This window comes from Thalassospira mesophila (assembly GCF_002115755.1).
GTDB lineage: Bacteria > Pseudomonadota > Alphaproteobacteria > Rhodospirillales > Thalassospiraceae > Thalassospira > Thalassospira mesophila.
In genome coordinates this window covers 1-57,671 of the sequence record NZ_JFKA01000007.1, presented here as the reverse complement: position 1 = coordinate 57,671, position 57,671 = coordinate 1, and the positions used below count along the sequence as shown (strand labels likewise).

Annotated in this window: 51 protein-coding genes and 1 riboswitch; of the genes, 33 read left to right on the top strand and 18 right to left on the bottom strand. The window is 54.7% G+C overall.

Annotation, left to right across the window (positions count from 1 at the left end):
• Window positions 1-75: 75 nt before the first annotated feature.
• On the bottom strand, window positions 76-462 hold the full coding sequence (locus tag TMES_RS15200) for a hypothetical protein (protein ID WP_143589682.1): 387 nt from the start codon (window positions 460-462) through the stop codon (window positions 76-78).
• Between TMES_RS15200 and TMES_RS15195 the strand changes: the two genes are divergently transcribed.
• A complete protein-coding gene (locus TMES_RS15195; protein ID WP_085584055.1) occupies window positions 455-1,504 on the top strand; it encodes a Glu/Leu/Phe/Val dehydrogenase dimerization domain-containing protein in 1,050 nt (349 codons plus the stop codon). The genes TMES_RS15200 and TMES_RS15195 overlap by 8 nt on opposite strands.
• A gap of 139 nt (window positions 1,505-1,643) precedes the next feature.
• On the opposite strand, the gene TMES_RS15190 is transcribed toward TMES_RS15195, so the two are convergent.
• The 3 genes from TMES_RS15190 to putA all read right to left on the bottom strand — a co-directional run bounded on the left by TMES_RS15190 (window position 1,644) and on the right by putA (window position 6,749).
• Window positions 1,644-1,877, bottom strand: coding sequence for a (2Fe-2S)-binding protein (locus TMES_RS15190; RefSeq protein WP_085584053.1), 234 nt, complete (start codon window positions 1,875-1,877; stop codon window positions 1,644-1,646).
• 162 nt (window positions 1,878-2,039) lie between these two features.
• Complete coding sequence (locus tag TMES_RS15185) at window positions 2,040-2,675, bottom strand: BON domain-containing protein (protein ID WP_085584051.1); 636 nt, start codon at window positions 2,673-2,675, stop codon at window positions 2,040-2,042.
• 264 nt (window positions 2,676-2,939) lie between these two features.
• Window positions 2,940-6,749: a bifunctional proline dehydrogenase/L-glutamate gamma-semialdehyde dehydrogenase PutA gene (gene putA, locus TMES_RS15180; protein ID WP_085584049.1), complete on the bottom strand. Its 3,810-nt coding sequence runs from the start codon at window positions 6,747-6,749 to the stop codon at window positions 2,940-2,942.
• A 228-nt stretch (window positions 6,750-6,977) separates the two neighbouring features.
• Between putA and TMES_RS15175 the strand changes: the two genes are divergently transcribed.
• From TMES_RS15175 to TMES_RS15150, 6 genes are all read left to right on the top strand, one after another.
• The gene (locus TMES_RS15175; RefSeq protein WP_085584047.1) at window positions 6,978-7,451 is read left to right on the top strand and encodes an Lrp/AsnC ligand binding domain-containing protein; all 474 of its coding nucleotides are present in this window, start codon (window positions 6,978-6,980) and stop codon (window positions 7,449-7,451) included.
• Between the two features lie 130 nt (window positions 7,452-7,581).
• On the top strand, window positions 7,582-8,178 hold the full coding sequence (locus TMES_RS15170; RefSeq protein WP_085584045.1) for a 2-hydroxychromene-2-carboxylate isomerase: 597 nt from the start codon (window positions 7,582-7,584) through the stop codon (window positions 8,176-8,178).
• Between the two features lie 547 nt (window positions 8,179-8,725).
• Complete coding sequence (locus TMES_RS15165; protein WP_085584043.1) at window positions 8,726-10,333, top strand: carboxyl transferase domain-containing protein; 1,608 nt, start codon at window positions 8,726-8,728, stop codon at window positions 10,331-10,333.
• 16 nt (window positions 10,334-10,349) lie between these two features.
• Window positions 10,350-11,156, top strand: coding sequence for an enoyl-CoA hydratase/isomerase family protein (locus tag TMES_RS15160; RefSeq protein ID WP_085584041.1), 807 nt, complete (start codon window positions 10,350-10,352; stop codon window positions 11,154-11,156).
• A gap of 4 nt (window positions 11,157-11,160) precedes the next feature.
• Window positions 11,161-13,161, top strand: coding sequence for an acetyl/propionyl/methylcrotonyl-CoA carboxylase subunit alpha (locus TMES_RS15155; RefSeq protein WP_085584039.1), 2,001 nt, complete (start codon window positions 11,161-11,163; stop codon window positions 13,159-13,161).
• A gap of 2 nt (window positions 13,162-13,163) precedes the next feature.
• A complete protein-coding gene (locus TMES_RS15150) occupies window positions 13,164-14,087 on the top strand; it encodes a hydroxymethylglutaryl-CoA lyase (RefSeq protein WP_085584037.1) in 924 nt (307 codons plus the stop codon).
• A gap of 193 nt (window positions 14,088-14,280) precedes the next feature.
• Here TMES_RS15150 and TMES_RS15145 read toward each other — a convergent pair whose 3' ends face one another.
• Window positions 14,281-15,957 (bottom strand): methyl-accepting chemotaxis protein, encoded by a 1,677-nt coding sequence (locus tag TMES_RS15145; protein ID WP_245835464.1) that lies wholly within the window; start codon window positions 15,955-15,957, stop codon window positions 14,281-14,283.
• Window positions 15,958-16,184: 227 nt separating this feature from the next.
• A riboswitch (cobalamin riboswitch) is annotated at window positions 16,185-16,410 on the top strand.
• Between the two features lie 55 nt (window positions 16,411-16,465).
• Here TMES_RS15145 and TMES_RS15140 point away from each other — a divergent pair.
• Together TMES_RS15140 and TMES_RS15135 are read left to right on the top strand one after the other, a co-directional pair.
• Window positions 16,466-16,639 (top strand): CbtB domain-containing protein, encoded by a 174-nt coding sequence (locus TMES_RS15140; protein WP_085584033.1) that lies wholly within the window; start codon window positions 16,466-16,468, stop codon window positions 16,637-16,639.
• Window positions 16,640-16,666: 27 nt separating this feature from the next.
• Window positions 16,667-17,491: a CbtA family protein gene (locus tag TMES_RS15135; RefSeq protein ID WP_085584031.1), complete on the top strand. Its 825-nt coding sequence runs from the start codon at window positions 16,667-16,669 to the stop codon at window positions 17,489-17,491.
• A gap of 148 nt (window positions 17,492-17,639) precedes the next feature.
• On the opposite strand, the gene TMES_RS15130 is transcribed toward TMES_RS15135, so the two are convergent.
• Genes TMES_RS15130 through TMES_RS15120 form a run of 3 tightly spaced genes read right to left on the bottom strand, consistent with a single transcriptional unit; the run spans window position 17,640 to window position 20,115 of the window.
• Window positions 17,640-18,167, bottom strand: a complete 528-nt coding sequence (locus TMES_RS15130) for a DUF934 domain-containing protein (protein ID WP_085584029.1) — start codon at window positions 18,165-18,167, stop codon at window positions 17,640-17,642.
• On the bottom strand, window positions 18,154-19,809 hold the full coding sequence (locus TMES_RS15125) for a nitrite/sulfite reductase (protein ID WP_085584027.1): 1,656 nt from the start codon (window positions 19,807-19,809) through the stop codon (window positions 18,154-18,156). Before TMES_RS15125 ends, TMES_RS15130 begins: the two co-directional genes overlap by 14 nt.
• Before the next feature lie 12 nt (window positions 19,810-19,821).
• The gene (locus TMES_RS15120) at window positions 19,822-20,115 is read right to left on the bottom strand and encodes a DUF2849 domain-containing protein (RefSeq protein ID WP_085584025.1); all 294 of its coding nucleotides are present in this window, start codon (window positions 20,113-20,115) and stop codon (window positions 19,822-19,824) included.
• 206 nt (window positions 20,116-20,321) lie between these two features.
• Between TMES_RS15120 and TMES_RS15115 the strand changes: the two genes are divergently transcribed.
• On the top strand, window positions 20,322-20,738 hold the full coding sequence (locus TMES_RS15115; RefSeq protein WP_085584023.1) for a DUF1489 family protein: 417 nt from the start codon (window positions 20,322-20,324) through the stop codon (window positions 20,736-20,738).
• A gap of 35 nt (window positions 20,739-20,773) precedes the next feature.
• On the opposite strand, the gene TMES_RS15110 is transcribed toward TMES_RS15115, so the two are convergent.
• Entirely contained in the window at window positions 20,774-21,751 is a 978-nt protein-coding gene (locus TMES_RS15110; protein ID WP_085584022.1) for a transcriptional regulator GcvA, read from the bottom strand.
• 122 nt (window positions 21,752-21,873) lie between these two features.
• Here TMES_RS15110 and TMES_RS23500 point away from each other — a divergent pair, with 122 nt between their 5' ends.
• The 3 genes from TMES_RS23500 (at window position 21,874) to TMES_RS15095 (ending at window position 24,583) form a co-directional block, all read left to right on the top strand.
• Window positions 21,874-22,248 carry a DUF1127 domain-containing protein gene (locus tag TMES_RS23500; protein WP_085584020.1) on the top strand — a complete coding sequence of 125 codons (375 nt, stop codon included), beginning with the start codon at window positions 21,874-21,876 and terminating at the stop codon, window positions 22,246-22,248.
• A gap of 113 nt (window positions 22,249-22,361) precedes the next feature.
• Entirely contained in the window at window positions 22,362-23,531 is a 1,170-nt protein-coding gene (gene ppk2 / locus TMES_RS15100) for a polyphosphate kinase 2 (protein ID WP_245835462.1), read from the top strand.
• A gap of 182 nt (window positions 23,532-23,713) precedes the next feature.
• Window positions 23,714-24,583, top strand: a complete 870-nt coding sequence (locus tag TMES_RS15095) for an NAD(P)-dependent oxidoreductase (RefSeq protein ID WP_085584018.1) — start codon at window positions 23,714-23,716, stop codon at window positions 24,581-24,583.
• A 121-nt stretch (window positions 24,584-24,704) separates the two neighbouring features.
• Here the strand turns inward: TMES_RS15095 and TMES_RS15090 are convergent, their stop codons facing one another.
• On the bottom strand, window positions 24,705-26,264 hold the full coding sequence (locus tag TMES_RS15090) for a S41 family peptidase (RefSeq protein ID WP_085584016.1): 1,560 nt from the start codon (window positions 26,262-26,264) through the stop codon (window positions 24,705-24,707).
• Between the two features lie 322 nt (window positions 26,265-26,586).
• On the opposite strand from TMES_RS15090, the gene TMES_RS15085 reads away from it, so the two are divergent.
• The 7 genes from TMES_RS15085 to rsmA all read left to right on the top strand — a co-directional run bounded on the left by TMES_RS15085 (window position 26,587) and on the right by rsmA (window position 36,349).
• A complete protein-coding gene (locus TMES_RS15085) occupies window positions 26,587-28,401 on the top strand; it encodes an acyl-CoA dehydrogenase (RefSeq protein WP_085584014.1) in 1,815 nt (604 codons plus the stop codon).
• Between the two features lie 222 nt (window positions 28,402-28,623).
• On the top strand, window positions 28,624-29,754 hold the full coding sequence (gene lptF, locus TMES_RS15080; RefSeq protein WP_342746316.1) for an LPS export ABC transporter permease LptF: 1,131 nt from the start codon (window positions 28,624-28,626) through the stop codon (window positions 29,752-29,754).
• Window positions 29,751-30,854, top strand: a complete 1,104-nt coding sequence (lptG, locus tag TMES_RS15075; RefSeq protein WP_085584010.1) for an LPS export ABC transporter permease LptG — start codon at window positions 29,751-29,753, stop codon at window positions 30,852-30,854. The genes lptF and lptG overlap by 4 nt, the downstream gene beginning before the upstream one ends.
• A 4-nt stretch (window positions 30,855-30,858) precedes the next feature.
• Complete coding sequence (locus TMES_RS15070) at window positions 30,859-33,099, top strand: LPS-assembly protein LptD (RefSeq protein WP_245835458.1); 2,241 nt, start codon at window positions 30,859-30,861, stop codon at window positions 33,097-33,099.
• A 45-nt stretch (window positions 33,100-33,144) separates the two neighbouring features.
• Window positions 33,145-34,383: a peptidylprolyl isomerase gene (locus TMES_RS15065; RefSeq protein WP_143589681.1), complete on the top strand. Its 1,239-nt coding sequence runs from the start codon at window positions 33,145-33,147 to the stop codon at window positions 34,381-34,383.
• A 23-nt stretch (window positions 34,384-34,406) separates the two neighbouring features.
• A complete protein-coding gene (pdxA, locus tag TMES_RS15060) occupies window positions 34,407-35,474 on the top strand; it encodes a 4-hydroxythreonine-4-phosphate dehydrogenase PdxA (protein WP_085584008.1) in 1,068 nt (355 codons plus the stop codon).
• Between the two features lie 23 nt (window positions 35,475-35,497).
• A complete protein-coding gene (gene rsmA, locus TMES_RS15055) occupies window positions 35,498-36,349 on the top strand; it encodes a 16S rRNA (adenine(1518)-N(6)/adenine(1519)-N(6))-dimethyltransferase RsmA (protein WP_425444058.1) in 852 nt (283 codons plus the stop codon).
• A gap of 54 nt (window positions 36,350-36,403) precedes the next feature.
• Here rsmA and gmk read toward each other — a convergent pair whose 3' ends face one another.
• Both gmk and TMES_RS15045 read right to left on the bottom strand, forming a co-directional pair.
• Complete coding sequence (gmk, locus tag TMES_RS15050) at window positions 36,404-37,036, bottom strand: guanylate kinase (RefSeq protein ID WP_085584006.1); 633 nt, start codon at window positions 37,034-37,036, stop codon at window positions 36,404-36,406.
• A 24-nt stretch (window positions 37,037-37,060) separates the two neighbouring features.
• On the bottom strand, window positions 37,061-37,942 hold the full coding sequence (locus TMES_RS15045; protein ID WP_085584004.1) for a YicC/YloC family endoribonuclease: 882 nt from the start codon (window positions 37,940-37,942) through the stop codon (window positions 37,061-37,063).
• Window positions 37,943-38,135: 193 nt separating this feature from the next.
• On the opposite strand from TMES_RS15045, the gene TMES_RS15040 reads away from it, so the two are divergent.
• Window positions 38,136-38,921 carry an SDR family NAD(P)-dependent oxidoreductase gene (locus tag TMES_RS15040; protein WP_085584002.1) on the top strand — a complete coding sequence of 262 codons (786 nt, stop codon included), beginning with the start codon at window positions 38,136-38,138 and terminating at the stop codon, window positions 38,919-38,921.
• Window positions 38,922-39,045: 124 nt separating this feature from the next.
• Here the strand turns inward: TMES_RS15040 and mltG are convergent, their stop codons facing one another.
• The 6 genes from mltG to TMES_RS15005 form a co-directional block, all read right to left on the bottom strand.
• Window positions 39,046-40,029, bottom strand: coding sequence for an endolytic transglycosylase MltG (gene mltG, locus TMES_RS15035; protein ID WP_085584000.1), 984 nt, complete (start codon window positions 40,027-40,029; stop codon window positions 39,046-39,048).
• Window positions 40,030-40,049: 20 nt separating this feature from the next.
• Window positions 40,050-41,309, bottom strand: a complete 1,260-nt coding sequence (fabF, locus tag TMES_RS15030) for a beta-ketoacyl-ACP synthase II (protein WP_085583998.1) — start codon at window positions 41,307-41,309, stop codon at window positions 40,050-40,052.
• An 86-nt stretch (window positions 41,310-41,395) separates the two neighbouring features.
• Window positions 41,396-41,632, bottom strand: a complete 237-nt coding sequence (locus tag TMES_RS15025; protein ID WP_073956513.1) for an acyl carrier protein — start codon at window positions 41,630-41,632, stop codon at window positions 41,396-41,398.
• A 167-nt stretch (window positions 41,633-41,799) separates the two neighbouring features.
• Window positions 41,800-42,540: a 3-oxoacyl-[acyl-carrier-protein] reductase gene (gene fabG / locus TMES_RS15020; RefSeq protein ID WP_085583996.1), complete on the bottom strand. Its 741-nt coding sequence runs from the start codon at window positions 42,538-42,540 to the stop codon at window positions 41,800-41,802.
• Between the two features lie 48 nt (window positions 42,541-42,588).
• Window positions 42,589-43,530: an ACP S-malonyltransferase gene (fabD, locus tag TMES_RS15015; protein ID WP_085583995.1), complete on the bottom strand. Its 942-nt coding sequence runs from the start codon at window positions 43,528-43,530 to the stop codon at window positions 42,589-42,591.
• A gap of 277 nt (window positions 43,531-43,807) precedes the next feature.
• Complete coding sequence (locus tag TMES_RS15005) at window positions 43,808-45,601, bottom strand: chloride channel protein (RefSeq protein ID WP_085583992.1); 1,794 nt, start codon at window positions 45,599-45,601, stop codon at window positions 43,808-43,810.
• Window positions 45,602-46,048: 447 nt separating this feature from the next.
• On the opposite strand from TMES_RS15005, the gene rpsF reads away from it, so the two are divergent.
• The 12 genes from rpsF to TMES_RS14945 all read left to right on the top strand — a co-directional run bounded on the left by rpsF (window position 46,049) and on the right by TMES_RS14945 (window position 57,510).
• The gene (rpsF, locus tag TMES_RS15000) at window positions 46,049-46,417 is read left to right on the top strand and encodes a 30S ribosomal protein S6 (protein ID WP_085583990.1); all 369 of its coding nucleotides are present in this window, start codon (window positions 46,049-46,051) and stop codon (window positions 46,415-46,417) included.
• A 23-nt stretch (window positions 46,418-46,440) separates the two neighbouring features.
• Window positions 46,441-46,674, top strand: a complete 234-nt coding sequence (rpsR, locus tag TMES_RS14995; RefSeq protein WP_085583988.1) for a 30S ribosomal protein S18 — start codon at window positions 46,441-46,443, stop codon at window positions 46,672-46,674.
• 104 nt (window positions 46,675-46,778) lie between these two features.
• On the top strand, window positions 46,779-47,666 hold the full coding sequence (locus TMES_RS14990; protein WP_245835451.1) for a DUF2232 domain-containing protein: 888 nt from the start codon (window positions 46,779-46,781) through the stop codon (window positions 47,664-47,666).
• Entirely contained in the window at window positions 47,666-48,259 is a 594-nt protein-coding gene (rplI, locus tag TMES_RS14985) for a 50S ribosomal protein L9 (RefSeq protein WP_085583985.1), read from the top strand. Before TMES_RS14990 ends, rplI begins: the two co-directional genes overlap by 1 nt.
• Window positions 48,260-48,455: 196 nt before the next feature.
• On the top strand, window positions 48,456-49,997 hold the full coding sequence (locus TMES_RS14980; protein WP_085583983.1) for a replicative DNA helicase: 1,542 nt from the start codon (window positions 48,456-48,458) through the stop codon (window positions 49,995-49,997).
• Between the two features lie 28 nt (window positions 49,998-50,025).
• The gene (gene alr, locus TMES_RS14975) at window positions 50,026-51,147 is read left to right on the top strand and encodes an alanine racemase (RefSeq protein WP_085583981.1); all 1,122 of its coding nucleotides are present in this window, start codon (window positions 50,026-50,028) and stop codon (window positions 51,145-51,147) included.
• 60 nt (window positions 51,148-51,207) lie between these two features.
• Window positions 51,208-51,981: an MlaE family ABC transporter permease gene (locus TMES_RS14970; protein ID WP_085583979.1), complete on the top strand. Its 774-nt coding sequence runs from the start codon at window positions 51,208-51,210 to the stop codon at window positions 51,979-51,981.
• Window positions 51,982-51,999: 18 nt separating this feature from the next.
• The gene (locus tag TMES_RS14965; protein ID WP_085583977.1) at window positions 52,000-52,776 is read left to right on the top strand and encodes an ABC transporter ATP-binding protein; all 777 of its coding nucleotides are present in this window, start codon (window positions 52,000-52,002) and stop codon (window positions 52,774-52,776) included.
• A gap of 120 nt (window positions 52,777-52,896) precedes the next feature.
• Window positions 52,897-54,309 (top strand): DNA repair protein RadA, encoded by a 1,413-nt coding sequence (gene radA / locus TMES_RS14960; RefSeq protein WP_085584266.1) that lies wholly within the window; start codon window positions 52,897-52,899, stop codon window positions 54,307-54,309.
• 114 nt (window positions 54,310-54,423) lie between these two features.
• Window positions 54,424-55,107 carry a CvpA family protein gene (locus tag TMES_RS14955; protein ID WP_085583975.1) on the top strand — a complete coding sequence of 228 codons (684 nt, stop codon included), beginning with the start codon at window positions 54,424-54,426 and terminating at the stop codon, window positions 55,105-55,107.
• A gap of 232 nt (window positions 55,108-55,339) precedes the next feature.
• Window positions 55,340-56,800, top strand: coding sequence for an amidophosphoribosyltransferase (purF, locus tag TMES_RS14950; protein WP_085583973.1), 1,461 nt, complete (start codon window positions 55,340-55,342; stop codon window positions 56,798-56,800).
• Window positions 56,797-57,510, top strand: coding sequence for an SDR family NAD(P)-dependent oxidoreductase (locus tag TMES_RS14945; RefSeq protein ID WP_085583971.1), 714 nt, complete (start codon window positions 56,797-56,799; stop codon window positions 57,508-57,510). The genes purF and TMES_RS14945 overlap by 4 nt, the downstream gene beginning before the upstream one ends.
• Window positions 57,511-57,671 lie beyond the last annotated feature (161 nt).

Sequence of the window (57,671 nt, the reverse complement as noted above, 5' to 3'; positions counted from 1 at the left end):
ATTGTGTAACCCAACTTGATAAACGCGCTTCCGGTGGTCTGTAAAAGCTGACATCCCCCGAAACTCCTTTTGCTGTCAGCGTCCGACCAGACGCTTTGATATGTCCTGATGATATTTCTCATAAAAATGAAATATCAACCACAAGTCTGCGACCAGTAGTTTAACGAGCCGTAAATCATCTAACCTGAATCGTAATTTAATTGAAACATGCAAAACCACAGCGCGCCGGTTTTGCATGGTCGCCTTGCAATAATTGCACGAAATAAAATTACAAAACAGCTCTGTCCCGGACATTAAATTCCGCGCAACCGCAGGCTTTTTCTTCGAAACGGTCTTTTTTAATCCCGGCACAATTTTCCGTTTGCCGATTGTCCGCTCACAGCAAACATTCAGGGGGAAGAAACGTTTTTCTTCGCCCCAATCAAAACAAAACAGCCCGGGAGGCTGCACGAGGATGACCATTTTTTCCGATTCCGCCTTTGATAACCATGAACAGGTTGTGTTTGCCAGCGACCCGGAAACCGGCCTGAAGGCCATTATCGCGGTTCATAACACCAATCTGGGTCCGTCGCTTGGCGGCTGCCGCATGTGGCCCTACGCCAGCGAACAGGAAGCCATTCACGACGTATTACGCCTGTCACGCGGCATGACCTATAAATCAGCCCTGGTCAATTTGCCGCTGGGCGGGGGCAAGTCTGTCATTATTGGCAATCCGCGCAGCCACAAGACCCCGTCGCTATTCCATGCCGTTGGCCGCGCGATCGAGCGCCTGAATGGCCGTTACATCGTGGCCGAGGATGTCGGCACCAGCCCGACTGATATGCAGGAAATTGCCCGCCACACCCGCCATGTGGGCGGCATCAACGATGGCAAGGATGCGAAACGCACCGGCGATCCCTCGCCCTTCACTGCCTATGGGGTGTTTATCGGCCTCAAAGAAGCCGTCAAATTCAAACAGGGCAGCGATGATTTAACCGGCATGCGGGTTGCCGTGCAGGGTTTGGGCAATGTCGGCTTTCATTTATGTGCCATGCTGCACAATGCCGGGGCGGAACTTATCGTGGCCGATATCAACCCCGCAGCAGTCGAACGTGCCACCACCGAACTGGGTGCAACGGCGGTTTCCATCGACGAAATCCTGTCGGTAAATGCCGACATTCTGGCACCCTGTGCCCTAGGCGGGGTCATTAACGATACCTCGATTGCCCAAATAAAAGCCGGGATCATTGCCGGGGCGGCCAACAACCAGCTTGAAGCAGACCGCCACGGCGAAATGCTGCGCGAGATGGGCGTGCTTTACGCCCCGGATTACGTGATTAATGCAGGTGGTGTGGTCGAAGTGCATTATTGCCGCGAAGGACGTCCGGTGGCCGAAACCAACCGCCATATCGAAAGTATTGGTGCCACCGTCCGCGAAATTTTTGAACGCGCCGCACGCGACAACAAATCAACCGGTTTTGTAGCCGACCGGCTGGCCGAAGAACGCTTTGGCAAGACCGGTTAACATCGCTTTATAATCTTGCCCGATGACAGAAACAACAAAGGCGAGGCCCCGATGGCTTCGCCTTTTTTAATACTAACAACATGATGCCGCCACAGAACGGTTCGGTTACCCGCCACAATAACAGCGCCGCACATCTTGTTTATTCTGCCGCAATCGCCTGATCAGCCGCCACATTGGCCACAACACGATCCTGACCATGTTCGCCAAAGCAGCAATGCTGGTTCAGTTCAGCCCGCATATGACAGGCACATTTGCCGCATTGAGGTTTGCAGCCGTGAAAACGGAAAACTTCCGCCGGACGCGTGGCATTGCCTTGCGTCGCGGCGCGTTTTACATCGCCCTGATTAAGGGCATTACAAACACAAACAAACATAAATGCAAATGCAATCAGTTATTAGTTACACCCAGTCTCAATAATGCAAATGCGAATGCGTTTCAAATGATTTTGATCAAATAATGCGATTTATCGACAAAAAAATCCGCAACCCAAAACAGGTTGCGGATCATTTTTGGAAATTATCGTTTATTTAGAATATCATCCGATAACCGAGACATGGCTGACCACTTTGGTGACACCCTTGATCCGACGAACGATGCTCAGCACCTTGTCATATTCGGTCTTATTGGCTGACTGCCCCATGATGTAGACAACATTACCAACCGACTGCCACCGGTAATTAACCGATCCGACACCCTTTTCGGCCAGCAACAAGGCCTTGATCTGGCTTTCGATCCAGGCATCAGAAACCGACTGTTGTGCCGAATCGGCCGGTACGGCACTTTCCTCGCCATATTTCTGTTCAGCATCACGATATTCGGCCACGGTCTGCGCATCGGCGATTTGCAGGTGGTCGTAAATCTTTTTGATGCGCTTATCCTGGCGAATAATCGACATGACGTCGTAATATTTACCCTTGGAATCAACCATACCGGTCACCATGACCTGTTGTTTCCAGATATCGACATTCACATCAATCAGATAGCTGTGATCCGCCTCGGCAAAATCGCCAAGAATGCCGGTTTTGATTTTGGTATCGAGCCATTGATCATCACCCGCACGGTTTTCGACCGGCATTTGCAACGGACCGCAAGCCGCCAGCGGAGCGCTAAAGACAATACCCAGTGCGACAACCTGCAATGTCTTGCGCCACCCTTGTGAAATCTTCGTCATCGCGATGCTCCTTGTTTTACGTGCCTGTGGGGCCGTCATTCAAACTTGCCAACTATTCAAATAATACGCCCGGCTGGCAAGCCCGGCGCGACCATATGATTTTTGCTGTTATGCCAACACATTATGACGAAATAAGTCCGCGAATATGGCAATTCAAAATATCTTCGGTAATTGCTGCGCTTTTATTGAAATTTCCAAACAAAAGTGCCCACAACACATCGCTGCGGGCACTTTGCCGTTCAGAACCGCTCGAGATTTGCCCGATCAGGCTTCTTCCATCGACATCAGAGACGCATTGCCCCCGGCAGCCGTGGTGTTGATGGTCACAGTTTTTTCGGTGGCAAAACGATGCATGAACATCTCGGCTGGCAGGGCACCATCATCTTCAATGCCACTATCGGATATCAGCGACAATATCGCCCCGTCCCGCCGCGCCAGCACCTGTTTAAACACCGTCACACGCGGCAACGGTGCCACGCACGAAACACCGGCAATGTTGCCGCCATTCATCGTCGCCAACCCGGCGTCATCACCAACAACACACAGCAATGATTTGGGCATATCACTTGTCGCAAACTGCTTTTCCACGCGCGACAACCATTTATCGTTACCCGCCACCAGCACCGCATTGCCCGCAGCCACCGCCGCCGCAATATGGCGCATCACCCGGCCCGGTTCGGCCCCGTGATCGGCCTGAACCAGGTAAACCCCACGGCCCAGCAATTCCAGATCGTTGGTTTCACCCGTCGGTCCGGGCAAACGTACCGGTGCCACAAAGCCATTTTGAGAAATCGCAGCAAAATCGGCAAAATGTTGTGCGCCTTCGGCCAGTTCATCACTGCCTTCCGCCACCAGCGCCGATGCCAGGCTTTCCAACGCATTCATGCGTTTATCACCGGGCGTTTTTTGCCATTCGATCTGGCTTTTGCCAAGCCGGGCTAGTTCGCTGGTCGGGACAGGTGTGTTTACAAAAATGGTTTCGCGATCATTCGGCGTGGTCGTATCGCCCACCGCAACCTTGCCCTGATCAACAACCGGTTTGGCAAAGCGCGCAACATAATGCGGGCCCCCGGCCTTTGGCCCGGTGCCCGATTTACCCTGCCCGCCAAAAGGCTGCACACCGACAACCGCCCCAATCATGTTGCGGTTGATATAGCAGTTCCCAACCCGCAATTTCTCGGCAATGTGGCGTGCCGTGCCATCAATGCGCGAATGCACACCCAGTGTCAGGCCGTAACCCGCATCGTTGATCTGGTCCAAGACCTTGTCCAACTCGCGGGCTTTGAACCGCACAACATGCACAATCGGGCCAAACACCTCGCGTTCCAGCATATCAAGGCTGGGAATTTCCACGCAATGCGGGGCAAAAAATGTGCCTTTGTCGGTTTCTGGCAACATGTCGCAGGCATACAGCAATTTTGCCTCGCGCTTCATACGATCGGCATGTTTTTGCAACATGGCACGCGCCGCATCGTCAATCACCGGCCCCACATCAATATCAAGATAGGCCGGGTCACCCACCCGCAATTCCTTCATCGCGCCAACCAGCATATGGCAAAGTTTGTCGGCGATATCTTCCTGCACAAACAGCACCCGCAAAGCCGAACAACGCTGCCCGGCAGACTGGAAACCCGATATCACCACATCTTGCACCACCTGTTCGGGAAGGGCGGTAGAATCGACAATCATGGCGTTCTGGCCACCGGTCTCGGCAATAAGCGGCACCGGTGCGCCGGGCCGCTTGGCAAGGTTGCGGTTAATAAGCTGGGCTGTTTCGGTTGATCCGGTAAAGGCCACCCCGGCCACCCGGCGATCATTGATCAGAATATCGCCCAGCTTGCGACCCGAGCCGGGCAACAACTGAAAGGCACTGCCCGGCACACCGGCAGCCAAAATCAACTCAGCGGCCTTTGCCGCAATCAGCGATGTTTGTTCGGCGGGCTTGGCAATAACGGCATTCCCGGCCGCCAGTGCCGCCGTAACCTGGCCCAGAAAAATTGCCAGCGGGAAGTTCCACGGGCTGATGCACACAAACACCCCGCGCCCTTCCATCATGCTACCGTCGCGATAAAGTTCTTCGCAGCGATTGGCGTAATAGCGGCAAAAATCGACTGCCTCGCGCACTTCGGCAACCCCGTCGGAATAAAGCTTTCCGGCTTCGCGCTGGCACAGCAAAATAAACGTATCCAGGTTATCTTCCAGCAAATCGCCAACGCGACGCAGGCACGCTGCCCGTTCGCTTGCCGGTGTGGCGTTCCATGCCGGGTAACCGGCGCTGGCGGTAACAAGGGCGGCTTCCACCTGTTCGGCCCCGGCCAAAACCACCGTGCCGACCGTTTCGCTGCGATCCACCGGGCTGATCACGTCGTGGCTTTCGCCATCCTGCCATTCGCCATTGATCAGCGGGGCGGCACGCCAGCCCGTTCCGGCCAGTTCTTTCATATGCTCAACCAGCGGCACCAGTTTGGTCGGGTCGGTTAGATCCATCCCGCGTGAATTAACGCGCCCTGCCCCGTACAAATCAACCGGTGCCGGAATTTTCGGATGCGCCTTGCGCGGCAAGGCTGCCATTTTCTCAACCGGATCAGTGACCATTTCCTCGATCGGCAGTTGTTCATCCTGAATGCGGTTGACAAAGCTGGTATTGGCCCCGTTTTCCAACAAACGCCGCACCAGATAAGCCAGCAGATCTTCATGGGTGCCGACCGGGGCATAAACACGACAGGGAATGTTTTCGCCGTTTTTACCCACAATCTGTTCATACAGGGCCTCGCCCATGCCATGCAGGCGCTGAAATTCAAAGGTGCGGTCATTGCCCGCCATCGCCAGAATGGCGGCAACGGTGTGGGCGTTGTGGCTGGCAAACTGGCAATAAAACGCATCACGGCGCGACAGCATCAAGCGCGCACAGGCGATATAGGAAACATCGGTCGCCGCCTTGCGGGTGAAAACCGGGTAACCTTCAAAACCGTTTTCCTGGCTGTTTTTAATTTCGGTATCCCAATATGCACCCTTGACCAGCCGCACCATCATTTTACGGCCCACCCGGGTTGCCAGATCGGCCAACCATTCCAGCACATGATAAGCGCGTTTCTGATAGGCCTGCACCGCCAGGCCAAAGCCTTCCCAACCATCAAGATCCGGGTCGGCAAATACGGCTTCGATTACGTCAAGCGACAGGTCCAACCGGTTGGCTTCCTCGGCATCGACAGTAAAGCCGATATCGTGTTTTTTTGCCATCATCACCAGCGCCTTGAGGCGCGGGACAAGTTCATCCATCACCCGGTCGCGATTGGCAAAATCATAACGGGGATGAATGGCCGATAATTTTACTGAGATACCGGGGCTGTCGATTGGCCCGCGCCCTTTGGCAACCTTACCAATTTCATGAATGGCATTTTCATAGGATTTGAAATAACGATCCGCATCTTCCATGGTGCGGGCCGCTTCGCCCAGCATGTCATAGGAATAGCGGTAACCTTTTTCTTCGTTCGCACGCGCGCGTTCGGCGGCCTCGGCAATGGTGCGGCCCATCACAAACTGGCGGCCCATCACGCGCATGGCCTGATTAAACGCCCGGCGAATAACCGGCTCGCCCGACCGGGCAATCATGCGTTTAACCAAGGCACCGGGGTTGGCACGGTCTTCACGACCAAACCGAATAACCCGCCCGGTCAGCATCAATCCCCAGGTCGAGGCATTAACAAAAAAGCTGCCGCTATGGCCCAAATGGCTGTTCCAGTCGGCATCAAACAATTTGTCCTGGATAAGTTTATCGGCAGTCACCGCATCGGGCACACGAAGCAATGCTTCGGCCAGACACATCAGGATCACGCCTTCCTTGCTGGTCAGTTCATATTCATGCAGCAATGCATCGATGCCGGTCTTGCCTGTATCGGCAGCGCGCACATTGGCCACCAGTTGATAGGCCTTTTCCTGCACCCTTGCCTTGTCTTGTGGCGATACCGTTGCCTGTTCGATCAGGTAATTGACAACGGCTTCTTCATCGCACCGATATGTCGCCAAAATCTTGGCCCGCAATTTATCGGTTACTGGCAAGGGGGAACGAAACATCACGCAAAAACTCCCTGTTCAAAAAGACGCGGCCCGCAATCAGGCGCATCAATCATGCGGGACGGTTATCATCCGCTTTTCCCGACATAGTTGAAACGCAAGGGCCTCTGTAATGGCTCCAGAATAATGACGATTTAGAAAAATATGCTGCCATTTTTCGCAAAATTGCGATATATCATCCAGCATAACTTCTATAATGCAGCTTGAAACACTGGCTGAGGCCAATAAATGCAGAAGAATGTCAAAAATCTCGATAAGATCGACAAGCAAATCCTGCGGGAACTGCAACATGATGGCAGAATGTCGAATGTGGAACTGTCCCGCCGGGTCAATCTAAGCCCGACCCCCTGTCTTGAGCGTGTGCGCCGCCTGGAACAGCAGGGTTTTATCATTGGCTATATGGCACGGCTGGACCCCCGCAAGCTGGACCAGTCGCTGGTGGTTTTTGTCGAAATCACGCTGGACCGCACCACACCTGATGTGTTCGATAAATTTTCCAATGCGGTACGCAAATTGTCCGAAGTCGAAGAATGCCACATGGTGGCCGGTGGTTTCGATTATTTGATGAAATCGCGGGTGTCCGACATGTATGCCTACCGCGAATTTCTTGAACGCCTGTCATCCATCGAAGGGGTTAGCCAAACCCACACCTATGTGGTGATGGAAGAAGTTAAGGTGCGCCCGGGAATCACAATTATATAACCGGCATTCCCGAGAGTATCGGCTAGGCTGACTTTGGCAAAATCACCCGTTTGTGATTTTAAAGTAGCATATTTGCCTGCAAATCCGTAACGATCAGGGAAAATAAACTGATCAACAGGGACGGTAAGCAATGTCAGAATTGGATTTTTACTTCGATTTCTCCTCCCCTTATGGCTATCTCGCCAGCGAACGGATCGATGATCTGGCGCAACGCTGCGGCGTTACGGTGCATTGGCGTCCGTTTCTGATCGGTGCCGCATTTAAGCAAACGGGGCAAAGCCCCCTGATCGAACAACCGATTCGCGGCGACTATTTCCGTCATGACATGGAACGTTGCGCGCGCCTGCAAGGCACCCCCTTTAAAATCCCCGCCAAATTCCCCTATGCCGCCCTGGCACCCAGCCGCGCCTTTTACTGGATCGCCAGTTTCGATCCCAAACTGGCGCAAAAATTTGCCCATGATATTTACCGGGGCTATTTTGCCGATGGCCTGGATATGAGCGACCCCGAAACCGTGATCGCCACAGCGACCCGCCACGAGATTGATGCTGGTGCGCTTCGCGAAGCCATCGTCGACCCGAAATGGAAACAGCATCTGCGCGAGGTAATCGACCACGCCATCGCCCGGGGTGCCTTTGGCTCACCGTTCTTTTTTTACAAGGACGAGCCGTTTTTCGGCAATGACCGCATGGACCACCTGGAACAGTGGATCAAAAGCCACGCTTGAAAATTAAGAACAGGCAGAACAAAACACTGCCTGTTCTGTTTTTCCCTGGAGCATAACCGGCACGCCACCATCAAGCCAACCCGCCGTGCCGGTCTTTGCCTCGCATTTTTTGCCTGCACAAAACTATCGACATCCCCCCGGCGAATCCCTTGCTTGTCCACCCTCCGCTCTGGCGCACAAGCCCCCTGCGTGCCGCCATAAATGCGGCATATGACCAGACGGAAAACCGGACAGCGGCGCAATTGTGGCCACCACCGCGCGGCCAAGCGATCAGAAGCAGCCTTAAAGCGCGCGCCTGCACCGCAATAAATTTTATTTAAAATCAACTCAGTATCAAAGAAATTTCCTGTTTCGAACGGGGAAAAATCCCTCGCGCAGGCCATATACGTTTATTCGGTACTGAAATACCAATTTATGCTTGCCGTTTACGTAAACTTCCGCCATAACAAGCGCATGGCCAACAGGCCAGAATAACATTTATGTGGGCCGCGCCGCCTGCCACTTGGCTGGCCCGAAGCGGTTTGGTTTCGACCCAGCAGGACGGGACATGCAGATAAAATCCGCCATCAATATCCGCGCCGAAGACTTTCGCAGCAATGCCGACCAGATGGAAAAACTGGTCGCCGATTTGCGCGAACAAATCAGCACAATCAAACTGGGCGGCGGTGAACGTGCCCGTAACCGCCATACGGGCCGGGGCAAATTATTGCCGCGCGAACGCATTCGCCAGTTGTTAGATGTCGGATCGCCCTTTCTAGAGCTTTCTCAACTGGCCGCATGGGGCATGTATGGCGATGAAGATGTGCCTGCCGCAGGCATCGTTACCGGCATTGGCCGGGTATCGGGCGTTGAATGCGTGATTGTCGCCAATGATGCCACGGTCAAGGGTGGGTCCTATTACCCCATCACGGTCAAAAAGCATCTGCGCGCGCAGGAAATTGCGCTGGAAAACCACCTGCCCTGCCTTTATCTGGTTGATAGTGGCGGTGCCAACCTGCCCCGTCAGGACGATGTTTTCCCCGACCGCGATCATTTTGGCCGCATCTTTTTTAACCAGGCCAATCTGTCGGCCAAGGGTATTCCGCAAATTGCCGTTGTCATGGGGTCTTGCACCGCGGGCGGCGCCTATGTGCCCGCCATGTCGGACGAAAGCATTATTGTCCGCAATCAGGGCACGATCTTTTTGGGCGGCCCGCCTTTGGTAAAGGCCGCAACCGGCGAAGTTGTTTCCGCCGAAGACCTGGGCGGGGCCGATGTGCATTGCAAAACATCGGGTGTGACCGACCATTACGCCCAGGACGACGCCCACGCCCTGTCAATTGCGCGCACCATTGTAAAAAACCTGAACTGGACCAAAAACCCCGGCATCACCCTGCATGAACCCGCCGCACCGGCCTATGACCCGCGCGAGATTTACGGGGTAATTCCGGCGGATGCCAAAAAACCCTATGACGTGCGCGAAATTATCGCCCGCATTGTGGATGGTTCAGAATTTGACGAGTTCAAGGCCCTTTATGGCACCACACTGGTCACCGGCTTTGCCCGCATATTTGGCTATCCCGTCGGCATTATTGCCAATAACGGCATTTTATTTTCCGAAAGTGCGCTTAAAGGTGCCCATTTCATTGAATTGTGCGCGCAACGCGGCATTCCGCTGGTGTTTTTGCAAAACATTACCGGCTTTATGATTGGTCAAAAATACGAAAGCGGCGGCATTGCCAAGGACGGCGCCAAACTGGTTACTGCCGTTGCCACCGCCAAAGTACCCAAATTCACTGTGCTGATCGGCGGGTCATTCGGGGCTGGTAATTACGGCATGTGTGGCCGCGCCTATAGCCCGCGCTTTTTGTGGATGTGGCCCAATGCCCGCATTTCAGTAATGGGCGGGGAACAAGCCGCCAATGTGCTGACGCAAATTAAAGCCGACGCACTGGAAAAACGCGGTGAAACCTGGCCGCAAGACCAGCAGGAAGCCTTTAAGGCCCCCCTTCGCGCGCAATACGAAGAACAAGGCCACCCCTATTACGCCTCGGCGCGCCTGTGGGATGATGGCGTAATTGACCCGGCCGATACCCGCATGGTGCTGGGCCTTGGGCTGTCGGCGGCATTTAACAAACCGGCGGAAGAAACCCGGTTTGGCGTTTTCCGCATGTGATGCAGGGGATATAACCATGTCAAAAGTTAACGGCGATAACACCGCCCTGATCTGCACCATCAATCAAAACGGCATTGGGCGGGTTACGCTAAACCGCCCCGACATTCACAATGCCTTTGACGATGCCCTGATCCGCGATTTAACCGCCACGCTAACCACCCTGAACGCCGACACTGCCGTGCGTGTGGTGCAGTTGACGGGCGCGGGCAAAAGCTTTTCTGCCGGGGCCGACCTTAACTGGATGAAACGCATGGCCGAGTACAGCCGTGCTGAAAACCTGGCGGATTCACGCCATCTGGCAACGCTGATGAAAACCCTTAATTTCATGAGCAAACCCACCATTGCCATGGTCAATGGCGCGGCATTTGGCGGCGGCGTTGGCCTGGCTGCCTGTTGCGATATTGTTATCGCCTCGGACCGGGCAAAATTTTGCTTGTCGGAAACGCGACTGGGGCTGATCCCCGCCGTGATTTCACCCTACGTGATCGCGGCCATCGGCACGGCACAGGCGCGGCGATATTTCATTAGCGCCGAACGGTTTGATGCCGCCACCGCGCAAAAAATTGGTCTGGTCCATGAGATCACCGAAGCGGACGAGTTGATCGCCAGGGGCGACGAGATGGCGCAGCTTTTATTGCAAAACAGCCCAAGCGCCATGGCCGCCGCCAAGGACCTGATTTATGCCATCGCCGCACACCCGATTGACGACGACCTGATTGAAGAAACCGCCGCCCGCATCGCCGATCAACGCGCCAGCTCCGAAGGCCGCGAAGGGGTAAGCGCCTTTCTTGAAAAACGATCCGCCTTCTGGATTAAGGAATAAACACATGCTGCGCAAACTGCTGATCGCCAATCGCGGTGAAATTGCCTGCCGGGTTATTGCCACCGCCAAACGCATGGGCATTACCACCATTGCCGTTTATTCCGACGCAGATGCCAATGCCCTGCATGTGCAACAGGCCGACGAGGCATGGCACATTGGCGGCCCCGCCCCGGCGGACAGCTATTTGCGCACAGACCGGTTGCTGGACGTTCTGGCAAAATCCGGGGCCGATGCCGTGCATCCCGGTTATGGATTTTTATCCGAAAATGCCGGTTTCGCCGATGCCATTGCCAAAGCAGGTGCCGTTTTTGTCGGCCCGCCTGCCAGCGCCATTCGCGCGATGGGGTCCAAATCCGAAGCCAAAAAGATCATGGCAAAAGCTGGCGTGCCGCTGGTGCCGGGCTATCATGGTGCCGATCAGGACCCGGACCTTTTGGCAGCAGAAGCCGATAAAATCGGCTATCCGGTTCTGATCAAGGCATCCGCCGGCGGCGGCGGCAAAGGCATGCGCGCGGTTGAAACCGCCGCCGATTTTGCCGATGCCCTGATCAGTTGCAAACGCGAAGCCCGGTCCAGCTTTGGCGATGACCATTGCCTGATTGAAAAGCTGATACAGCATCCCCGCCATGTTGAAATTCAGGTTTTTGCCGATGCCCATGGCAATGCGGTTTATTTGTTTGAGCGCGATTGCTCGTTGCAGCGCCGCCACCAAAAAGTAATCGAAGAAGCCCCCGCACCCAACATGCCCGAGGACCTTCGTGCCCGCATGGGCAAGGCTGCCGTCGATGCGGCGCGCGCCATTGGCTATCAGGGCGCTGGCACGGTTGAATTTCTGCTGGATGCCTCGGGTGATTTTTATTTCATGGAAATGAATACTCGCCTGCAGGTCGAACATCCGGTGACCGAAATGATCACGGGTGAAGACCTGGTCGAATGGCAATTGCGCGTGGCAGATGGCGAAACCCTGCCCAAAACGCAGGACCAGTTAAAAATCAACGGTCATGCCTTTGAAGTGCGTCTTTATGCCGAAGACCCGCACAATGATTTTTTGCCCGCCACCGGCAAACTGGTTCACATGCACATGCCCGCCGCCAGCCCGCATGTGCGCATTGATACCGGGGTCTATCAGGGCGGCGTTGTGTCCATCCATTATGACCCCATGATAGCCAAGCTGATTGTCTGGGATCAGGATAGAACATCGGCCTTGCGGCGTTTGTCGCGCGCACTCGATAATGTGCAAATTGTGGGCGTCACCACCAATACCGGCTTTTTGGCCAACATCGCCCGCCATCCGGCCTTTGAGCGCGCCGAGGTCGAAACCGGGTTTATCCCCACTTACATCAACGACCTGATCCCCGCCCCGTCCCTGCCCGACAATGACGCATTATGCTTTGCTGCGCTGGAGGTTTTGCACCAGCGCGATTGCGAATCGCGCACTTACGCAAGTGCCAGCACCGACCCGTGGTCGCCGTGGCACAGCACCAATGGCTGGCGCATGAATGACGACAACCATCATGATATTATCTTGCGTCACAATGACGATGATCTGACCGTCAAGGTTCACTATCGTGATTTTGGTTATATCTGCGATTTGCCCGGCGGCGGCACCGTGCGCGTGGAACAGGCCCACCATAACAACGGTAATATCACCGCAACATTTGATGGCATTCGCAAACGCGCCGACGTGCGCCGGGTTGGCAACAGCCTGACAATTTTTCGTCCTGGCAAGATGGACCGGCTGGAAATATTTGATCCTGCCGAAAATGCCGGTGCCAATGCGGGTGCCGCGGGCAACCTTAACGCGCCCATGCCCGGCAAGATCATTGCAGTGATGGCAAAAACCGGCGATGCTGTGACAGCTGGTGACAAACTGGTGATTATGGAGGCCATGAAGATGGAACATACCATTTCTGCCCCCGTTTCAGGAACCGTTCGGGAAGTGTATTTTGCCGTTGGCGACCAGGTGGGCGACGGCGACGAATTGATTGCAATCGAGGAGGCCTGACCATGCCACGGCGCACGCTGGGAAATTTGCCCAAACAGGTAAAGATTGTTGAAGTCGGCCCGCGTGACGGTCTGCAAAATGAAAAGGCGATGGTTTCCACTGCCACCAAAATCGAGTTGATCCATCAATTGGGCGAAGCCGGACTTTCAGTAATCGAAGCCACCGCGTTTGTCAGCCCCAAATGGGTGCCGCAAATGGGCGATGCCCACGACGTGATGACCCAGATCAGCCGCAAGGATGGTGTGACCTATCCGGTTCTAACCCCCAACCTGAAAGGACTGGACGCCGCCATTGCCGCCGGGGCCACCGAAGTTTCGGTTTTTGGTTCCGCCTCGGAAAGTTTTTCGCAAAAAAACATCAATTGTTCGATTGCCGACAGCCTGAAACGGTTTCGCCCGGTGATCGACAAGGCGCGCAAAAACAACGTCGCCGTGCGGGGCTATGTCTCGTGCGTGCTGGGCTGCCCGTATGAAGGTGATGTTGCCCCGGCCAAGGTCGCCGGGGTTGCACAGGAACTCTATGAGATGGGCTGTTATGAAGTCAGCCTTGGCGACACCATTGGCACGGGGACGCCTGTCAAAGCGCAGGATATGATTGCCGCCGTTGCGCAAAACATTCCGATTGAAAAAATAGCCGCCCATTTCCACGACACCTATGGTCAAGCCCTGGCCAATTTGCTGGCCGCCCTGCAAATGGGCATTGCCACCATTGACAGTTCGGTGGCGGGCCTGGGTGGCTGCCCCTATGCGCAAGGTGCCAGCGGCAATGTTGCCACCGAAGATGTCGTTTACATGCTTAACGGCCTTGGCATTGAAAGCGGTGTTGATCTGGAAAAACTGGTCGCAACCGGACACTGGATTTGCAGCCGGGTCGGGCGACCATCCGCATCCAAGGCGCAACTGGCAATATCGGCTCACCTGAACTGATACACGGCGCGTAACGCTTAATTTTCGCGCCAAACCAGCCCGGTTTTGCACTGTTCCCCAAACAAAAACCCCCGCAACATGTTACATATGCTGCAAGGGTTCTTGTTTGCTCGTGTTTTATGCTTTGCGTATCGGTTTTTTATTCTGATCCGATATTCACGCTATTGTCTGGATCCTGGCACGGGTTACGGCATCAGGCCGTTTTGACAGCGTGCAAAAACTGTTCGACCCGGCTGCGCAAGACCTCGGATTGCTCGGACAATTCGCCCGATGCCGCCAGAACCTGTTCGGCAGCAGCCCCGGTTGACGAAACCGCCTCGGTAACGCCGGAAATATTTTGCGAAACTTCGCTGGTGCCCGAATATGCCTGTTGCACATTGCGGGTAATTTCCTGGGTTGCGGCCCCTTGCTGCTCAACCGCACTGGCAATATTGGCGGCAATCTCGTTAATCTGGGCAATGGTGCCACCGATTGACTGAATGGCAAGCACCGCCTCGCGGGTTTCATTCTGAATACCGGTGATCTGGCTGGTAATTTCATCGGTCGCACGTGCGGTTGCCGATGCCAGATTTTTCACTTCAGCCGCAACCACGGCAAACCCTTTACCTGCTTCACCGGCGCGTGCCGCCTCAATCGTCGCATTCAGGGCCAGCAAATTGGTCTGGTTGGCAATGTCGTTAATCAGGTTCACAACGTCGCCAATTTTCTGCGCGGCTTCGGCCAAACCTTTGACCTGAATATTGGTCTGCTCGGCATCGCTGACCGCTTTGGTCGAAATTTGCGAGGACTGGCTCACCTGATGGCTGATTTCATTGATCGACGCGCTTAATTCTTCGGCAGCACTGGCCACCATCTGCACATTGCTTGATGCCTGATCAGACGCCGCAGCAACCGCGGTTGACTGACGACCGGTTTCCTCGGCCGTTGCCGTCATGGATTGCGCGGTGGCCTGCATTTCTGTCGCCGCTGCGGCAACGGTTTTCAGCGCGTCGCTCACATCATGGTCAAAATCGGTGGTCAGGCGGTCAATCATTTCGGTGCGCTGCACGCGGCGATGCTGTGCTTCAAGTTCTTTTTGCGCCAGGTCATCGGCCTTTTGCATATTTTGCTTGAACACCAGAACGGCCGCCGACATATCACCGATTTCGTCGTTATGATCCTGACCGGGAATGTCGGTTGATTTATCGCCGGCGGCCAGGGCGCGCATGGCATCGGTTAACGCCAGCACCGGCCGGGAAATACCCTGCCCGACCATAAAGGCGGCAACAGCCCCCAATACCAATGCCACCAGCGAGACCGTAATCGACACAATCATAGCCATTTCGGTTGCACTGCTGGCACGCGGGCCGAGCTCATCCTGTTCGGCCTTCAATGACAGCTTCAGTTCTTCCATCACCGACGCAATCTGGGGGCCGATCACATCAAGCGTCCCGTGTACCAGCGCATCCCGACGGGCAAGCGACGCCGTATCGCCCTTCCTGGTCAGATCAACAACCTGGTTGAAGGCCTCAAGATATTGCTGCAATTCTGCTGCCGCACCTGCCAGCAAACTGTGAACATTGTCCTGGGTGTTAACTTCTGACAGTTGCCGGTTCAAATCCAGTGTCGCAGCCGCGCGTTTTTTCGCTGCAGCCTCCGACTTTTCCGACATTGTCAGCAAAAAGTCCTTTGCCGCCAACCGGGTTTCCAGCAAATTTGCCTGTACCCGACCGGCCAGATTGGTTTGCAAGGCAAGCTGGCGATAACTTTTAAAGTTGTCATCGGCCGCCCGCAACGACAGGCCCGATACCACCGTAATAACCAGCAGCAGCGCCACAATCAGGCCAAAGCCCCCAAAGATCTTTTTCGAAATACTAATATTCTTTAACACGACAACCCCGTCTTCCATTATCCCCTTTAGTTCGCCGTTATTATCTCATTGTATAGGTATTATCTACTAAATTGTCCTGATGCGCAGTGACACGTTTCACACGAACATCCTAAACCACCCCTTACGAATAGTTTTTATTTAAATCCCAACGAAAGTATCGCCCTGCTCTCCCTTTGCGCAAATTTGCATATGGCGGTTTTGTCTTTCCCTTGCGGACAGAGAATGTCATATTCGGCTCCTGTGTCGGGTTTGGCCTGTTTGGCCAAGGGAACACGGGAAAAGGATGCGTCTGGCGTTAAAAAGCGTTGCATCCTGCGCCCGGGCTGCCCCCGCAACTGTGAGTGGCGAGTTGAAAACGGGAATGGTCACTGATCCGCAGTCTTAAAGGATCGGGAAGGTTGTTTTCAGCGACGACCCACGAGCCAGGAAACCTGCCTGCACGGACGTTTGGCCGAAATTATTTGGCCGTTCGGGGTACACACAAAAACTCGGAGGGAGTTTTCTGAAAATGACGACAGCGACCAAAACAGTATCTTTGGGAATTAGCCAGCGCATTGCGGCGGCCGCCGTAGCGATGGTTCTGGGCGGGGTTTTGTTGTATGGGGCCGGTTTTGCCAGTGCCAACACCCTGCATAATGCCGCCCATGACGGGCGCCATGCATTTGCGTTCCCCTGCCACTAAGGCAAACCGCCCCAAAGGTCTTTCGATATGATTCAACGTATCCTGTTCGCCGCGATTTTCGCTGGCGTGCTTGGGGGCGTGTTTGTTTCCGCTGCCCAGCATTTAAAAGTCACCCCCCTTATCCTTGAGGCCGAAACCTACGAGGAAATGGACGCCGCGACGACAGCGTCACAGACGCTGGCAACCGCACCGGAAACAGCATCAGGCACCCTTGCCACAGCCGCCCCTGACCATGATCACGCGCACGACCATGCAGGCGCCACCGCCAATACTACCCACGACCATGATCATGGCGATGCCACCACCACCGCCAGCGACCATCATCACGACGAAAACGCCTGGGCACCGCAAGACGGCTTTGAACGTATTTCCTATACCTTGCTTGCCAATATCGTGATCGGTGTTGGTTATGCCCTGTTGCTATGCGCCGGAATTGTGTTGCGCGGCAAAGACATTACCATCCGTCAGGGTTTGATGTGGGGCGTGTGCGGGTTTTTGGCTTTTTCACTGTTGCCATCTCTGGGCCTGCCGCCCGAATTACCCGGTTCTGTATCCGCCCCGCTGGAAGCCCGGCAAATATGGTGGCTTAGTGCCGCTATTGGCGGCGCCGCCGGCTTGGCCCTGATCGCCTTTGGCCGGGGCTGGATTTATAAACTGGTAGGGCTGGTGGCCATTGTCACCCCGCATCTTTATGGCGCGCCCCATGTCGCAGAAGCCCTTGGTGGCTCCCTGCCTGCCGAACTCGCCGCCGAATTTGCCATTGCATCGATCATTACCAGTGCAGGTTTCTGGTTGGTGCTGGGCGGTTTATCGGGCGCATTTCTGGCGCGCAAGCCTTTATCACAAGCATAGACGGCATAGCGGCCTTAGCCGGTTCACCAACGCGCTTCCACGGCAAAATGCATCCTTCGGGGTGCATTTTTGTTTAAGGACACCAAAAAAAATGGACACCAATAAGGTGCCCATTCAAGGTTCAGTCGGCAGTTTATATCGAAATATCTTACGATGACGCCCCGTCAAGGGCGGCCCGGCGACGCTCGCGCAACGAGCCTGCGGTGGCACGGTCATCCCCGGTGGGCTGGTAATAAACCGTCATATCGCGCAAGGCAGCACGCACCTTTTCAAGCGCAACATCACCGTCGTCAGCCATCTCATAGGCATCAAAGCCGCAGCGGTGCATGTATAAAATCTGATCGCGCAGCACATCGCCAACCGCGCGCATTTCACCCTTATAGCCATAACGCTCCCGCAAAATACGGCCATAGGAATATCCGCGCCCGTCGGTATAGGCCGGGAATTTCACCGCAATCAGCGAAAACCGGTCGATATCGTCGGCCAGATCTTCCGGGGCATCGCCGGGTACCAGCAACACGCCCAGCCCGCCATTGCGGGCGATCAGGCTGTCATGCTCGGCTTTAAACCGCGCCAGACTAACCAGCACATTTGCCCCGCTTTCAGGCACCGAACTTTCATCATCAAGCGCGACCCATTCATTGTCGATCACGCAATCATTCTTAACGATCGCCATAAAGCACCTCCTTGAACGGGTCCATGCCAACACGGCGATAGGTATCGATGAAACGTTCGCCAACTGTACGAATGTCGATGTAACGGGTAATCAGTGCTTCAATTGCGTCGACAACCTCGGCCTCGGAAAAACCGGCACCGGCAATTTTGCCAATGGCTGCATCCTGGCTGGCATCGCCCCCCAACGTGATCTGGTAAAATTCCTTACCGCGCTTATCGAGGCCCAAAATGCCGATATGGCCAACATGGTGATGCCCGCAGGCATTGATACAGCCCGAAATTTTGATCTTTAGTTCGCCAATATCATATTGACGTTCCAGATCGCCAAATCGTTCGGAAATGCGCTGCGACAGCGGGATCGACCGTGCGGTTGCCAAGGCGCAATAATCCAGCCCCGGGCAGGCAATAATGTCGGTCACAAATCCCAGATTGGCAGTTGCCAGTTGCGCGCCGTTCAATTCGGCCCACAAGGAAAAAAGATCGGCCTTTTTAACATGGGGCAGAACAAGGTTTTGTTCGTGGGTAACGCGCACATCGCCAAAGCTGTATTGATCGGCAAGATCGCCGACCAGTTCCATTTGCGCGGCCGTGGCATCGCCGGGAATACCGCCAATCGGTTTTAGCGAAATATTGGCAATGGCATAACCGGGCTGCTTGTGCGCAATCACGTTTGAACGCACCCAGGCGGCAAAATCGGGATGGGCCTGTTTGCGGCGTTCAAATTCCGGGTCGTTATCTTGCAATTCTTCAAACGCAGGCGGGGCAAACTGGGCAATATATTGCGCAATTTCGTCATCGCTCACTCGCAAGGAGCCGTCCTTGATTTTCGCCCATTCTTCTTCGACTTGCTGGCGGATATCATCAATGCCAACTTCGTGAACCAGAATTTTGAACCGCGCCTTGTATTTGTTATCGCGGCGGCCAAAGCGGTTATAAACCCGCAAAATGGCTTCCAGATACGAAAACAAATCATTTTTGCCGATAAAATCGCGCACGGTTTTACCGACAAACGGTGTGCGGCCCAAACCGCCGCCAATTGTCACCTCAAACCCGGTTTCACCGGCAGCGTTTTTGTGCATGCGCAGCCCAATGTCATGCACACGTACTGCGGCACGATCATTGGGGGATCCGGTAACCGCAATTTTAAACTTGCGCGGCAGATAGGTAAATTCCGGGTGAAACGTCGACCATTGGCGGATCAGTTCGCAATAGGGGCGCGGATCTTCAATTTCGTCGGCGGCCGCACCGGCATATTGATCGGTCGTGGTATTACGAATGCAGTTGCCCGAGGTTTGAATGGCATGCATTTCAACCGTTGCCAGATCGGCCAGCGCATCGGGAATTTCGTTTAGTTTCGGCCAGTTATACTGGATATTCTGCCGGGTGGTGAAATGACCATAGCCCTTGTCATATGTGCGCGCAATATAACCCAGCTTGCGCATCTGTTCGCCGTTCAGGGTGCCATAAGGCACGGCAACACGCAGCATATAGGCATGCAGTTGCAAATAAACGCCATTCATCAGGCGCAGAGGTTTGAACTGGTCTTCGGTCAGTTCGCCGGAAATACGCCGGGCAACCTGGTCGCGAAACTGCGCGGTGCGTTCCGCAACAAGCTGGCGGTCAAAATCGTCATAACGATACATAATGTATGCTCCTTATCCCGCCTGATAACCAAGATCGGTCCGAACACTTGGCCCTAATGTGCGCAATACTTCGCGGTATTTGGTTGGCACCAGCACACCATCTTCCTGCGCAACATCAATCAGATACGGGCCAACAACGGTTACCTGCTGCTTTTGGGTATCGGCGCGCGCCATCAAGGCTTCCGCCTGTTGGGCATCTTTCGCGCAAACAGCATCACGGATGTCGGTACTCCATCCGTCATCAGCGGTCATAAACACCGCCAGGCCATCATCAAGCCGGTTTGCCGTAACAACTTGCAGGGACATTGGGTTCTCTCAGACAGTAAATCTCTCATGGGTGCCCGCATTGAACCGGGCTTTTGTTATGTGGAATTTGGCTGATCGGACGTTATTGGTCAAGTTTTTTTGTTAAATACCTTAAACAACATTTATTTTTTGTTATTATTTGTGAAACTTGACGTTCACCGCGCCCTCGGCTAGGTCAACAACTGCAATTTACAACAGATCGCACCATGCCCCAGAACCTGATCAAATTAAGTGTCGGCACCGAAAGCCCGGAAACATTGCGCCAATGGCAGGAATATATGCGCCAAACCTATGGCCGCACGTATCACACCACCCGCATGTCGCCCAAACGCCGTGACGAAGTTCTCGATGGCGGATCGATTTATTGGGTAATCAAGGGCGCCATCCGCTGCCGCCAGCGCGTGACCGATCTCGAAGAATTTACCGACGAGGCCGGCATCAAACATTGCCGCATTGTTTTAGACGACAATCTCATCGAAACCGCCGCCTATCCGCATCGCGCCTTTCAGGGCTGGCGTTATCTGGCTGCTGACAAAACTCCACCAGATGCCAAAAGCGGCACCAACGCCGATGCGCTGCCCGAAGATATGGCAATGGAACTGCGCGATCTGGGTCTGATCTGAAATTCCGACCCGGCGCGCCATCATTGCGGCAGACTTTAAGCCGACGAAACGGCACCCGAGTCTGCCTTTTGCCCGGCAGACAGGCCGGGCTGGTTTTCCTCGATATCTTTGAGGGTGGCGGCAACTTCCTTTTTTAACCAGCGAATAAAGGCCACCACCCGGGGCCGGTTCAGGTTTTCCTCCGGGCAGGTCACATAATAGGCATAACTTGACGCCACTTTTTGCGGAAACGGACGCACCAGCAGACCGGCCTTTAAATCCTGTGCCGCCAATGATGTACGCGCCACGCCAATGCCCTGCCCCATCAGGGCGGCCTGTATCACCATATCACCACTGTTAAACCGCAAGCCGCGCCGCAAATCGATGCCGGTCACCCCAACCCCGTCAAGCCAGAATTGCCAGTCGGCGGCACGCGGCATGTCGGCATCCGACGTGGCATCATGCAATAACTGGTGCCCTGCAATATCTTGCGGCACGGACAAGGGTGGATTGGATGCCAGATAATCCGGGCTGCATACCGGAAAAACCTCGTCGCGCATCAAACGTTCGGTATGTAAATGCGGGTAATGCCCCCGCCCAAAGCGCACGGCCAGATCAATGCCTTCAGTGCGAAAATCAACCAGACGGTCATCGGCATGAATGCGCACGTCAATATCAGGATGCTCGGCACGGAAATGCCCCAGACGCGGGATCAACCATTTCACCGCAAAAGATTGCAGCACACTCACCGTCACCACCCCGGCCTCTTCTACCGCCAACAGGCTTTCAATTTCGCCCGCAATCCGGGTGAAACCTTCGCTGGTGGCGCGTGCCAGCCGGTCGCCTTCGTCGGTTAATTGCAACCGGCGCGGCAGACGAAAAAACAGCCGAAACCCGAGATATTCCTCAAGCTGGCGGATTTGCTGGCTAACCGCACCCTGGGTAACAAAAAGTTCCTCGGCCGCGCGGGTGAAATTCAAATGCCGGGCGGCGGCATCAAAGGCGCGCAGGGCTTGCAACGGGGGCAATCTCACGGTCGGTTCTCCGCTCACAATAAATTCAGTCTGCACCAAACACGCACACGACACGGCCAACGCCCTGCTTTGCGAACTGGCCGCATAATCATTAGCTAAACTAATATATATGCCGAGAATGTATGGTTTGTCACCCGGTGATTTCTGGTCGAAAAACAAGGAATAACGCACCTGCCACGAGCAGGAAAAACCTAGTCAACCGGAAGAACACCCCCATGACCCGCAGCACATCCATTAGATACGCTGGCAATTGTCCGCAAAACACAAAAAACCGAACCGGTGCCATCAAACACGGGTTCGGGCAATTTCTCGATGCCGTGAATGGCTTTTTTGACTGTTTAGCGCTGCACCTGACGCTGCGGTTAACCCGGCGCAGCCATCTCTTGTCGGTTCAGGATATGACCGACCACCAACTGGCCGATATCGGTTTGCGCCGGACAGATATTAACACTGAATATGAAAAATCACATCATTGGCACATTCATTTGAAGAATTGATCTGTCTGCTTGCGATCAGGTGAAAAGAGTTCATATCCTGTATACCTGAATTTACATCTGGCGGGGCGGTCTTGGCGCCCGCCAGTGGTGCCTCCCAGGGAAAAGGATTGAAGATGGCCAAAAAGCAGAAACCGACGCCGAAAAAACCGCTTGCCAAAAAGGTCCATGGCGATCCCCTGCTGGAAAAGGCCCTTCATAAAACGCAGCATAGCCGCAGCCATGCCAACCAGCACCCTGACCTGCGCACGCTTGACAGTGAAACCCGCGACCACATGTTGCTCGATGCCGAAAGCCTGACCATGGAACGGCTGGACGACGGAAATGGTGATGACGATCACGCGATCAAATCAGATAAGGCCGAAACAGCCAAAGACGCCAAAGCACAACGCAAGAACGACGTAGAAATGGCCCGTAAAGATGCCAAAAAACACGAAAAAGAAGTTTCCACCGTCGAGAAGCGCGCGGCACATCTTGTCCCGAAAGGGTCTGGCACGCCCCCCGACCTGCCGGAGTCACCAGACGAACCTTTGAAAAAAATCAAAACCAAACAATATCTGGAACTGATTGCACCGCTGCATATCGAGCTTTTGAAATTTCAGAACTGGGTCAAAAGTGAAAAGGTCAAAGCCCTGATCATTTTTGAAGGACGCGATGCTGCGGGTAAAGGCGGCACCATCAAACGCTTTACAGAACACTTAAACCCTCGTGGTGCCCGCGTTGTTGCACTTGATAAACCCAATGATCGCGAAGTCACCCAGTGGTATTTTCAGCGATATATGCAGCATTTGCCCTCTGGCGGCGAAATCGTGCTGTTTGACCGGTCGTGGTATAACCGGGCGATGGTCGAACGGGTGATGGGGTTTTGTACCCGGTTTGAAGTCAGCGAGTTCTTACAATCCGTTCCCGAACTTGAACGCATGTTGCTGCGCTCGCACACCTCGATGACCAAGTTCTATTTTTCGGTCAGCAAGGATGAACAGGCGCGCCGCTTTGCCCAACGCCAGGAAGACCCGCTAAAACAGTGGAAACTAAGCCCGGTTGATCTGGCGTCACAAAACCTGTGGGATGAATATACCCAGGCCAAGGAAGAAATGTTCTACGCAACATCGACCCAGGCATGCCCGTGGGTGATCATTAAATCGGATGATAAAAAACGCGCCCGCATCAATGCCATTCGCTATTTCCTCTCGCAGTTCAATTATCAGGGGAAATTGCCCGACCTATTGCAATATGACCTGCGCGTTGTTCGCAATGTCGATCAGGAACTGGGCATCGACGACTAGAACGCTCTGCTTTTTGCCGGGTCAGGGCGGGTCAACGCCCGTCCTGCCCCGACAACCCGCTTTTCCCTATGGCCAACCGTATAATATCGCGCAGCACAGAACAAAAGCCGCCGATTGACAAGGCCCCTGCCCCCGTCCTTTATAAGGCACAGGAAAAACCTTAAGAAACGGGAGGCTGTATCATGGCCAAATGTGCATTTATCGGTCTGGGTGTTATGGGATACCCGATGGCCGGACATCTTCAAAAATCGGGCCACAGCGTTAGGGTCTATAACCGCACCACCGCGAAGGCCGAAAAATGGGCCGCCGAATTTGGCGGTGCCTTTGCGCCCACCCCGGCCAAAGCCGCCGAGGGCGCCGAGTTTGTATTTTGCTGCGTTGGCAATGACGACGATTTACGCAGCGTTATTACCGGCCCCGATGGGGCGCTGGCAGGCATGAACGCCGGAACCATTTTGGTGGACCACACCACCGCATCAGCCAATGTCGCGCGCGACCTTTATGAACTGGCCGCCAAACAGGATGTATCCATGATCGACGCACCCGTTTCTGGCGGGCAAGCCGGTGCAGAAAATGGTGTTTTAACCGTGATGTGCGGTGGCGACCAATCCGCGTTTGACAAAGCCGCCCCCGTCATTGATGCCTTTGCCCGGTCCTGCAAACTGATGGGCGAAACCGGCAGCGGACAATTGACCAAAATGGTCAACCAGATTTGCATTGCCGGTCTGGTTCAGGGATTGTCCGAAGCCATGAATTTTGGCAACAAGGCCGGTCTGGATATGACCAAGGTTATTGATGTGATTTCCAAGGGTGCGGCAGGAAGCTGGCAAATGGAAAATCGCGGCCAGACCATGGTCGATGGCAAGTTTGATTTTGGCTTTGCTGTTGACTGGATGCGCAAGGATCTGGGCATTTGCCTGGATGAAGCAGGCCGCAACGGTGCGCGCTTGCCTGTCACCGCCCTTGTGGACCAGTTTTATGCGCAGGTTCAGGCCCGTGGCGGCAACCGCTGGGATACCTCCAGCCTGATAGACCTTCTGGCGAAAGCCTGATCACGGCAGGCCGCACCACCGCGCCCGCCTGTTAAGAACAGCTTGAATACGAAAATGGCGGCATCCGAAAATGCCGCCATTTTTTAGGGTATTACCGGGGCTTCGCCCGACAAAAGGTCTTTTACAAGCCCGCGCGCAACAATGGTTCTACCTGGCTGCGATATTGGGCCAACATGCCATTGTTGAAATAGCCAACAGCACATTCCAAAACCTCGTCATGCGGCGGTTCGCCCTTGTCAGCTTGGGCATTATCCGCTGTTTTATCGCCATCCTGCGGCTCAATTTCATCGGTTTGCGGGTTTGGCGCCTGATCTTCGGGATGAAAGCCCCCATTGCCCAACCGTTCAATATCGATATTGGCCGCGCAGTTATCTGCCTGCACGGTGGTAATCGTTTTGCGCGGGTCACGCCTGCGGGGCGGCAGGGCGTGGGCAAGGTCAATTTCGCGGTCAAATTCTTCGGCATCTTTGAGCTGCACTTCAATATCGGGCACCACGCCATTGCCTTGCACAATATGGTTTTCCGGGGTGGTGTAATAACCCGTGGTGATTTTAACACCACCGCCGCCTGAAAGCGGCATGATGCGCTGCATCGATCCCTTGCCAAACGAGCGCTCGCCAATAATAACGCCGCGCCCGTTTTCACGCAGGGCCGCCGCCATCAGCTCCGCCCCGGATGCCGATCCACGGTCGAGCAAAATCACCATCGGTATGCCATCAAAATAACTGCTGCGGTCTGCTTCATAGGTGCGCATTTTGCGTTCGCCGCGCCCCTCTGTCGCAACAATCAGGCCCTTGGTCAGGAACTGATCGGCCATATCGGCGGCGGAATCGAGCAAGCCACCGGGATTGCGGCGCAAATCAACAATGATGCCGCGCGGATTACGGACTTTTTCCTTTAGTTCCTGCAAATAATCCTGGGTTTGCTCCAGCGTATTGGCATCAAACCGCGATACCCGCACATAGGGAATGTCGTTGTCGATAACCGACGCGGTAACAGAGGGCACTTCGATTTTGGCCCGTTTGATTGTGACATCAAACGACTTTTCCTTGCGCAAAATGCCCAGTTTTACCGGCTCGCCAACCCGGCCGCGCATTAACCGCACGGCTTCGGCAATCGGTTGACCTTTCATATCATGGTCATCAATCCGGGCAATACGATCATTGGGTTGCAAACCGGCCCGGGCCGCCGGGGTGTCGTCAATCGGCGACACGATGCGGATCTGTTTGTCTTCATCTTGCGCAATCACAATACCCACCCCGGCAAAGCTGCCTTCCGTACTTTCCTGCAAGCGCTTGAACATATCTTCCGACATATAAGCGCTGTGCGGGTCAAGGTCGTGCAGGCTTTGGTCAAGGGCTTCGCCAACGATATTGTCGGGCGAACGATCCGTGGTTTCTTCAAGCTTGGGCAAGGCGGCAATGGCATCATCAACAAATTTTGCCGTGTCGACGTCAAAAACATATGTTTCGCGCAAAACCTGAACCGTCTCGACAAATAGGTTATCGGCCCGGTCCAGCTGATCATCGGTCGCATTTTTGTCAACATAGTCGCGATAGGCATCAAGGAAGCGTTGCTCATCCTGATTGGGCCATACCGGGCCTGCACAGGCCACCAGTCTCGTCCCGGCAAAGGCAATTATAATCCCGAGGACGATAGGCAAAATTCCCTTTCGCAGCACCGCTTGCTCCTTGTTATCAAATTTTCATGTTGCCAGACATTATATCCTTCATCGCGCAAACGCGACCCGGAACCTGATATTTTAAAGACAATTATATCCGAATTGCGGCAAGGCATTATGCACGCATGACATAAATCCCGGAATTTGGCCTGTCACATTTACGTTTATCGCTGTTTTTACAGCAACACTGCCGTTATCCGCATTATGGACTCGAAATCGTCCGCAGGCTTGATTATGGTGAAAACAACAATTGATGTTCCGCCAAAAGGAGCAGGAACACATCCGAGCGGGCGGCTCACGTAACCGGGAGACGTCATCTTTCATGACTGACTATTCGCCGCCATTAGACGACATTCGTTTTGTTCTTCATCATATTATCGGCCTTGAAACGGTTTCGGCCTTGCCCGGCCATGCCGATGCAACCGCCGATACCGTCGATGCGATCCTGGAAGAAGCAGGTAAACTGGCCACCAGCCAGCTGGCCCCGCTTAACCGGGTGGGCGACCTGCAAGGGGCGCAACTTTTGCCCGACGGCACGGTTAAAACACCGAATGGTTGGCAAGAAGCCTATCGCCAGTTTCAAAACGATGGCTGGCAGGGCATTTCCGCCAGCACGGAACATGGTGGCATGGGATTACCGGTTTTGGTCGGCGCGGCTGTTGGCGAAATGTGGCATTCGGCTAACATGGCATTTGCCCTGTGCCCGATGCTTACCGCTGGCGCGATAGAGCTTTTAACCCTTCATGGCACCGAAGGGCAAAAAAACCTGTACCTGACCCGGCTTATTTCCGGCGAATGGACCGGCACCATGAACCTGACCGAACCTCAGGCGGGGTCTGATCTCGCACAGGTTCGCACCCGTGCTGTTCCTGATGGCACGGGCGTATGGCGGGTCCGCGGGCAAAAGATTTTTATCACCTATGGCGACCATGACCTGAGCGAAAACATCATTCATCTGGTTCTGGCCCGCACACCCGATGCTCCGGCGGGGGTAAAGGGCATATCGCTTTTTATCGTGCCCAAATTTATCGCCGATAACGATGGCACCCTTGGCGCCCGCAATGATGTTCGCACCGTGTCGCTTGAACATAAACTGGGCATTCATGGCAGCCCGACCGCCGTTTTGGCATTTGGCGACGATGGCGGTGCCCTGGGCTATATGGTGGGCGAAGAAGGCAAGGGTCTGGCGGCAATGTTCACCATGATGAACAACGCCCGCCTTGCGGTTGGCCAGCAGGGCATTGCCCTTGGCGAACGCGCCTATCAACAAGCCCTTGAATATGCCAGAACCCGCATTCAGGGCAACCACCCGCGCACGGGTGCCCCCGGCCCGATTTTGCATCACCCCGATATTGCCCGCATGCTGATGCGCATGCGGGCCAGTACCGAAGCCGCGCGTGCCCTGGCCCTTTATGCCGCCAGCCTTCTTGATATTGCCCATCATCATGAAACTGCCAATGACCGGGCCAGCGCACAGGCCCGGGCGGACTTGCTTATTCCTATGGTTAAGGCATGGTCGACCGATTTGGGTGTGGAAAATGCGTCTCTGGGCATTCAGGTTCATGGTGGCATGGGCTATATCGAGGAAACCGGGGCCGCTCAACATTTACGCGATGCTCGCATTGCCCCGATTTATGAAGGCACCAACGGCATTCAGGCGCTTGATCTGATTGGCCGCAAACTTTTGCGCGATCAGGGTACTAGCGCCCTGGACCTGATCAACACAATACAAACTGACACCAGCGCCGCGCACGCACAGACACCGGAATTTCAACCGGTATTATCGAATTTTGACCGTGCAATTTCACATTTGCACGATTGCACGAAAAGCATTCTGGAATGCTGTGCCACCGACCCGGCCCTGGCACAGGCGGTTGCCAGCCCGTATTTGCGGCTTTTTGCCACCGTCTGCGGCGGATGGATGATGATTAGGGCGCATAACGCTTCGGATTTTGCCCGCCCGCATTTCTCCGCCGCTTTTATGGATCGCAAAGCAGCCTCGATCCATTTTTACCTGACCCAGATCATCCCTGAATGCGACATGCTGTCAACGCAAGTTAAAAACTGTCTTGATCCCGCATTATCGGGCGACGACAAAGACAGCCTGCTTGCAACCGACTTAAGCTTTGCCTGCTAGCAGATCATTGGAATGCTGTCCCGTACCCGACCAAGCTGATGATTTATTTTCAATTGGCCGGTTGCGGGACATGATCCCTGCCCCCCGGAAACAAAATAATAACGCGTTGCGAATGGTCTCAAACGACAAGGCAAGCATTCAATTGGCTATATGCGAAAAAATAGGGGAAATTTGGGCCAATTTCCTGTTTCTGTTTTTATCGGCTTCTCTATAATCCGCCCGATGAATCGCTTAACCCGATATATGCTTAAGCAGCAGCTTATCATGATGGTTTTTGTGACACTGGGCTTGCTCTGTGTCATCTGGCTGTCGCAAAGCCTGCGTTTTGTTGAAATGATCGTAAATCGAGGTCTGTCGATTGCGGTTTTTTTGCATTTGACCTCCCTGTTACTGCCCAGTTTTTTAACCATCATCCTGCCGATCGCTTTGTTTTTCGTGGTGGTTTTCACCTATAACAAGCTGATCCAGGATCGCGAGCTGATTGTCATGCGATCCGCCGGGCTTAGTCAGTGGGCACTGGCAAAACCGGCCATCCTTCTTGCCGTTGGCGTGGCTGCAGTCGGTTATTTTTTAACGCTCTATTATCTCCCCTACAGCTATCGTCAGTTCAAGGAACTGCAATACACCATCCGCAATGACTATTCCTCGGTGCTGTTGCAGGAAGGCAGTTTCACCGATATTGACGGATTGACGATTTATGTACGCGAAGTCGGGCAGGATAGCGAACTGATGGGCATTCTCGTCCATGATGCCCGCGATCCCAAGGCACAAAGCACCATGATGGCCAAAAACGGCGCCCTTGTCCGTACCGACAAAGGCCCGCGCATTGTGCTGCTTGATGGCAACCGGCAAGAGGTAAACACCGCCGACGGCACCATGTCGATCCTGTATTTTGATCGCTATGCCGTTGATATCGCCGAAGATGTCACTGACCCGTCCTTACGATACCTTGAGGCACGCGAACGCAGTGTTGGTAATTTGCTAACAGCAAAAGCCCCCGATATCCAGCAGCAGGATATCAACAAATACCGCGCCGAAGGCCATGAAAGGCTGATCACACCACTTTATGCCATCGGCTTTGCCGCGCTCGCCCTTGCTGTTTTAGTGTCTGGCAGCTTTTCACGCCGCACCCAGCATTCGCGTTTGCTCATTGCCATCGGCCTGATGATAGGCTGTGAAGCCATGTCGATTGCGCTAAAAAACATTGCCGCCAAGGACCCTGCCCTGATTGTGCTGATGTATATCAACGTGCTGGTGCCCATTGTCGGCGGATTATACTGGACCTTTCGCGGGCCCAAAATCACGCTGGCCCGCGAAACGGCCAAAGACCACGAAGAAGGATCCCGCATATGAGGATCTCGCCAATTTTAACGTGGTATTTCGGGCGCCATGTGCTGTTTTCAATTCTGGCAATTCTGGTGTTGCTGGTCGGTCTGATTTTTATCGGTGACACGATCGAGCTTTTGCGCCGTGCCAGCAGCCGCCCGGATGCAACCATGAGCATCGTCTTGCAAATGGCCACGGCACGCATTCCCTTTATGACCGAAAAGGTTTTGCCTTTTGGCGTTTTATTTGGCGCAATGTATTCGTTCTGGAAACTGACGGGCAATCAGGAACTGGTGGTTACCCGCGCCGCGGGCGTATCGGCGTGGCAGTTTTTGCTCCCCCCCTTGCTTTGCGCCTTTTTGCTGGGAACCATCCAGATCACGGCGTTAAATCCGCTATCGTCAATTTTGCTGCAAAAATACGAAAAGCTTGATGCCCGTTATCTTAAGGGTGTGTCGAGCGTGATGAATTTGTCTTCAAGCGGCTTGTGGTTGCGCCAGGGCACACAAAACGGCCAAGCGGTTATTTTTGCCCGCACCGTCCAGTCGCAGGAAGAAGAACGTATCGATTTGCGCGATGTCACGGTTTTCCGCTTTGAAAACCTGGATGATTTCACATCACGGATCGATTCTGCACGGGCGGTCCTTGAACCCGGTCTTTGGCATTTCTACGATGCCTGGAGCTTTGTGCCGGGGCAAAAAAGCACCTTCGCAAAAAACCTCGAACTGCCGACTAATCTGACTGCGCGTAAAATTCAGGACAGTTTCGCCTCACCCGACACCATGTCGTTCTGGGACTTGAAACCCTTCATTAATTTGCTGGAACGCGCAGGTTTCAACGCCAAACGGCACCGCATCCATTTCCACAGCCTGCTCTCACGACCGCTTCTTTTATGTGCGATGGTTTTGATTGCGGCCGCGTTCTGTCTTAAATTTTCTCGACGGCGCAGGGTGGCACTTGTTATCGGTGGTGGTGTCACCACCGGTTTTCTGTTGTATTTCTTTACCGACGTTGCGTCGGCACTGGGCGTTTCGGGCGGACTGCCGCCTGCCTTGTCGGCTTGGGCACCAGCGGGTATTTCCACATTACTGGGAATATCAACATTGTTACATCTGGAGGATGGCTAACTAGATGGCGGACTTGTCAGGGGGAAGTCTGAAGACACTGGCCGTATGGGGCATGATCGGGGGCATTGCTGCAATGACCGTTCCTGTCACCACCCATGCCCAGGGCACAGACACAGCACAGCCAAGCGTAAAAACCAGCACTCCGGCCGACAATAACGGGGAAAACGACGTATCGGCGCAGAAAAAAGAAAAAGAAAACCAGTTACTGTTTTCCGCCGACGAGGTTGATTACAGCGACGATCAGAAAACGGTGACGGCGCGTGGAAATGTTGAAATTTCGCGCGACAGCCGCGTTCTGATGGCCGACACCGTCAGCTATGACATGACGCGCGATATTCTTTCGGCCACTGGCAATGTCAAATTGCTTGAGCCAACCGGCGAGGTCATGTTTGCCAATTATGTCGAACTGACCGGGGATTTCAAGGAAGGCATCATCAAGGACATTTACATCCTGATTGATGACCATACCCGGCTGGCCGGTGTGGGCGCGCGGCGCAGCGAGGGTAATTTCACCGAACTGGCCAAAGCGGTTTACTCCCCGTGTAATGTGTGCGCTGACGACCCCGACAAGCCACCCCTTTGGCGTATTCGTGCCGCCCGCGTCATTCATGACCAGAAAGGCCAGAATATCGAATATCAGGATGCCCGTCTTGAATTTGAAGGCATCCCTATTCTTTACAGCCCGTATTTCAGCCATCCCGACCCCACAGTCAAACGCCGCTCCGGTATTCTGGCGCCAACATTTGGCAGCACAAGTTACGTCGGCAGCCGTTTTGAACTGCCATATTACTGGGTGATTGATAAATCGAGCGATCTTACCTTGCGCCCGATTATCACCGCCGAAAAGGGCCCCGTGCTGGCATCCCAATATCGGCGGAAATACGATACCGGCAACCTGGAAATCCTTGATAGCATCACCGAAGGTGGTGATGATGGCTGGCAAGGGCATGTTGATGCAACGGGCCGCTTTGATATTGATAAAAACTGGCGCTGGGGTTTTGACGCCGAACAGGCATCCAGCAAAACATACATGTCGCGCTATGGCTTTGGTTCGCCTTCTGTCCTGACATCGAATGTCTTTGGCGAACGCTTTACCGGCCAGAATTATGGTCGCATCGACGGATATTATTTTCAGGGCTTGAAAGAAGAAGACAACCGCGCAACCAGCCCGCTTGTTTTGCCCCATGCCCAGTATCATGGTCGCAGCGATACCAATCCCAACGGGTCTTACACAACATTCGATGTTGACGCCTTGTCCCTTTCCCGGCGCACCGGTGCAGATTCCAACCGTTTATCGGGAAAAGTCGGTTGGGAACGGCCCCATATTGGTGACTGGGGCGATGTGACCAAACTGTCCCTTTCCATGCGTGGCGATAGCTATATGGTCAACAACGTTACCCGCGACGGTCAGTCAGACTATACCGGTTATACAGGCCGCACAGTGCCGCTGGCCGCCATTGACTGGAATATGCCGTTTGTGCGCGATGAGGGCGGCTATCATCAGGTCATCAAGCCGATTGCGATGGTTGCCTGGTCGCCAAACGGCGGGAACCCCGACGAAATTCCCAACGAAGATTCCCAGTCTTTTGAATTTGATGACATCAATCTGTTTTCCCACGACCGTTACGGCGGACTGGATAAAACCGAAGACGGACTCCGCGCCAGTTACGGCATGGAATGGGGGGTTTATGGACAGAATGGCGGCTATACCAACGCCCTGTTCGGCCAAAGTTATCGCCTGGCGGATAACGGCACCTTTGCCGAAGGGTCAGGTCTTGATAAACACCTTTCGGACTATGTCGGGCGCGTCACCGTTGCCCCGAACCAGTATGTTGATCTAACTTACCGCTTCCGTCTCGATAACAACGACTTTTCACCGCGTCGCAACCAGTTGGCCGCCGGATTGGGCGAAGAACGTACTCTTCGTCTTGATCTGAGTTATTTGCAGCTTTCTGAAAATGCCGGCTCGGAAGAGTTTAATGATCGTGAAGAACTGTATTTCAAGGCACAACATCGCTTTGATGATCACTGGTCAGGCAATGGTTATGGCCGTTTCGATATGGACAGAAACGGCGACCCCCTTGAATACGGCATCGGCTTTGAGTACGAAGACGAGTGCTTTCTCTTCGACGGACGTGTGCGCCGGACCTTCTACCAGGATCAGGATCTTGGCCAGTCCGACGAAATTATGTTCCGCCTCGTCTTTAAGACATTGGGCGAATTTGCCTCGCAAGCAGGACTTTAACAGAATATGAGACCTTACATTTCCAGACCGCTTCGGCTTTGCGCGATGCTTGTTGGCATTGTTCTGTTAACCTTGTCGAGTGGCCTTGCCCGGGCCCAAACCACCATCGGCCTGGCCGCGGTGGTCAATGACGAACCGATTTCGGTTGTCGATCTGGTCGACCGGTTAAATCTTATTGCCGCCACGTCCAATATCCAGCTTACCGATGATCGGCGTCGCGAAATGATTCCGCAGGTTTTGCGCCAGTTGGTTGATGAAACCCTGCAAATGCAGGAAGCCAAGCGCCGCGGTTTTACCGTAAGCGATAGCGACATGAGCCGGGCGATGGGGGCTGTCGAACAAAATTCAGGCATGCCCGCAGGCGGCCTCGAACAATATTTGCAGCAAAACCATATCCCGCTGCAAACTTTGAAAGACCAGCTTCGCCCGCAAATTGCCTGGCAGAAAATTCTGGGCTCGATGCGCCGGGATATTGAAATTTCCGACAGTGAAATTGACGATGTTCTCGATCGCATCAAACGCAACCAGGACAAACCACGTACCAAGGTTCAGGAAATATTCCTGCCGATCGACAATCCGCAGGACGAAGCCAAAGTCCTTGACGATGCCCGCAAAATCCTGAACGCCTTGCAAAACGGCGCCAATTTTGAAGGGCTTGCCCGCCAGTTTTCAGCCAATGCCAGTGCCGCCAATGGCGGAGATCTTGGCTGGATGTCGTCGGGTGAAATGGAAAGTGCGCTTGAAGACACCATCAGTAAAATGTCGCCGGGCCAAATCAGCAACCCGATCCGAACGATACGCGGCTTTTATATTTTAAAATTGCTGGACCGCGCACAGGGCGACACCAATGCCAGCACCGATATCAAACTGGACCTTTACCAGCTTTTTATTCCGGTTGCCGAAAACGCCAGCCCTGACGAAATCAAAACCAAGGTTGGCATTTTGCAAAAAGCCCGCGAAACCGCAACCAGTTGCCAGGACATGGCTAATGTTGCTGTCGATCTGGGATCGGATTTGAGTGGCCGGACCAAGGGTGTTTCGCCACAGGAACTCTCGCCCATGGTTGCCAATGCCGTCAGCCCGCTTAAGGAAGGCGAAACCAGCAATGTGCTAAAAGTGGATGGCGGTGCGCTGGTTGTGATGTTATGTGGCAAAACAGTGCAAAGCACCCTGCCCGACCGCGAGACCATCCGCAATCGCCTGACCATGGACCGCCTGGAAATTGTCGCCCGGCGGAAATTGCGCGAGCTGCGCCGTCAGGCCTTCATCGATATCCGTATCTGATCCCGATAGCCAGGAGAACGCCAATGGTCGCACAACAGCCCAAACCCCTGGCACTGACCCTGGGGGATCCCGGAGGTATCGGCCCGGAACTGGCCCTGAAAGCCTGGCTCGCGTCCCGGTTGCCTGGCGAGGAAATGTCGGCAAACACTTGGAAGGGCAGCGCGATGCTGCCCTTTTGCCTGATTGCACCGGCACGGATCGTGCGTCAATATGCTGACCTGTTGACACTTGACGTGCCCATCGCCGTTATTGATGACCCGAGCCTGACACCCGACGTTTTTGTTAATGCATTGCCTGTTTTCGAAATCGCCGATAATGGCAGCATTGTTGAACCCGGTATTGCTGCCGCGACAACGGCCCCGATTGTGATCGACAGCATTAAAACTGCCGTCGCGTTGACCCGTCAGGGGCGTACATCGGCCGTGGTAACAAACCCGATCCAGAAAAGTGCTTTGTATCAAGCCGGTTTTTCCCATCCCGGCCATACCGAATTTCTGGCTGAACTTGCCGGGCCGGGAACCGTGCCGGTCATGATGCTTGCCAACAGCAAATTGCGCGTGGTGCCCCTGACCATCCATATTGCCCTGTCACAGGTGCAAACCGCCCTGACGATCGACTTGATCGTGACACAGGCAAAAATTACCGCCGCTGCCATGATGCGAGATTTTGGCGTGGCCCGTCCGCGTTTGGCCATTGCCGGGCTAAACCCGCATGCCGGCGAAGGCGGGGCCATGGGCACCGAAGAACAAACCATTATTGCACCGGCCATTACCCAATTGCAGGCCGAAGGATATGACGTAATAGGCCCCTTGCCTGCCGACACCATGTTTCACGAAGAAGCCCGTGCAGCCTACGATGTCGCCTTGTGTCCCTATCATGATCAGGCGCTGATCCCTGTTAAAACGCTGGATTTTCACGGCGGGGTTAACATCACGCTGGGCCTGCCTTTTATTCGAACATCCCCCGATCATGGAACGGCCCTTAACATTGCCGGTCAGGGCGTTGCACGCGTCGACAGCCTGCTTGCCGCCCTGAACATGGCATCTAAAATGGCCTGTAACCGCCTTTCACCTGAAAGCCCCACGATATGACCGACACGCCCCGGCAAACAGACATGGCCGCAGATAAAATGGCCCATGACGGCCTGCCGCCCCTGCGCGATGTCATCGCCCGGAATGATCTTTCCGCGAAAAAGAAGTTCGGTCAGAACTTTTTGTTTGACCTGAACCTGACCGGGCGCATTGCCCGTGCCGCAGCCCCGCTTGAAGATGCCACTGTCATCGAAATTGGCCCTGGCCCCGGCGGTTTAACCCGGGCATTGTTATTTAATGGCACCAAAAACCTGATCGTGATCGAGCGAGACCCCCGCTGTCAGCCGGTTTTAGCCGAAATCAGCGACCATTATCCGGGCTGTTTACATGTCATTGATGGCGATGCCCTGAACGTGGATGTAACAACACTAGGCCCGGCCCCGCGTAAAATCGTTGCCAATCTGCCTTATAATATCGGCACATTACTTTTGATCAACTGGCTGGAAAAAATTGATGATTTTGCCAGCCTGACATTGATGTTTCAAAAAGAAGTCGCCGAACGGGTTGTTGCCAAACCCAGAAGCAAGGCCTATGGCCGCCTGTCGGTTCTGTGCCAGTATTTGTGCCACTGCGACATCCAGTTTGATGTCCATCGTAGCGCCTTTACCCCGCCGCCCAAGGTCACATCAGCCGTTGTGCAACTTATCCCCAAGGCGGATCGCGGTACTGAAATTAACATTAAAAGCCTGGCAATCGTAACCCAGGCGGCCTTTGGCCAGCGCCGTAAAATGCTGCGCGCCAGCCTGAAAAGCCTCAATATTGATGTGCTGGCCTTGCTGGCACAGGCCAATATTGCCGAAACGTCGCGCGCAGAAGAACTCAGCGTCGAGGATTTTGTCCGTCTGACACAGCTATACGATGCGCTTGAAAAATAACAGCCGCCCGACGGACCAACACGTAACGGTCCTTCGGGCGGCCAGTTTCATTTTTTAATCCGTCAGAAGCTTTTTGACAAAAGCGGGCAATTCCATCTGGCGTTCGCGTTTCACGCGCTCAGCCCCGATAATATGCTCGACAGAGGCCAGACATTGTTTCAGGTCATCATTGACCAGAACATAGTCGAACTCCTCCCAGTGGCTGATTTCAGCCCCGGCCTTGGCCATACGTTTCATGATGACATCGTCGGCATCCTGGCCGCGATCGCGCAACCGGCGTTCCAGTTCGGCCGATGACGGCGGCAAGACAAAAATCGACACCACATCATCACCGCCTTTTTCGCGCAACTGGCGGGCACCTTGCCAGTCAATGTCAAACAGCACGTCACGCCCTTCTGACAAGGCCTGTTCGACCGGCTGTCGCGGGGTGCCATAATAATTGCCAAAAACCTCTGCCCATTCCAGCAGTTCATCGTCGGCAATCATATGTTTGAAACCGTCAACCGATTTGAAAAAGTAATGTACGGATTCTTCTTCACCGGGTCGCGCCGCCCGGGTGGTTGCTGAAACCGACAGCGAAATCTGACTGTCATTTTCCAGCAACTGCCGGGTAATGGTGGTTTTTCCCGCCCCCGACGGGGCACAAAACACCAGCATCACGCCGCGACGTTTATGCGAATCAATCATTTCGCCCTCCTTCACGCCAAACCTTTATTCCACGTTTTGAACCTGTTCGCGCAACTGGTCGATAATCACTTTCAAATCCATACCGCAACTGGTCAGTTCAATATCATTGGCTTTCGAACACAATGTATTGGCTTCACGGTTAAATTCCTGACACAGGAAATCCAGCTTGCGGCCAATTGCGCCGCCTTTGTCAATCATGGACCGGGCCGCCGCAATATGGGCTTTCAACCGGTCAATTTCCTCGCGGACATCCATTTTGGTCGCCAGCATCGCCGCTTCCTGATGCAATCGGTCGGCGTCAAACTGCCCGGCTTCCATCAATTCGCCAATCTGGCGCTGCAAACGGGCGCGAATGGCATCGGTGCGCGCACCGGCACAGCTTTCAGCCAAAACAACCGTTTCTGCAATCCGGTCGATATGACCTACCAGCATTTCATGCAGCTTGACCCCCTCGGCATCGCGATTTTCGCGCAACAGCACAATCGCCTGCTGCAGGGTTTTCATCATTTCTGCTTCGCGGGCTTCCCGGCCGGCATCATCTTCGGTCTGCTCAACGGCTTCAAGAACACCGCGCACATTTAGCAAATCGGCAATGCTGCCAACATCAAGCTGGCTGGTGCCGTGAAATTCTTCGGCCAGCCGCACCAGTTCTTCAAGCAGGTCACGGTTGATGCGATAACTGGAATCTTCACCAGGCCGGGTCACATTCAGGGACACCCCGATATTCCCGCGCTTGAACGTTTTTGAAACCGCATCCCGCACCGGGGCTTCCAGCCTTTCGGCACCATTCAGTCGGGCGCGAACGTCGAGTCCCTTGCCATTTACACTGCGAAGTTCCCAGACCCAGGAAAATCCATTTGCCGCACCGTCGGCGCGGCCAAACCCGGTCATGCTTGAAACGGTCATATTTCTGTTCATCCTGTTGTAATTTGTGAGGTTTTATAACGTTGCGCTGCGCTCAGGCCAAGGAATACTCGTTTGTGACAAAATATCGCGGTTCAAAAGATCTTTCATATTGATGCCCCATTCGTCGGACACTGTCCGTACCGGGTAAAAGAACCTGCACTTCGCATCCCAACAAAATGGAATACGTCCACGTATGTCTTTGCAATATAACGCAATCCTGATCACTGGTGCCAGTTCGGGTATTGGTGCCGCCCTTGCCCTGTATTATGCCCGCGCCGGGGTAACCCTGTTTATCAGCGGCCGCAACCAGGCACGGCTAAAACAGGTTGAAAACGATTGCCGCGCTGCCGGGGCCAATGTATTTGCCGATATTCTGGATGTAACCGACCGCAACATGATGACCGACTATGTTGGCAAATGCCATGGCATCATGCCGTTAAGTCTGGTCATTGCCAATGCCGGAATCTCTGCTGGAAGCGGCGATGACAGCGAAAGCCCCGATCAGGTCCGCCAGATTATGTCGACCAATATTGAAGGCGTGCTAAACACACTGGACCCGGCCATCGCGGCAATGAAACAACAACGTCGCGGCCAGATCGCCATCATGTCGTCACAGGCATCATGGCGCGGCCTGCCCTCGGCCCCGGCCTATTGCGCCAGCAAAGCCGCCATTCGTATTTACGGCGAGGCATTACGGGGAAACCTGGCACGCGACCATATCCGGGTAAATGTTATTTGCCCCGGCTTTGTCAAAAGCGGCATTACCGACGCCAATAATTTTCGCATGCCATTTTTAATGGAAGCCCCCAAAGCCGCAAAAATCATTGATCGCGGGTTAACCCGCAACAAAGCGGTCATTGCCTTTCCCTGGCAAATGAATATGGCAACCTGCCTGCTTAAACATTTGCCCTATTGGGCGTTTGACAGGCTGGCCGCCCGTTTACCCAAAAAAACGGCCCAGGCCTATAACCAGCCATAACCGGCAAAAACCCGTTTTCCCCGGTGCGAAAAAGACAAAAAAGCCCACATGACGGGCCTTTTACGTTCTCGCCGGGCCGGTTGGGCGTCGCGAACCGCGACGATCACGACACAGCCCCGAATGCTTAATTATTATTGCTGTCCGCCCGCAATTTGCGCCAGCGCGATACATTGCGGTTATGTTCGTCAAGCGTACGGGCAAAGGCATGCCCGCCGGTGCCGTCTGCAACAAAATACAACTCATCGGTCAGTGCCGGGTGCAACACCGCGTGGATGGCCTCGCGCCCGGGATTGGTAATTGGGCTTGGCGGAAGCCCCGTGACAACATAGGTGTTGTACGGGCTGTCAAATTTAAGGTCCGCCCGGCTTAGCGACCGGTCAAGCGGCAAATCAGGGCTGACGGCATAGGCAACCGTCGGGTCGGATTGCAACCGCATATTTTGCCGTAACCGGTTAACAAACACACCGGCAACCCGGGCGCGTTCGGCAGCAATGCCGGTTTCACGCTCGACAATCGAGGCCAGCGTAATCGCCTGTAGCCGGGTATCAAACGGCAAATCACCTGCGCGCTTGGGCCACAGCTTGTTAACCAGTTCGGTTTGGGCCTTCTCCATCCGGTCCAGAATGCCCTGCTTGGTATCGCCATAGGAAAACTGATAGGTTTCAGGCAACAACGTACCGTCATCGGGGATATGGGCGATGTCGCCCATCAGGCCATCAACCCGGCCCAACCTTGCAACAATCTCGACGCTGCGCAAACCCTCGGGGATGGTTACAAACCGCTTCACCGTTTCACCAGACGCCAGAATTTCGGCAGCCTGACGCGGACTGACACGGGCAGGAAAATGATATTCCCCGGCTTGCAGCGAATGATCCAGCCGGGATGCACGCACACCGGCCAGAAATATCAGGGGGTCGGAAACAATTTTTTGCCGTGCCAGCAAAACGCCAATCTGGCGCACACCGGTACCTTGTGGAATGACGAGGTCAATTCCCTGAGCAAGACGGCTGGGTGATGTGTAGGCAACATATACATACACCGCCGCGCCGCCAATGACGAACGCTGCGGTGATGCATAATGTACCAAGTAAGAGCAGAAAACGCCGCAATGCGTTCCCCCGCTAACTTGTTAGACTGATTTGAACACCAGCGATGCGTTGGTGCCCCCGAAGCCGAACGAATTCGACAATGCGTAATTAACCTTGCGCTGCTTGGCTTCGAGCGGCACCAGATCAATCCCGCGGCACGCCTCGGAAGGATTGTGAAGGTTCAGGGTTGGCGGAACCACACTTTCGTGGATGGCCAGAACCGAGAACACAGCTTCAATCGCGCCAGCAGCCCCTAACAGGTGCCCTGTTGCCGATTTGGTCGAGGACATCGACACATCGTTGATGGCGTCACCAAACAGGCGCTTGACCGCGCCCAGTTCAATTTCGTCACCCAACGGGGTCGAGGTGCCGTGCGCGTTGACATAGTCAACCTGCTCGGGCGTGACACCGGCATTGCGCAACGCATTGCGCATGGAACGGAACCCGCCATTGCCATCAGCCGCTGGCGCGGTGATGTGATAGGCATCGCCCGACATGCCATAGCCAACAACTTCGGCATAAATACGAGCACCGCGCGCTTTGGCGTGTTCGTATTCTTCAAGCACGACACAACCAGCGCCTTCCCCCATGACAAAGCCGTCACGGCCCTGATCCCACGGGCGGGATGCCTCGGTCGGGGTATCGTTATAGCCTGTCGAAAGCGCACGGGCAGCGGCAAAACCGGCCATGCCCAGGCGGCAAACTGCGGCTTCGGCACCGCCAGCGACCATAACGTCGGCATCGCCCAGCATGATCATGCGCGAAGCATCGCCAATGGCGTGCGCGCCGGTCGAACAGGCGGTCACAACCGCATGGTTCGGGCCCTTAAGGCCATGCTTGATCGATACCTGGCCCGAAACCAGATTAATCAGACAAGACGGAATAAAGAAAGGACTGACACGGCGAATTTTGCCATCGGCAATCAGCTGTGCAGATTCGGCAATACGCGGCAACCCGCCAATTCCCGAACCAATCATCACCCCGGTTGCTTCCTGGTCTTCTTCCGTTTCCGGAACCCAGCCAGAATCGGCCAGCGCCTGATCAGCAGCCGCAATGCCAAAGATGATGAACTCGTCCATCTTTTTCATGTCTTTGACGGAAACATGGTCTTCGGCGTTAAACAGGCCAGCGCCCGTTCCGCGCGGAACCATACCACCGATTTTGGCGGGGATATCAGACACATCAAAATTATCGATGGCCCTGATGCCCGATTTTCCGTCCAGCAACCCTTGCCATGTGGCCTGGGCACCGTTTGCGACAGGCGTGACTGCGCCAATACCGGTTACAACTACGCGTCTCATCCCGCTTTACGCCTTTATTTTATGAAAATTGCAAAGACGAAAAGGGCGCCCGAGGATGCCTCTGGCGCCCGCGTCAAACAGCAAAATTAGCCGTTTGCCTTTTCGATGAAGTCAATCGCGTCTTTGACGGTCAGAATTTTTTCAGCAGCATCGTCGGGAATTTCAACGCCGAATTCTTCTTCAAACGCCATAACCAGCTCGACGGTGTCCAGGCTGTCGGCGCCCAGATCGTCGATGAAGCTGGCGTTTTCCGTGACCTTGTCTTCTTCAACACCGAGGTGTTCGACAACGATCTTCTTCACGCGATCTGCGACATCACTCATAGCTTAAATCCTTCAATAGGTTCTTTGTCAGTTAGTTTAGCTTATCCCGAAGCCCGCCCTTTTCAAGGTGCGAACCGGGACCATGGAACCGGCGACCGCAATTGCCGGTTCCGGTGATTTGGTATAGCGGCCCCTTTTAAACAGAAAAGCACGAAACCCGCAACGGGTTAAATCATCGCCATTCCGCCATTTACATGCAAGGTCTGGCCTGTGACATATCCGGCCTCGGTGCTGGCAAGGTATAAAACCGCTGCTGCAATTTCCGCGCTCTCCCCCATACGACCGGCAGGAATACTGCCAAGAAGCTTTTCTTTCTGGGCATCGGCAAGCTCGTCGGTCATTGCCGTGGTGATAAAACCAGGGGCCACGCAATTAACTGTAATACCGCGCACGGCAACTTCCTGTGCCAGCGATTTTGACCAGCCAATCATGCCTGCTTTGGCCGCGGCGTAATTGGTTTGGCCCGGATTCCCTGTTACCCCGACAATCGATGCAATGTTGATGATGCGGCCAAAACGGCGCTTCATCATGCCGCGCAACGAATTGCGGGCCAGCTTGAAGGCCGCCGTCAGGTTCACATCGATAACAGCCTGCCAGTCATCGTCTTTTAACCGCATCGCCAGCTGATCGCGGGTAATGCCGGCATTATTGACCAGAATATCAAGCTGCCCGCCAAGGGCCTCTTCGGCCTGCTTGATCAAGCCGTCAACCGAGGCACTGTCGGCAAGGTTACCCGGAACCACAACGGCATTTTCACCAATTTCCGCAGCAACCGCCTCAAGGCGTTCAACACGGGTACCCGAAAGCGCAACTTTGGCCCCGGCCGCGGCCAGCGCCTTGGCAATTTCGCCACCGATACCACCGGTAGCACCGGTCACCAGTGCTGTTTTACCTGTCAGATCGAACATATGTTTCTTCCCTGTCACTTTTTTAAACCGGTACCGCGTCACCGCGCATCACAGTGCCGCCAGAAAGGCTTCAATATCGGCCGGACCATTAATCGCAGTTCCCGTCATGTCGCGGTCAATTCGGCGCACCATGCCGCTTAAAACTTTGCCGGTGCCAATTTCAACCAGGGTATCGATGCCCTGTTCCTTCATATAAAGCACAGATTCGCGCCAGCGCACTGTGCCGCAAACCTGTTTGACAAGCAAATCACGGATGGCATCGGCATCCTGAACTTTCTGCGCGGTCACATTGGCAACCAGCGGCACACGCGGCGCCTGCATGGTAACGTCGCCAAGGGCCTCGGCCATACGATCGGCGGCAGGTTGCATCAGGGCACAATGGAACGGGGCGGAAACCGGCAACAACACCGCGCGCTTGGCCCCTTTTTCCTTGGCAATTATAATTGCCCGTTCAACCGCTTCCTTGTGGCCCGACACAACAACCTGCCCATTGGCATTGTCGTTCGCAGCGGTGCAAACATCGCCCTGGGCTGCCAGTTCGGCAACAGCAACGGCTTCGGCGTAATCCAGGCCCAACAAGGCCGCCATGGCGCCAACACCCACTGGTACGGCTGCCTGCATGGCCTGCCCGCGAATTTTAAGCAAACGTGCCGCATCGGAAATGCTGAATGTGCCTGCCGCGGCCAGCGCCGAATATTCCCCCAGCGAATGACCGGCAACCAGCGCGCATTTATCTGTCAGGGTAAAGCCGCCCTGGCTTTCCAGAACACGGGTCACCGCCAGGCTAACAGCCATCAGGGCGGGCTGTGCATTTTCCGTCAGCGTCAAATCGCCTTCCGGGCCCTCAAACATCAATGTGCTCAGCTTTTGGGCAAGCGCATCATCGACTTCCTGAAACACTTCACGAGCCAAAGGAAAGGCCTCGGCCAGTTCCTTGCCCATGCCAACGGCCTGCGATCCCTGACCGGGAAATACAAATGCGCGTGTCATTATTGATATAGCACCCTTGTCTGCTTTGCGTTTATGCCGTCCGGGCACCCGGCCCCGGCATTTATAAAGGCCCCCTTGATAACGCGCCCGCCCGTCCTGTCAAGGCCGGACAGGGATGCGGCACTACCGAAAAAAGCCAATTTGTTGTCAAAGGTGGTGCAGAAAGCCACGAATGCAAGAAAAAAGGCAGCGGACACCATGATTTGTCCGCTGCCTTCCAACTTTTAAAATCCCGGCCAATTAAATACCAAAGGCATTTCACAGGCCGCAATTGCAACTATTCAAGATAGTTTTGCATGCTTGAAACAACGCTATCGGCGATATGCGACTTGGTAATCACACCACGCACATCAGACTGACGCGGCAGCCCCCGACAGGGTTGAACCACAACAGCGGCCCGTGCGTTCCGACGATGCATGCGCTTGATCACGTCAAACAGCGTGGTTTTGTCGACAACAACAACAAAGTCCTCGTCAACAACATCACTTAACGTGGCATTGCCTTGCTCGCCCGAAACAGCAAACAAATAGTCGATATCGGGCAACACCCCAACAATCCGGTCACCGGCCACCACCACGATCGAGGCCACCTTGGGCTTCGGTCCGATTTGTTCGATGGCTTCAGAAACGCGCATTGCCGCATCCAGGAAAATCGGCGCCCGGTCCATAACCTCATGAGCCGGATGAACCATGAACATGTTGCTGTGACGTTCCTTGGGAATATGCAACCCGCGCAACACCAGTTTCGATGTGTAAATGGTTTCGCTGATCAGCATACGACGAACGCCCAGCGCAATTGCCACAGCCACCACCAGCGGCACGACAATATTATAGTCGCGGGTCATTTCGAAAATCATGATGATCGCGGTCATCGCCGCACCGGTACCCGCCGCAACAACCCCGCCCATGCCCACAAGGGCAAATTCCGCCGGGTTAATCCCTGCATCCGGGAAAATCATGGTGCCGATCACGCCAACAGCGCCGCCCATGGTCGCCCCGACAAACAGCGAGGGTGAAAACACCCCGCCCGATGCCCCGGAACCAATACTGACCGACGTTGCATACATTTTGGCAAAAAACAGGATTACCAGCAACGGAAGCGATGTCATGCCGCCGCGCAGGATGGCCTGAATGGTGCCGTAACCTACGCCATCAACATAATAATTGCCCGCAGTCAGGAACAATACATACATCAGAATGCCAACCGACAGCATACCAACCGCATGGCGGGTATAATCATTGCCGGGCATTTTCTTGAAAAACTTGTCTGTGATCAACATCGAGCGGATCAGCATCCACGCGGCAACACCGCTTAGAATGCCCAGCACCACATAAATGACCAGGGCTTCAAGATCGATCGCGGAAACCTGGGGAATGGCTGCCAGCGGCACTTCAAATGCCGGTGCCAGGCCAAAGGAAATACGCCCGATATAGGTTGCCGCACCCGTCGCAATCACCACAGGCAGAAATGTCCGGGTGGAAACTTCAGGCATCATAAGCTCGATGGCAAACAACACAGCGCCCAGCGGGGTATTGAATGTTGCGGCAATACCCGCACCTGCGCCCGCAGCCAGCAACGTAATACGCTGCCCGGTCGGAAGATTGCGAAGCTGTGCGATACTGGAGCCCAACGACGAGCCGATCTGAATGATCGGGCCTTCACGGCCAACAGCCGCCCCGGTCCCAATCGACAAGGCCGATGCAACAGACTTGATCACTGCCACCAGCGGCCGAATACGACCCTGATTAAAATAGATGGCATTCATCACTTCCGGCACGCCGTGGCCTTTGGCCTCGGGGGCAAAATTATTGACCAGAAACACAACCAGCATCCCGCCAAGCACGGGAACAAGAATAATAAGCGGACCCCATGACGAGGGCTCGGTCAGCATGTTGGCGTCATAATCAAGCGTAAAAGTGCCATAAAACGCCAGATTATGAATAACCGCGACAAGGGCGCGAAACGCAACCGCGCCATAGCCGGTCACGATGCCGACAATCAGCGAAAAGAAACATAAAGTAAGCAGTGTCGCGCGCCGGGGAGACGCACCTTCAACCTGGGATTCAACCATCACCAAACCATGTACATTCTGAGTATAACCCGGTCTAGCGCCCGCAAACACAAAATCCCTGCCCCGCTATTTTTATTGTAAATCGGGGGTGGCTAGGAAAATATGCAATGAAGAGTGGTCGACCGGTTCGACGGATGGCCCTAAGGACTACCTGCACACCCTTTGCAAATCAAGGGAATATCGGGCTTTGCATAGCGGCTCCTGGAAAAGTGCAACGCTTTTGTGACAAAAAAGCCCGCGTGGCTTGCCTTTGAAGAATTGTGCAAACCTGCCTTGCAAAAACGGGCACCTCGAATCGTTCGAATATGGCGGTATTTGCCGTTGCACCCGATGACGAAAAGTGTATATTCGCCCGCTCACGGCTCCTTGCCGGAAATGCCCGGCTATGCCTGCGCGATATGAGGTCGCTCAGGAAGAGATAAGCCACAAGGGGTGATTAGGAGAATTATGAGCAAGTACGAAAGCGTGTATATTGCACGTCAGGACTTCTCGACTGCACAGGTCGAAGCCCTGAACGAAAAGCTGAACGAAACCCTCGTTGGCCTCGGCGCAACTGTCGCCAAGACCGAATACTGGGGCCTTCGTTCCCTGACCTATCGGGTCAAGAAAAACCGCAAGGGTCACTATACCCTCTTCCAGATCGATGCCGACAAGGACGCGATTGCGGAATATGAACGTCAGATGCGCTTCAATGAAGACGTGCTGCGTCAGATGACCGTCAAGGTTGATGCGTTCGAAGAAGAACAGTCAGCTATTCTGCGTAACCGCGACGAACGTGGCAGCCGTGGCCCGCGCCGCAGCGGCCCGCGTCAGTAACCGATTAACGAGGAGGATATACCATGGCTGGACGTCGTCTATTTTTCCGTCGCCGCAAGACCTGCCCGTTCTCGGGTGCGGATGCGCCGAAGATTGACTATAAAGATGTCAAACTGTTGCAGCGTTTTGTTTCAGAACGCGGCAAGATCGTTCCGAGCCGTATCACGGCCGTTTCGGCCAAGAAACAGCGTGAGCTTTCAAAAGCCATCAAACGCGCTCGTTTCCTGGCGCTGCTGCCCTACTCAGACCAGGTCTGAGGCAGTCGGCAAGAGACTTTGTTTTGCGGTCTCGGCCAACGGAGTAGCTGATGTCTTCGCGTGATACTCTAACGTCAATCGGTGCAGGACTGGGCAGTGCGCTTTTGTTTCTGCTGGTATTGACCGGAAATCCGCTAGCGCTGCTGCTTTCCTATTTCGGGCACTTGCCACTTTTCGTTATCGGATTGTGGCGCGGACCCAAAAGCCTGCTGGTTGCGGCACTGGCGGCATGTGCCGCCCTTCTTCTTTTAGGGGGGCCTTTGCCGTTCACGGTCTTTTTGGTCGTGATTGCCGGACCAGCGACGATGTTGACCCGCGTGGCGCTTGTAGCGCGGGCTGACGACTCCGGGAAACCGGTGTTTATTCAGCCCGGTGTTATTTTGGCCGCCATGGCCGTGGCCGTTTCAGTGATGATGATTGTCATCCTTGCAACAGTTGCGGCGGATGGTCTGGATATTCAGGGGGTGATCGCTCACTTCCTCTCGACAATGTATTCTGAAATGGGCGTTCCGCTAACCCCGGATGTTCAACAGATCATTGTGATGTTCCAGACATATTTCCCGGCGATTGCGGCATTGTCCTGGTACCTGATGGTGCTGGTCAATGTCATGATTGCACAGGCAATTCTGGTGCGCGCAGCAAAAAACCTGCGCCCGACGCCCAGTTTGGCGTCGCTGAGTTTGCCCGGTTGGTCACTTTTTGCGTTTGCTCTAGCCGGGGCATCCATCGCGTTTAGCGATGACAACCTGGCCTATATAGCGCGCAACGTCGCGGTTGTACTGGCAGTGCCGTTCCTGTTTCAGGGATTGGCGCTGGTACACGGGCAGGCAGCCCGATGGCCGCAAAAGCGTATGATATTGACGGTTTTTTATATCGTCACGGTTCTGTCTAGCTGGTCGTTCATCGCGATCTGCGGACTTGGAATTGTTGAGCATTTAATCAGGCTGCGGGGGAACCAACCGATGACCCGTAGCAATGAGGAGGATCGGTGATGGAAGTTATTCTGCTCCAGCGGGTAGAAAAACTCGGCCAGATGGGTGACGTTGTCACCGTAAAGCCGGGCCACGCCCGCAACCGCCTGCTGCCCCAGGGTATGGCCCTGCGTGCAAACAAGGCAAATCTTGCTGTTTTCGAAGCACAGAAAGCACAGCTCGAAGCTGACAACCTGGAACGCCGTTCGGAAGCCCAGGACGTTGCTGACAAGCTTGGCAATCTGGCAGTGACCCTGGTTCGCCAGGCATCTGACGTTGGGCACCTGTACGGCTCGGTTACCGCACGCGATATCGCGGCTGCCGTTACCGCATCAGGCTGCACCATTTCTCGTGGTCAGGTTCGCCTGGAAACCCCGATCAAGACCCTGGGCCTGCACGACGTTGTCGTTGCCCTGCACCCGGAAGTCCTGATCACGGTGACCGCCAACGTTGCCCGTACCGAAGAAGATGCTTCCGAGCAGCTTCGTAAAGGTGCGGCTGTTCTTGGCACCATCGACGAGATGGAAGAAGAAGAAGCCCTCGCCGAAGAAGAAGCATCCGAAGAAGAATTGGAAGCTGCTGGCGAAGAAGAAGCTGCTGAAGCCAACGCCTGATTTGGTGTTGCCTGACGGGTTTTGTGAAAACGGCGTATCCTTGCGGATGCGCCGTTTTCTTTTACCCACGGCAGACCTTATGCCATCGCATAAAAAAACACCCTGTATCCCGACCATTGCGGTTACGGTATACCCGCTATGACCACGATGGTTTTACACTTTCAGCTCAACAGGATGACTGGTACCCTCCGCCATCATGAATGATCCCCAGCTTGATGCCCTGTTTGCCCCTATGGATGCAGACGAGGGTGCTAACCATCATCTCCCGCTTGAGCGTATGCCGCCTCACAACTTTGAGGCGGAGGCAGCGTTATTGGGCGCCATCCTGAATAACAACGCAGCTTACGAGCGCGTTTCAGATATTTTGCGACCCGAACATTTTGCCGACGCCCGCCACGGACGCATTTTTGAAGCCTGCGGCAAACTGATCGAACGCGGCCAACTGGCCAACCCGGTAACCCTGTCGGCCTATTTTCGCCAGGACGAACATCTGGCCGAAATTGGCGGCGCGCAATATCTGGCCGAACTTTCCAACAACATGGTTTCGGTCATTAATGCCGGCGACTATGGCAAACTGGTTTACGACCTGTATTTGCGCCGCGAGCTGATTGATATTGGCGAGTCTGTTGTTAACGAGGCCTATCAATACGAACTTGATGCCGATGCGGGTAACCAGATCGAAAATGCCGAACAGCGCCTGTTTTCACTGGCAACTGCCGGGGCGGCTGAATCGGGTTTTATCGCCTTTGGCCCGGCCCTGACCCGTGCGGTCGAAAATGTTGAACATGCCTTTAAAAATGCCGGCAAGGTTGTTGGTGTTACCACCGGCCTTCGCGATATTGACCGCAAGCTGGGCGGCCTGCATCCTTCCGACCTTCTGATCCTTGCCGGGCGCCCGTCGATGGGTAAAACCGCCCTTGCCATGAACGTGGCGTTTAATGCCGCCATTTCATCGCACAAAACCCGCGCCAGCGGCGAAGACCAGTTTGACGAATTACGCACCGGTGCTATTGCCGTTTTCTCGCTTGAAATGGCCGCCGAACAGTTGGCCGCCCGTCTTTTGTCACAGGCGGCCGAGGTTTCGGGCGATAATATGCGCCGTGGTGATTTGAACGAGGACGATTTTGAACGCCTTGTCATCGCCTCGCGCGAATTAAATACCGTCCCGCTTTATATCGACGACACCCCGGCCCTGCCCGTTTCAACCTTGCGCACACGGTGTCGCCGGTTAAAGCGCCAGCACGGGCTTGCCATGATCGTGGTCGATTACCTGCAGCTTCTTGCCCCGCCCACCAACTTTCGCGGCGATGGCCGTGTTCAGGAAGTTTCGGAAATTACCCGATCACTCAAGGCAATTGCCAAGGAACTGGGCTGTCCGGTGCTGGCCCTGTCACAGCTGTCGCGTGCGGTTGAGCAGCGCGACGATAAACGCCCGCAATTGTCGGATTTGCGCGAATCAGGCTCGATCGAGCAGGACGCCGATGTGGTGATGTTTATCTATCGTGAACAATATTATCTCGAACGTGCCGAACCGGCCCAAAAGCCCGAAGAATCGACCGACAGATTCGGCGAGCGCTATTCGCAGTGGCAGGAACGTTTGAACCAGGTTTACAACACCGCCGAAGTCATTGTTGCCAAGCAGCGACATGGCCCGGTTGGCAATGTCCGGCTGTTCTTTGACGGCAACTATACCAAGTTTGGCGATCTTGACCATGTCGCCGAAGAATTTGACGAATAACCCACCATGCATAAACGGGGTTTAGCCAATGAGCGTCCTACCCGCCCCTGGCCGTGCGGCCGATTGCGCACAGCTGGAAATCAACCTGAGAGCGATCGCTGAAAATTATCAGCGTCTGCAAAAAACCTATACCGGCCGCACCATGGGCGCGGTCGTCAAGGCAGATGCGTACGGGCTGGGTGCCAAGGCCATTGTGCCTGTGCTGAAAAAGCAGGGCTGTCGGCTGTTTTTTGTGGCACATGCCAACGAAGCCGCCGACCTTTTTCCGCTTTTGCGGGGTGGCGGGCGCATTGCCGTTTTTAACGGGCTGATGCCCGGCGATGAAGAATTTTTCATCGAAAACGACGTCATCCCGGTTCTGAATGATCTGGGCCAGATCGAACGCTGGTCCAACCTGTGCCGCGAATATGAACGCCCGGCACCGGCCTTTATTCATCTTGATACCGGCATGAACCGTACCGGCTTGTCGCCACGCGACATGCAGGAACTGATCGAACGGCATTCAAAATTGCTCTATGGCTTTGAAAAAGCTGGCTATATGACCCATCCGGTCGCCGCTGACGAAGCCGAAAACCCGATCACGCGTGAACAATATAACCTGTTCATGAAATGGTATCGGCGCTTGCCCCCGGCACCGCGCGGATTTTGCAATTCCTCGGCCATTTTCCGTCATAAAGACTACCACCTTGAATTTTGCCGTCCCGGCTATGCGCTGTGGGGCGGCAACCCGACGCCTGAAAAAGCCAACCCCATGCGATCTGTGGTCACGTTAACAGCCAAGGTCTTGCAATTGCGTCAGATTGACACCGGAGAGTCGGTCGGATACGGTGCGTCGTGGCGGGCCGAACGGCCATCACGGATTGCAACCATTGCCGCAGGTTATGCCGATGGCTGGTTGCGTCACCTTTCCAATGCCGGGAAACTTAAAATCGACGGTATTCAGACGCCGATGGTAGGTCGTGTTTCAATGGATGCCTTTGGCATTGATGTCACCGATCTTCCGGAAGGAAAGCTGAAAGCTGGCGACGATGTAACCTTGCTGGGCAAAGACTGCACCGTTGATGATATCGGCACCATGTCCGGTACTATTGGCTACGAAATCCTGACCTCGCTTGGTCATCGTTATCAGCGGGTTTACACCGAAGGCTGATCTGGTTGCGGCGATTGCGCCACACACCAAGATTGCCAAAACAAGGGAATAACGCCCCAGATGCCGATCTTAGCGCCGATAGGCCGGGTATTTCTTGCATTTCTGGCTGTTGTCGGCCGGGTTACGGTTTTTGCTGCCAAAACACTGTTGCATTGTGTGACGCCGCGTTTCTATTTCCGGCTGATCCTGAAGCAAATGTGCGAAATCGGCTATTTTTCCCTGCCGGTTGTCGCCATGACCACGCTGTTTGCCGGCATGGTTCTGGCACTGCAAAGTTATTCCGGCTTTTCACGGTTTTCTGCCGAAAGTGCGGTTGCCACCGTCGTTGTCATTTCCATAACCCGCGAACTGGGCCCGGTGCTGGCAGGCTTGATGGTGGCTGGCCGCGTTGGCGCCGCCATTGCCGCCGAAATCGGCACCATGCGCGTGACCGAGCAAATTGATGCACTGGTAACCCTGTCGACCAATCCGTTCAAATATCTGGTGGTGCCACGCGTACTTGCGGGCCTGGTTACCCTGCCCATTCTGGTTTTCATTGGCGATATCCTGGGTGTCCTTGGCGGGTATATGGTGGGCGTGAACAAACTCTCGTTTAATTCCGGGGCCTACATCCAAAACACCTTCCAGTATCTTGAAACACTTGATGTGGTTTCAGGGCTGGTCAAGGCGGCGGTCTTTGGCTTTATCATCACATTGATGGGCTGCTATCAGGGCTATTATTCGCGTGGCGGTGCCCAGGGCGTGGGTCAGGCAACCACCAATGCCGTGGTTTCCAGCTCTATCCTGATCCTGATTTCCAATTACATCGTGACCGAACTGTTTTTTGTTCGCTAATTCAGGGCCGCAAGCATTATGTCAAACAGCCCGAAAATCAGCCTGACCGATCTTCACAAGGGCTTTGGGACCAAAAAAGTCCTGCAAGGGGTGAACCTTGATGTTGCCGCGGGTGAATCGGTTGCCATCATTGGCGGGTCGGGAACAGGTAAATCCGTTACCCTGAAATGCGTTTTGGGGTTGCTGACCCCCGATAGCGGATCGGTCAAAATTGACGGTGTTGAAATGGTCGGTGCGGGCCGCAATGCCCAGGACGCCATGCTGGCAAAAACCGGCATGCTGTTTCAGGGTGCTGCGCTGTTTGACTCGCTACCAGTATGGGAAAACGTTGCCTTTGGCCTGATCGAAGGCCAGGGCACAGACCGCAAAAAAGCCTATGACATTGCCATCGCCCGCCTTGCCGATGTCGGGCTGGGTGCGGAAATGGCCGATATGTCGCCCGCATCGCTGTCGGGCGGCATGCAAAAACGGGTCGGCCTTGCCCGCGCCATAGCCACCCAACCCGAAATCCTGTTTTTTGACGAACCCACCACCGGCATTGACCCGATCATGGGCGATGTGATTAACGACCTGATCGTCAAATGCACGCGCGAACTTGGTGCCTGTGCCCTGACCATTACCCATGATATGGCCAGTGCGCGCAAAATTGCCGATCGCATTGCGTTTCTCTATCAGGGCAAAATCATATGGGACGGCCCTGTTGCAGATGTTGAGAACAGCGACAATCCCTATTTGCAGCAATTTATATCGGGCAATACCGAAGGACCGCTTGATCTGGATTTAAAGCATCTTTAATCCGGTAACGGCTTTGGTTTATGGTCAAATCCTCGCCGTGAGCTGATTGCGAAACCAGATCACCTGCCCGGCACCGGCCATCCCTTGCCTGCCCAGTCATTTCAGTCAGCGGAGCTTTTTGTGGCAAAAACCCAAAGCCGATTCATCTGCCAGAATTGCGGTGCCGAATACCGGAAATGGACCGGGCATTGTGATGCCTGCGATGCATGGAACACCATCGAAGAAGAACGCGTAGAAGCCGGGCCCAAGGCCACCGGTGCCATCACCACCGGGCCGCGCGGCAAACCGCTGGATTTTGTGGCCCTTGAAGGCCAAAGTGCGCGCCCGCCCCGCATCATCACCGGCATAACCGAGCTTGACCGCGCATGTGGCGGCGGGCTGGTTCCCGGGTCTGCCCTGCTGGTTGGCGGTGACCCCGGCATTGGTAAATCCACCATCATGTTGCAGGCGGTTGGTGTTTTGGCCGCCCGGCATAAATGCGCCTATATCTCGGGCGAAGAAGCGGTTGATCAGGTGCGCATGCGCGCTGCACGGTTGGGGCTTGAAAAATCCAAGGTCGATTTTGCCGCCGCCACCAGCCTGCGCGACATTATCTCAACGTTAGAGCAAAGCAACCATGAAGTTGTCATTATCGACTCCATTCAAACCATGTATGCCGACACCCTTGATAGCGCACCGGGAACCGTGTCTCAGGTCCGGGCTTGCGCGCTGGAACTGATCCGGCTGGCCAAACGCAAGGGTTTTGCGGTTATTCTGGTGGGCCACGTCACCAAGGAAGGCCAGATCGCCGGGCCACGGGTGCTGGAGCATATGGTCGATACCGTTTTGTATTTTGAAGGCGAACGTGGCCACCAGTTCCGCATTCTGCGCGCGGTAAAAAACCGCTTTGGCGCGACCGACGAAATTGGCGTGTTTGAAATGGGCGATACCGGGCTGGTCGAAGTGCCCAACCCCTCGGCTCTGTTTTTGGCCGACCGCGATGCCCCGGTAAGCGGCACCGCCGTTTTTGCCGGCCTTGAAGGAACACGCCCCATGCTGGTGGAAATTCAGGCACTGGTGGCGCAATCGGCACTGGCATCACCGCGCCGCGCCGTTGTTGGCGGCGATTCGGCCCGCTTGAACATGATTTTGGCCGTGCTTGATGCCCGCTGCGGCCTGCCGCTAAGCCAATTTGATGTTTACCTGAACGTCGCCGGTGGTTTACGTGTGGGGGAACCCGCCGCCGACCTTGCGGTGGCTGCCGCCCTTATTTCGGCTGTGGCCAACACACCGGTCCCCGCTGAAACCGTCATTGTCGGTGAAATTGGCCTGTCGGGCGAAATCCGCCCGGTTGGCCAGACCGAAGCCCGGTTAAAAGAAGCCGCCAAACTTGGCTTTGTAAATGCCTATGTGCCCAAACAGGGGCAAAGCGCGAAAAAGAAACTGACCATCAAAGGCTTGAAGCAGGTTGAAATCGTCCATCTTCAGGATTTGATAAATTTATTCGGGCAAGATATTGGCGACAAGGTGCGCCCGCGCGAAGGCATGTATTAAATCGTGTTTTTGCGCGCACAGGCATATGTTTGTTGCCTTGCACGATCACAAGCCCTATTCCGACCTTTTGGCGCAGGCATTTCCTGCGCAAAGCCATAACAGGACCAACGCAGAATGGATTTTTCCTTCCTCTCCGAACTGGGGGCCAGAGACGTCTTTGATCTGGTGGTCGTGGCCATTGTGCTGCTGTCCGGGCTATTTGCGTTTTTTCGCGGCTTTGTCCATGAAAGCCTGTCGATGCTGGGTTGGGTCGGCGCGGGTGTTACCGCCCTTTATGGCTATCCGGTTGCACGTCCTTATGTGCGTGAACTCATCCCGTCCCAACTGATTGCCGACCTTGCCACCGGCATTGGCCTGTTTTTGATCGCGTTTCTGATTTGCTCGTTTATCAGTGGCCGGATTGCCAAGGTCGTCCAGAACTCCGGACTTGATAGCCTTGATAGTACGCTCGGTTTTGTTTTTGGCCTGGTGCGGGGCGGTATTGTGGTCTGCATCGCCTATATCGCGCTGTCATGGTTAATGCCGCCCGCACAGCAACCGATGTGGGTACAAACCGCGCGCACCCGCCCTGTTTTGCAGGAGGGGTCCTATTTGCTCAAGGCTGCTATGCCCGATGCGCTGTTTGACAGCACCACCGAAGAAATCGCCCGCGCCCAGCGCGAGGCAGATGCGCGCGATGATACCTATCGCAAATTGTTGGGCCCGACGCCAAAACGTAAGGAATCCGGGCCTATTGAAGGCTATACACAAGAAGAAATCGATGCGAAAAACCGCCTGATCGATGCCGTAACCCGGTAATGATGGCGGGGCGCGTCGGTGATGTGATACAGATAAAATTGTTTTAAACGTCATCGCGATGCCGCAGAACAACAAAAGGTTCTGGACCAAAATCTCAAACGCGTTATAAAACGCCCACGCGCAAAGATATGGATTGCCCCTGGTGGCGATCCCCAACGAGTGAGGCGTCGGGATTTCGTTAACGCGTGCGGCATCCAACAGGCGCCACCGGCGAGAGAGCGGAACCCACTCAATGCTGACCACCAATCCATTCGATGACGACAAGCTACGCGAAGAGTGTGGCGTTTTTGGCGTGTTTGGTTCGCCCGATGCGGCGGCCTTAACAGCCCTTGGTCTCCATGCCCTTCAGCATCGCGGGCAGGAAGCGGCCGGTATTGTTTCTTACGACGGATCTGATTTTCCCGCCCATCGGGCATCAGGCCAGGTTGGCGACATTTTCGGATCGCAAGACGTAATTAAAAGCCTGCAAGGGCACCGGGCCGTGGGCCATGTGCGCTATTCCACCGCAGGCGGCAAGGGCCTTCGCAACGTTCAGCCCCTGTTTGCCGATTTTGAATTTGGCGGCCTGGCCATTGCCCATAACGGCAATTTAACCAACGCCCTTGCCGTGCGCGACCGTCTGGTGCGCCGCGGCTCTATTTTTCAGTCCACCGCCGATACCGAGGTGTTCATTCACCTGATCGCCACCAGCCTGTACGAAAAGATCGTTGATCGCCTGATCGATGCGCTGCGTCAGGTTGAAGGGGCTTACAGCCTGGTCGTCATGACCCAGAAAAAGCTGATCGGTGTGCGTGACCCGCTTGGCGTGCGTCCGCTGGTGCTGGGCAAACTCAACGACTCGTACATCTTCTCGTCTGAAACCGTTGGCCTCGACATTGTCGGTGCCGAATTCATTCGTGACGTTGAACCCGGCGAAATTGTTGAAATCACCGATGCCGGTATTCGCTCGACCAAGCCGTTCAAACCGGTCAAATCGCGCTTTTGTATTTTTGAACATGTCTATTTCGCTCGCCCCGACAGCATTGTCGAAGGCTCCAGCGTGTATGATGTGCGCAAAAATATTGGCCGCGAACTGGCCCGTGAATCCGCCGTCGAAGCCGACGTGGTTGTGCCGATCCCCGATTCCGGCGTGCCGCCTGCACTGGGCTATGCCGAAGAATCCGGTATTCCGTTTGAACTGGGCATCATCCGTAACCATTATGTTGGCCGGACCTTTATTGAACCGACCGACCAGATCCGCCATTTGGGTGTGAAGCTGAAACATAACGCCAACCCCGGCAAACTAAAGGGCAAGCGCGTTATTCTGGTCGATGACTCCATTGTGCGTGGCACCACATCGACCAAAATCGTCGAGCTGGTCCGCCATGCCGGGGCTGCCGAAGTTCATATGCGCATTACCAGCCCGCCCACGGCAAACCCGTGTTTCTATGGTGTTGATACGCCGTCAAAAGAAAAGCTGATGGCGGCCAATTACGACATTGAAACAATGGCGAAAATGATTGGCGTCGACAGTCTGGCTTTTGTCAGCATTGACGGATTGTACCGTGCCACCGGCCTGCCCGGCCGCGATGCGCAAAGCCCGGCATTTTGCGATGCCTGCTTTACCGGCGATTATCCGATCAAACTGACCGACCATCAGACCGAAAACAAAGGTCGAAAATTGTCGCAATTGGTCGAAAGGCAAACCGCATGAGTGCGCAAAAACGCCTTGAAGGCAAAGTTGCGCTGGTAACCGGGGCATCGCACGGCATTGGCCGGGCGATTGCCAAACGGTTTGCCGCCGAAGGCGCCGAAGTCATCGCCCTTGGTCGCAATGTTGGGGCGCTGGAAGAACTTGATGATGAAATTCGGGCGGAAGGCGGCAAAGTCGTTTTATTGCCGCTTGATTTAACCATGTACGAAAAAATCGATGCCATGGGTGCATCGATTTACGAACGCTTTGGCAAGCTTGACATCGTGGTCGGCAATGCCGCGGTTTTGGGTGAACTGGCCCCGGTTGGCCATATTGATACGCAAATGTTTGAAAACACCCTTGCTGTCAATGTCACCGCCAATTTCCGCCTGATCCGCAGTGTTGATAAATTGCTGCGCCTTGCCAATGCCGGACGTGCCATTTTCGTTACATCGGGCGCATCGTCCAAGGGCCTTGCGTTCTGGGGGCTTTATGCTGCCACCAAGGCCGCCCTTGAGGCACTGGTGCTGTCCTATGCCCAGGAAATGAATGACAGCACGGTAAAGGTTAACCTGGTTAACCCCGGCCCCATCCGCACCACCATGCGTGCCGCCGCCTTTCCCGGTGAAGACCCGCAAACCCTGCGCACCCCCGAAAGCATCATGGATGTTTTCGTTGATCTGGCCGCCGAGGACTGCACCCGGCATGGTGAGATCATCAAGCCCAGCTAAATCACCTTGAAAAACCATCCAAACGGACCCTGTTGTGGTCCGTTTTTTTGTTTATAAAATGCTGCCCGTCACATCCCGCCAGCCATAAAAAAACGCGTATCTGCTGCCAGATACGCGTTTTGATTTTTACAGATAATACATAGCATAATTTCGGTGGTCAC

Excerpts from the sequence above, each read along its gene's own strand:
- rplI (WP_085583985.1), top strand. The coding sequence starts at position 47,666 with ATGGAAGTTATTCTGCTCCAGCGGGTAGAAAAACTCGGCCAGATGGGT.
- TMES_RS14955 (WP_085583975.1), top strand. The coding sequence starts at position 54,424 with ATGGATTTTTCCTTCCTCTCCGAACTGGGGGCCAGAGACGTCTTTGAT.
- TMES_RS15040 (WP_085584002.1), top strand. The coding sequence starts at position 38,136 with ATGTCTTTGCAATATAACGCAATCCTGATCACTGGTGCCAGTTCGGGT.
- ppk2 (WP_245835462.1), top strand. The coding sequence starts at position 22,362 with ATGGCCAAAAAGCAGAAACCGACGCCGAAAAAACCGCTTGCCAAAAAG.
- TMES_RS15095 (WP_085584018.1), top strand. The coding sequence starts at position 23,714 with ATGGCCAAATGTGCATTTATCGGTCTGGGTGTTATGGGATACCCGATG.
- TMES_RS15005 (WP_085583992.1), bottom strand. The coding sequence starts at position 45,601 with ATGGTTGAATCCCAGGTTGAAGGTGCGTCTCCCCGGCGCGCGACACTG.
- TMES_RS15165 (WP_085584043.1), top strand. The coding sequence starts at position 8,726 with ATGCAGATAAAATCCGCCATCAATATCCGCGCCGAAGACTTTCGCAGC.
- TMES_RS23500 (WP_085584020.1), top strand. The coding sequence starts at position 21,874 with ATGGTTTGTCACCCGGTGATTTCTGGTCGAAAAACAAGGAATAACGCA.
- TMES_RS15185 (WP_085584051.1), bottom strand. The coding sequence starts at position 2,675 with ATGACGAAGATTTCACAAGGGTGGCGCAAGACATTGCAGGTTGTCGCA.
- TMES_RS15160 (WP_085584041.1), top strand. The coding sequence starts at position 10,350 with ATGTCAAAAGTTAACGGCGATAACACCGCCCTGATCTGCACCATCAAT.
- TMES_RS15085 (WP_085584014.1), top strand. The coding sequence starts at position 26,587 with ATGACTGACTATTCGCCGCCATTAGACGACATTCGTTTTGTTCTTCAT.
- TMES_RS15200 (WP_143589682.1), bottom strand. The coding sequence starts at position 462 with ATGGTCATCCTCGTGCAGCCTCCCGGGCTGTTTTGTTTTGATTGGGGC.
- TMES_RS15115 (WP_085584023.1), top strand. The coding sequence starts at position 20,322 with ATGCCCCAGAACCTGATCAAATTAAGTGTCGGCACCGAAAGCCCGGAA.
- TMES_RS15170 (WP_085584045.1), top strand. The coding sequence starts at position 7,582 with ATGTCAGAATTGGATTTTTACTTCGATTTCTCCTCCCCTTATGGCTAT.
- TMES_RS14965 (WP_085583977.1), top strand. The coding sequence starts at position 52,000 with ATGTCAAACAGCCCGAAAATCAGCCTGACCGATCTTCACAAGGGCTTT.
- gmk (WP_085584006.1), bottom strand. The coding sequence starts at position 37,036 with ATGATTGATTCGCATAAACGTCGCGGCGTGATGCTGGTGTTTTGTGCC.
- TMES_RS15140 (WP_085584033.1), top strand. The coding sequence starts at position 16,466 with ATGACGACAGCGACCAAAACAGTATCTTTGGGAATTAGCCAGCGCATT.
- TMES_RS15045 (WP_085584004.1), bottom strand. The coding sequence starts at position 37,942 with ATGACCGTTTCAAGCATGACCGGGTTTGGCCGCGCCGACGGTGCGGCA.
- lptG (WP_085584010.1), top strand. The coding sequence starts at position 29,751 with ATGAGGATCTCGCCAATTTTAACGTGGTATTTCGGGCGCCATGTGCTG.
- TMES_RS15065 (WP_143589681.1), top strand. The coding sequence starts at position 33,145 with ATGCTTGTTGGCATTGTTCTGTTAACCTTGTCGAGTGGCCTTGCCCGG.
- TMES_RS15120 (WP_085584025.1), bottom strand. The coding sequence starts at position 20,115 with ATGTCCCTGCAAGTTGTTACGGCAAACCGGCTTGATGATGGCCTGGCG.
- TMES_RS15125 (WP_085584027.1), bottom strand. The coding sequence starts at position 19,809 with ATGTATCGTTATGACGATTTTGACCGCCAGCTTGTTGCGGAACGCACC.
- alr (WP_085583981.1), top strand. The coding sequence starts at position 50,026 with ATGAGCGTCCTACCCGCCCCTGGCCGTGCGGCCGATTGCGCACAGCTG.
- rpsF (WP_085583990.1), top strand. The coding sequence starts at position 46,049 with ATGAGCAAGTACGAAAGCGTGTATATTGCACGTCAGGACTTCTCGACT.
- TMES_RS15155 (WP_085584039.1), top strand. The coding sequence starts at position 11,161 with ATGCTGCGCAAACTGCTGATCGCCAATCGCGGTGAAATTGCCTGCCGG.
- TMES_RS14970 (WP_085583979.1), top strand. The coding sequence starts at position 51,208 with ATGCCGATCTTAGCGCCGATAGGCCGGGTATTTCTTGCATTTCTGGCT.
- TMES_RS15195 (WP_085584055.1), top strand. The coding sequence starts at position 455 with ATGACCATTTTTTCCGATTCCGCCTTTGATAACCATGAACAGGTTGTG.
- fabF (WP_085583998.1), bottom strand. The coding sequence starts at position 41,309 with ATGAGACGCGTAGTTGTAACCGGTATTGGCGCAGTCACGCCTGTCGCA.
- fabD (WP_085583995.1), bottom strand. The coding sequence starts at position 43,530 with ATGACACGCGCATTTGTATTTCCCGGTCAGGGATCGCAGGCCGTTGGC.
- TMES_RS15175 (WP_085584047.1), top strand. The coding sequence starts at position 6,978 with ATGCAGAAGAATGTCAAAAATCTCGATAAGATCGACAAGCAAATCCTG.
- TMES_RS15130 (WP_085584029.1), bottom strand. The coding sequence starts at position 18,167 with ATGGCGATCGTTAAGAATGATTGCGTGATCGACAATGAATGGGTCGCG.
- pdxA (WP_085584008.1), top strand. The coding sequence starts at position 34,407 with ATGGTCGCACAACAGCCCAAACCCCTGGCACTGACCCTGGGGGATCCC.
- TMES_RS15150 (WP_085584037.1), top strand. The coding sequence starts at position 13,164 with ATGCCACGGCGCACGCTGGGAAATTTGCCCAAACAGGTAAAGATTGTT.
- rsmA (WP_425444058.1), top strand. The coding sequence starts at position 35,498 with ATGGCCGCAGATAAAATGGCCCATGACGGCCTGCCGCCCCTGCGCGAT.
- putA (WP_085584049.1), bottom strand. The coding sequence starts at position 6,749 with ATGTTTCGTTCCCCCTTGCCAGTAACCGATAAATTGCGGGCCAAGATT.
- purF (WP_085583973.1), top strand. The coding sequence starts at position 55,340 with ATGCTGACCACCAATCCATTCGATGACGACAAGCTACGCGAAGAGTGT.
- fabG (WP_085583996.1), bottom strand. The coding sequence starts at position 42,540 with ATGTTCGATCTGACAGGTAAAACAGCACTGGTGACCGGTGCTACCGGT.
- lptF (WP_342746316.1), top strand. The coding sequence starts at position 28,624 with ATGAATCGCTTAACCCGATATATGCTTAAGCAGCAGCTTATCATGATG.
- TMES_RS15135 (WP_085584031.1), top strand. The coding sequence starts at position 16,667 with ATGATTCAACGTATCCTGTTCGCCGCGATTTTCGCTGGCGTGCTTGGG.
- TMES_RS14945 (WP_085583971.1), top strand. The coding sequence starts at position 56,797 with ATGAGTGCGCAAAAACGCCTTGAAGGCAAAGTTGCGCTGGTAACCGGG.
- TMES_RS14980 (WP_085583983.1), top strand. The coding sequence starts at position 48,456 with ATGAATGATCCCCAGCTTGATGCCCTGTTTGCCCCTATGGATGCAGAC.
- TMES_RS15190 (WP_085584053.1), bottom strand. The coding sequence starts at position 1,877 with ATGTTTGTTTGTGTTTGTAATGCCCTTAATCAGGGCGATGTAAAACGC.
- TMES_RS15025 (WP_073956513.1), bottom strand. The coding sequence starts at position 41,632 with ATGAGTGATGTCGCAGATCGCGTGAAGAAGATCGTTGTCGAACACCTC.
- TMES_RS15070 (WP_245835458.1), top strand. The coding sequence starts at position 30,859 with ATGGCGGACTTGTCAGGGGGAAGTCTGAAGACACTGGCCGTATGGGGC.
- rpsR (WP_085583988.1), top strand. The coding sequence starts at position 46,441 with ATGGCTGGACGTCGTCTATTTTTCCGTCGCCGCAAGACCTGCCCGTTC.